Raw genomic sequence first — 56034 nt, 5'->3', positions numbered from 1 at the left:
GACGGGTACGGCAGCGCGATCTTCGTGCCCTGGAGGCGACGCGGGGCACGGATGTGGATGCCGTTCTCCCGCTTGTCCACCACCGCGCCGAACTGGCGCAGGATGTCCAGGTGGTAGTTGATCGGCCGGTCGCCGATCCGGCAGCCGCCCAGGTCCGGGATGAACGCCTCACCGAGACGGTGCAGCAGCGGGCCGCAGAACAGGATGGGGATGCGGCTCGAGCCCGCGTGCGCGTCGATGTCCGCGACGTGCGCCGACTCGACGTTCGACGGGTCCAGGTCGAGGATCCCCGCGTCCGGGTCGGACTTCACGGTCACGCCGTGCAGCTCCAGCAGCCCCGTCACGACGCCGACGTCGCGGATCTGCGGCACGTTGCGCAGCACGCTCGGCGACTCCCCCAGCAACGACGCCACCATCGCCTTCGACACGAAGTTCTTCGCGCCGCGCACGGTGATCGTCCCGTCCAGCGGGGTCCCGCCGTCGACGTACAGCACATCCTTCATGAGCTCTGGTCGCCCTCTCGCCAAGCCGGTGGTCGTGGTGCCCCTGCGGGCAGGGCCCGCGTGCGGGGCCGCGGACGGCCGTTCCGCGCGCGCGGGTCCCGTGCGTGCCAACGTGCGGCACCCGGAGATTATTCACCCCCTGCGGGGGTGCTCGCCGCCGAACCGACGGCGGCGGCCGTCGCCGACACGTTACTCCCCGGTACGTCCGCGCGGGACGAACGCCCAGAACCGCGAGACAGAGCCTCGGCCGCCCGAGGTAGAGCCCCGGTCCCGCGAGGTAGAGGCGTGGTCGTGACCACGCCTCTACCTCGGCGGACCAAGGCTCTACCTCGGCGGGGTGGGGGGCCGGGTCAGACGGCGTTCGCGTCGAACGCCGCGACGTACCGGTCGATCTCGGCGAGGTAGGCCGCGCGCTGCGAGTCGCCGAGCCACGACGCCTCGAACGAGTTCCTCGCGAGCTGCACGACCTCCTGCGTCGTGAGGCCCGCCGCCTCCGCGAGCGCGACGTAGTTCTCCGCGACGTAGCCGCCGAAGTACGCCGGGTCGTCGGAGTTCACGGTGACGCGCACGCCCGAGCGCAGCAGGCCGGCGATCTCCGTCGCCTTCATGTCGTCGGTGACGAACGAGTTCGAGATCGGGCACGTCGTGAGGCCCAGCCCGCGCTCGCGCACGACGTCGACGAGCGCCGGGTCCTCCACGACGTTCGTGCCGTGGTCCACACGGTCCACGCCGATCTCGTCGAGCACGGTCCGGATGTTGTCGATGCTGCCGACCTGGTCGATGTCGCAGTGCATCGTCAGCCGGTACCCGAGCTCGCGGGCGCGCGCGAACACGTCGGCGAACTTCTGCGGCGGGTTGTCGCGCTCGTCGGAGTCGAGCCCGACGCCCAGGATCTTGTCGCGGAACGGGACCGACGCCTCGAGCGTCTCGGCCGCGCTCTGCGCGGAGTGGTCGCGCAGGAAGCACAGGATGAGGTGCGCGTCGATGCCGTGCTTGCTCGGAGCCTCGGCCGCGGCGCGGTGGTACCCCGTCACGACCGCCTCGAACGGCACGCCGCGCGACGTGTGCGCCTGCGGGTCGAAGAACATCTCGGCGTGCTTCACGCCGTCCGCCGCCGCGCGGGCGAGGTAGGCGTCGGCGAGCTCGTAGAAGTCGTCCGCGGTCTGCAGCACCTCCATCGCCGGGTAGTACACGGCGAGGAAGCTCGTCAGGGAGTCGAACGCGTACGTCGCGCGCACCTCCTCGACCGTCGACTGGCCGATGTCGATGCCGTTGCGCTGCGCGAGGCGCAGCTTGAGGTCGGGCTCGAGCGTGCCCTCCAGGTGCAGGTGCAGCTCGGCCTTCGGCAGGCCGGTGACGAACTCGCGGGTGGGCGTCGTGGGCGCGGGCATGGGTCTCCTTCTCGGTCGGTGTCCCCCGAGACCATCTTCCACCGCGCACGACGACGGCGGCGCACCCGGGTGGGGTGGCCGCCGCCTGGTCGCGCCGGGGACGGAGAACCCGTCAGAGCAGCCGACCGCCGGTCACGCCGATGCGGTCGCCGGTGATGTAGCTCGACTCCTGCGAGGCGAAGAACACGTACGCCGGCGCGAGCTCGGCGGGCTGCCCGGCGCGGCCGAGCGGCGTGTCGGCACCGAACTGCTCGACCTTCTCCTCGGGCATCGTGGCCGGGATGAGCGGCGTCCAGATCGGCCCGGGCGCCACGGCGTTGACGCGGATGCCCTCGGGTGCGAGCTGCTGCGCCAGCCCCTTGGTGAAGTTGAGGATCGCCGCCTTGGTGCTGGCGTAGTCGAGCAGCGGAGGGCTCGGGTCGAACGCCTGGACGGAGGTCGTGTTGATGATCGCGCCGCCGCTGGGCAGGTGGTCGAGCGCCGCCTGCGTGATCCAGAACAGCGCGTAGACGTTCGTCTTGAGGACCCGGTCGAGCTGCTCGGTCGTGATCCCTCGCAGTCCCTCGTCCTGCGCCATCTGGTACGCGGCGTTGTTCACCAGCACGTCGAGCCCACCGAGGCCCGCGACGGCGTCCGCGACGAGCTGCCGGCAGAACTCCTCGTCGCGGATGTCGCCCGGCAGCAGCACGGCCGTGCGGCCCGCGTCCTCGATCCACCGGGCCGTCGTGCGGGCGTCCTCCTCCTCTTCCGGGAGGTACGAGATCGCGACGTCCGCGCCCTCGCGCGCGAACGCGATCGCGACCGCCCGGCCGATGCCCGAGTCTCCGCCGGTGATCAGCGCCCGCTTCCCGTCGAGCCGGCCGGACCCCCGGTAGGTGGTCTCCCCGTGGTCGGGCTCCTGCGACATGTCGCCCGTGCGTCCCGGCGGCTGGAGCTGGTCGGCGGGCTGCTCCGGCTGCGGCTCCTGCGTCGTGGGGTCCTGCGGCGTGGTCTGGTCGGACATGAGCAACTCCCCTGTCGTCGTTCGGCGGAACGTCCAGCATGGGGGCGTCCGCGCGCGCTCGCAGCGCGCCCGCCCCGTGCGCCGACGACGAGCGCCCTGGTCCGCCGAGACCGGACCCACGCGGTACGCGAGCCCGACGGCCTGCAGAGCCCGGCCGCGAGCTGCTCGTGCACCTCTCGCTCGCGCCGCGTCAGCGCACGCACGACCTCACCCACGGAGCCCGCTAAGGTACTTCGCATGCGAAACGACAGCCCGGCGACGGTGGGCTCCGACGAGCTGCGGATCCAGATCCCGGCGGGCGGCTGGGTCGTCGGCACGGTGCGCAAGCCCGCCGAGGAGTCCCCCCGCGGTGTCGTGGTGATCCACCCCGCGACGGCGGTCCCCGAGCGCCTGTACACGGGGTTCGCGGAGTTCCTCGCCACCCATGGGTATGTCGCCGTCACCTACGACTACCGCGGCACGGGCCGGTCCGGCAGCCCCCGCGACCACCGCGGCCTGCGCATGCGCGACTGGATGGCCGACGACGTCCCCGCGGTCGCCGCGTGGGCCCGCCCGCGGTTCGGCGACGTGCCCCAGCTCGCCGTCGGGCACAGCATCGGCGGGCACGCGCTCGCGCTCGGCAAGGGCTCACGGGGCCTGGCCGGGTTCGTCACGGTCGCGTCCCACGTCGCCGCGACGTCCGCGATCCCCGACCGCGCCGAGCGAGCGCGCGTCCGACTGATCCTGCGGGCGCTCGGCCCCGCGACGGCCCGGGTGCTCGGCCACGTCCCCGGCCGTCGTCTGAGCCTCGGGGAGGACATGCCCGCCGCCGCGATGCTCGAGTGGAGTCGCTGGTCGACCATGCCGGGCTACTTCTTCGACGACCCGACCATGCGCGCCGCCGCGGACGCGGCACGCGTCACGGGCGACGTCCTCGCCGTCGGGTTCACCGACGACCCGTGGGCCACCCCCGCGCAGATCGACGCGATCACCGACCGCCTCACGGCCGCCCACGTCGAGCGCCGCACCTGGAGCCCCGCCGACGGCGGCGTGGAGGCGATCGGCCACATGGGCTTCTTCCGCCGCGGGCTGCGGGACACGCTCTGGCCCGAGCTCCTCGCCTGGCTGGACGCCCGCGCCGCGGCCGCCCCGTCGCAGCAGGACGGGAACGTCCACTTCCCCGCCAGGAAGCCGCGACGATGACGGGCCGCCCGCCGCGGCTGGTGTTCCTCACCACCGCGGCGGAGCGCCAGATGCGGCGCTGGATCGCGCGCCGCGGCAGCACGCGCACGACCGGGGACGGCGGCCCGGGGCTCGGGTCCGCCGCCGCCGGTGTGCTGCTGCACCTCGCTGCCCACCCCGGCGCGACGATCGGCGAGGTGACGGCCGCGCTGCAGGCCTCTCCCGCCGGCACCAGCGGCCTGCTCGCCCGCATGGAGCGCGCGGACCTCGTGCGCCGTCGCCCCGACCCCGACGACCGGCGCACCGTCCGCCTGGACCTCACGCCCACCGGCACCGCAGCGCTCGACGACGTGCGCGCCGCGCTCGCCGAGCTGAACGACCGCCTCACCGAGGGCTTCACCCCCGACGAGCTGGCCACCGTCGCCCGCTGGCTCGAGCACGTGACGCGGACGCTCGCCTAGCCGCACCGGCGGGTCGCCCGGCGGACCGTCCGCCTCCCCTGCGAGGGGGCGCGGGGGCACGTTCGTTCCCAGGCGGGCGCACGCCCGCCGGACAGCACGAGGCCCGGACCTGGAACAGCAGGTTCGGGCCTCGGCTCGGGTGGTCGCCCGCGCGGGCGACCGCGTCTGACGGGTCAGAAGTTGATCATGTGCCCCGCGAGGCCGTGGATCGACTCCTGGACGGCCTCGGACAGCGTCGGGTGGGTGTGCACGTTGCGCGCCACCTCGTTGACCGTGAGGTCCCACTTCTGCGCGAGCGTGAGCTCGGGCAGCATCTCGGAGACGTCGGGGCCGATGAGGTGGCCGCCGAGGAGCTCGCCGTAGGTCTCGTCGGAGATGAGCTTGACGAAGCCGACCGGGTCGCCGAGGCCGTGCGCCTTGCCGTTCGCCATGAACGGGAAGGTCGCGACCTTGACCTGGTAGCCCTCGTCGCGCGCCTGCTGCTCGGTGAGGCCGAAGCTCGCGACCTGCGGCTGGCAGAACGTCGCGCGCGGCATCATGCGGTAGTCGCCGAGCGTGAGCGTCTCGGCGCCGCCGATGGTCTCCGCCGCGACGACACCCTGCGCCTCCGCGACGTGCGCGAGCATGAGCTTCGCGGTGACGTCGCCGATCGCGTAGATGTGCTCGACGTTGGTGCGCATGACGTCGTCGATCGCGATGGCGCCGCGCTCGGTGAGCTGGACGCCGGTGTTCTCCAGGCCGAAGCCCTCGACGTTGGGCGCGAAGCCGACGGCCATGAGGACCTTGTCGACGACGAGCTCGCCCGGCTTGTCGTCCTTGACGCCCTTGTAGCTGACGGTGACGCCGTCGGCGCCGTTGTCCTTGACCGTCTGGACGGCGGTCGAGGTGAGCAGGTTGACGCCGAGCTTCTTGTACTGCTTGGCGATCTCCTTCGACACGTCGGCGTCCTCGTTGGGCAGCGCGCGGTCGAGGAACTCGATGATCGTCACGTCCACCCCGTAGTTCTTGAGGACGTAGGCGAACTCCATGCCGATCGCGCCCGCGCCGACGATGGCGATCGAGCGGGGCAGGTCGCGCGTGAGGATCTGCTTCTCGTACGTGACGACGTTCTCGGACAGCTCGACGCCCGGGAGCAGGCGTACCTTCGAGCCGGTCGCGATGATGACGTTGTCGAACGTCACCTGGTCGGTCGAGCCGTCGGCGAGCTTCACGTCGAGCGTGTGCGCGTCGCGGAACGTGCCGCGGCCGTCGTACTCGGTGATCTTGTTCTTCTTCATGAGGAAGTGCACGCCCTTGACGCGCCCCTCCGCGACGGTGCGCGAGCGGTCGAACGCCGCGCCGAAGTCGAAGCTGACCTCTCCGGAGATGCCGAAGGTCTTCGCGTCGTGCTGGAAGATGTGCGCGAGCTCGGCGTTGCGCAGGAGCGCCTTGGACGGGATGCAGCCCACGTTGAGGCACACCCCACCCCAGTACTTCTCCTCCACGACCGCGACCGACAGGCCCAGCTGGGCTGCACGGATCGCGGCCACGTAACCACCGGGACCTGCACCGAGGACGACGACGTCGTAGTGGGATGCCATGGCCTCAAGCCTACTGGCGCAGCATCGGCCGTGGCGCGCCCGCGTGCGCGACGTCCGCCACACCGCCGGGGGGTGCGGTCCTGCGACGCGTGGTGGGGGCGGAGTCGCTACGATGCTGCGGCCGCGTCCACTCGACCAGCGGGCCCGTGCGCGGCGACACGGGCCGGCGCACGGAGCACCCACCCATGGCCTTCGGACTCGCTGCCCTCCTGGACGACATCGCCGCGTTCGCCAAGCTCGCGGCCGCCTCGATCGACGACGTCGGCGCGGCCGCCGGGCGTGCGAGCGCGAAGGCGACGGGCGTCGTCATCGACGACACCGCCGTCACGCCCCGCTACGTCGAGGGCCTGGCCGCCAAGCGCGAGCTGCCCGTCGTCAAGCGGATCGCGACCGGGTCGCTGCGCAACAAGCTGCTGTTCATCCTCCCGGCGATCCTGCTCCTGAGCCAGTTCCTTCCCGACCTGCTCACACCGCTGCTCATGCTCGGCGGCACGTACCTCGCGTTCGAGGGCGCCGAGAAGGTGTGGGAGCTCGTCTCGGGGCGGCACCACGCCGAGGTCGAGACGAAGACCGAGAAGAAGGCGGTCGACGAGGACTCGGTGGTGTCGAGCGCGGTCCGCACCGACTTCATCCTCAGCGCGGAGATCATGGTCATCGCGCTCAACGAGGTCGCCTCGGAGAACTTCTGGTCGCGTCTGATCATCCTCGTGATCGTCGCGATCCTCATCACGGTCCTCGTCTACGGGGTCGTGGCGCTCATCGTGAAGATGGACGACATCGGCCTGCACCTCGCGAAGCGCGACACGCCCTGGGTCCAGTCGTTCGGGCGCGGGCTCGTGAGCGCGATGCCGAAGGTCATGTCCGTCATCTCGATCGTCGGGATCGTCGCGATGCTCTGGGTGGGCGGCCACATCCTGCTCCAGGGCACGTACGACCTCGGCTGGCACGGCCCGTACGACGTCGTGCACCACCTCGAGCACGCCGTGACCGGCGTCGCGGGCGTGGGCGGGTTCCTCGGCTGGCTCGTCAACACGGCGTGCTCCGCCGTCGTCGGGATCGTGGTCGGCGGCGTCGTGGTCCTCGTGGCGCACCTGATCCCGCGCCGCAAGCACGGCGAGCCCGCCACGACCGAGCCGACCACGCCGGACGGCCCCGCGACAGCCGGCTGAGCCCACGCCGGGCCGAGCGGCCTGGTTGGATGAGGCATGGACTCCGGCACCTGGACCAACATCGGCCTCGTCCTGCTCTTCATCCTCGTCGGCGGCGTCTTCGCCGGGACCGAGATCGCGCTCGTCTCGCTGCGCGAGAGCCAGGTCGCCCGCATCGAGAAGCAGTCGGCGCGCGGCGCGCGGGTCGCGGCGGTCGCGCGCGACCCCAACCGCTTCCTCGCGGCGGTGCAGATCGGCGTCACCGTGGCGGGCTTCTTCTCGGCCGCGTACGGCGCGTCGACGCTCGCGCCGGACCTCGCGCCCGCGCTCGAGGACCTGGGCCTGTCGAGCGGGCTCGCGGACACCGTCGCGCTCGTGGGGCTCACGCTCGTCATCGCCTACCTCTCCCTGGTGCTCGGCGAGCTCGTGCCCAAGCGCATCGCGCTCCAGCGCTCGGCGGGCGTCGCGCTCGTCGTCGCCCCTCCCCTGGACCGCTTCGCGACCCTCATGCGGCCCGTCATCTGGCTGCTGTCGCGCTCGACCGACGGCGTCGTGCGGCTGCTCGGCGGCGACCCCTCGGCGCGCAGCGAGGAGATGAGCGAGGAGGAGCTGCGCGAGATCGTGCTCGCGCACGAGTCGCTGCCCGAGGACGAGCGCCGCATCCTCGACGACGTGTTCGCGGCGGGTGACCGCTCGCTCGCCGAGGCGATGACGCCGCGCGGCGAGGTCGCGTTCCTCGCGGCCGACACCCCCCTCGCGGACGCCGCCGAGACGGTCGCGGCGGGCCCGTACTCGCGCTACCCGGTGACGGGCGACGACTTCGACGACGTCGTCGGCTTCCTCCACGTGCGCGACCTGCTCGGCCGGGACTGCCCCGACCACCCGCCGACGGACCCGGCGACGGGGCGCGCCCTCACCGTGCGCGACGTCGTGCGGCCCATCCTCGCGCTGCCCGCGACGAACACCGTGCTGCCCGCGATGTCGCAGATGCGGCGCGAGGGCGTGCACATCGCCGTCGTCGTCGACGAGTACGGCGGCACCGACGGGATCGTCACGCTCGAGGACCTCGTCGAGGAGCTCGTGGGCGACATCCGTGACGAGTACGACGCCGACGAGCCGTCGCCCGCTCGCGAGCACGGCGCGACCACGAGCGTGGACGCCGGACAGACGATCGAGGAGTTCGCGCGCCGCACGGGCGTCGAGCTGCCCGACGGCCCGTACGAGACCGTCGCCGGCTTCGTCCTGGCGCAGCTCGGGCGCCTCGCCCTCGTGGGCGACCACGTCGACGCGGACGGCTACCGGCTCACGGTGACCGACGTCGCGGGGCGGCGCATCGTGCGCGTGGACGTCGTCCCGCTCCCCTGACCGCTGAGCGCACGACGCTGAGTGCGGGAAACAGTCGCGTCCCGGCACCTCGGACGCGACTTTTTCCTGCACTCAGCGGTGTGGGTGGGGCCGCGTAGCGTCGGGTGGATGAGCGCAGCGACGACGGGGACACGGTCGGGGATCAAGGTCGGGGTGGTCGGGAGCTTCGGCTCCGCCGCCCAGGTGCTGGAGATGGCGGTCGGGGCGGAGGACGCCGGCTGGGACGGGTTCTTCTCGTGGGACGGGCTGAGCCTGCTGTCCATGCCGGTCGACACGTTCGACCCGTGGGCGGTGCTCGCCGCGGCGGCGGTCCGGACCGAGCGGATCACGCTGGGCGCGATGGTCTTCGCGCTCCCCCGCCGCAAGCCGTGGGAGGTCGTGCGCCAGGCGCTGACCGTCGACCACCTGTCGGGCGGTCGCCTCGTGCTGCCGGTCGGCGTCGGTGTGCTCGACGACGGCGGCTTCTCCGCCGTGCCGGGCCAGCAGCAGTCGCTGCGCGAGCGCGCGGAGCTGCTCGACGACGCGCTCGCCTACCTCGACCGCGCATGGACCGGCGAGCGGTTCACGTTCGAGGGAACCCACGTGCGGACGGGGGAGATGCAGTTCCTGCCGCGCCCGGTCGAGCGCGCCGTCGTCGGCCACCACGTGCCGGTCTGGCCGGTCGGCGTGTGGGACGCCGAGCGCCCGCCGGTGCGCTCGCTCGACCGCACCCTGCGCGCCGACGGGATCGTGCTCCAGCTCCGCGGCGACCGCGGCTTCGACGTGCCCACGCCCGACGACGTCTCCGCCCTCGTCGGCTGGCTCACCACGCGTCGCGCCGAGCTGGGCCTCGACGCGGCCCGGCCGTTCGACGTCGTCGTCCAGGGCGAGCTCCCGGCGGACCGCTCCGCGGCGGCCGACCAGCTCGCCGGCCTCGCCGACGCCGGAGCGACCTGGTGGGTCGAGTCCCGCTGGAACCCCGAGACCGCGACCCCGGAGTCGCTGCTCGCCGCGATCAATGCGGGCCCGCCCCGTCCCTGAGCAGGGACGGGGCGAGGCGACGCACGCACGGGCTCGGCCGCGCGACGTGTCGGCGACACGATCACGGGCGGGCTCTGGGGTGGTGACGACGGGTCGTGGCGGGCCCGGCGGGAGCAGGGCGAGGGACGAGCCCTGCGGATGGTAGACCCGTCGTCACCACCCCAGAGCCCGCCCCCGGCCCCGCGTCGCAGAACCGTTAGCCGACGGGCCGCGCCGCCTCGATCTCGACCTTGGGCAGCGTCTTCGCCGGCAGCGTCTTCGGGCGCCACGACGCGCGCGTCGCCTCGAACGCGGAGATCTCGTCCTCGTGCTGGAGCGTGAGGCCGATGTCGTCGAGGCCCTCCATGAGACGCCAGCGCGTGTAGTCGTCGATCTGGAACGGCACGGTGACGTCGAGCGCCGACGCGGTGCGGGCGACGAGGTCGACCGTCACCTCGGTGCCCGGGTTGGTCTCGAGGATCTTCCAGAGCAGCTCGACGTCCTCCTGCGCGACGATGCCCGCGACGAGGCCCTGCTTGCCGGAGTTGCCGCGGAAGATGTCGGCGAAGCGCGACGCGAGGACGACGCGGAAGCCGTAGTCCTTGAGCGCCCAGACGGCGTGCTCGCGCGACGAGCCGGTACCGAAGTCGGGTCCGGCGACGAGCACGGAGCCCGCACGGTAGGCGTCCTGGTTGAGGACGAACGTGGGGTCGCCGCGCCAGGCGGCGAACAGCGCGTCCTCGAACCCGGTGCGCGTCACGCGCTTGAGGTAGACGGCGGGGATGATCTGGTCGGTGTCGACGTTGCTGCGGCGCAGCGGGACGCCGACGCCGGTGTGGGTCGTGAACTTCTCCATGGCAGGAACCTCTTCGGGTCTTCGGGGCGACGAGTGGGGCAGCGCGGCGCGGGTGGCTCAGACCTGCACGAGGACGCGCGGGTCGAGCGGCGCGAGCGGCGTGCCGTCGAAGGACGTGATGTCGGTGCCCTCGGGCAGGTCGAGGTCGCTCAGCGAGGAGAGCGTGCCCCGCAGCGCGGTGGCGGCGGCGACGAGCGGCGACACGAGGTGCGTGCGCCCGCCCTTGCCCTGGCGGCCCTCGAAGTTGCGGTTCGACGTCGAGGCGGCGCGCTCGCCCGGCTGGAGCTGGTCGGGGTTCATGCCGAGGCACATCGAGCAGCCGGCGTTGCGCCACTCCGCGCCGAAGTCGAGGAAGATCTGGTCGAGACCCTCGGCCTCGGCCTGGAGGCGCACGCGCGCGGACGCCGGGACGACGAGAACCCGGACGCCGTCGGCCTTCTTCTTGCCCTGCACGACCTTCGCGACCGAGCGCAGGTCCTCGATGCGGCCGTTGGTGCACGACCCGATGAACACGGTGTCGACGGGGATCTCGCGCAGCGGCTGGCCGGGCGTGAGGCCCATGTACTCGATCGCACGCTCGGCGGCGACGCGCTCGTTCTCGTCCGCGATCTGCTCGGGGACGGGCACGGTCGCGGAGATGGGCAGGCCCTGGCCGGGGTTGGTGCCCCACGTGACGAAGGGCTCGAGGTCGGACGCGCGGAGCGTGACCTCGGTGTCGAACACGGCGTCGTCGTCGGAGCGCAGCGTGCGCCAGTACTCGACGGCCGCGTCCCAGTCCGCGCCCTCGGGCGCGTGCGGGCGGCCCTTGAGGTACTCGAACGTCGTGTCGTCCGGGGCGATCATGCCGGCGCGTGCGCCCGCCTCGATCGACATGTTGCAGATCGTCATCCGCGCCTCCATGGAGAGCTTGCGGATGGCCTCGCCGCGGTACTCCAGGACGTAGCCCTGGCCGCCGCCCGTCCCGATCTTGGCGATGATCGCGAGGATGATGTCCTTGCTCGTGGCGCCGGGCGGCAGCTCGCCGTCGACGTTGATCGCCATGGTCTTGAACGGGGCGAGCGGGAGCGTCTGCGTGGCGAGCACGTGCTCGACCTCGGACGTGCCGATGCCGAACGCGAGCGCACCGAACGCGCCGTGCGTCGAGGTGTGCGAGTCGCCGCACACGACCGTCAGGCCGGGCATGGTGAGCCCGAGCTGCGGCCCGACCTGGTGCACGATGCCCTGGTCGGCGTCGCCGAGCGAGTGGATGCGGACGCCGAACTCCCGCGCGTTGTTGCGCAGCGTGTCGATCTGCGTGCGGCTCGTGAGGTCCGCGATCGGCAGGTCGATGTCGAGCGTCGGGGTGTTGTGGTCCTCGGTCGCGATGGTGAGGTCGGGGCGGCGGACCGGGCGGCCCGCGAGGCGCAGCCCCTCGAACGCCTGGGGGCTGGTGACCTCGTGCACGAGGTGGAGGTCGATGTAGAGGAGGTCGGGCGACCCGTCGGCGCCTCGTCGCACCAGGTGCGCGTCCCAGACCTTCTCCGCCAGCGTGCCGGCCATGTAGCTCATCTCCTCGTCGTCTGTCACGGTCCTCCTGGGGGGTACGGAGAGCCGCCTGGGTCGATGGTCCGCCGTCCGGCATCCTGCCGGGGAAGACGTCCAGCGGGTGGAACATCCGTGCCGGACTTGCATCTCAGTGCGTGAGACGTCAATATCGACCTATGGACAATACTAGCGGAGTCGGAGTGCTGGACAAGGCGGCCTCCGTCCTGGGCGCCCTGGAGTCCGGACCTGCCACCCTCGCCCAGCTCGTCACGGCCACGGGCCTGGCCCGCCCGACGGCGCACCGCCTCGCCGTCGCCCTCGAGCACCACCGCATGGTCGCGCGCGACATGCAGGGCCGGTTCGTCCTCGGCCCCCGGCTCAACGAGCTCGCGACGGCGGCCGGCGAAGACCGCCTGCTCGCCGCCGCGAACCCCGTGCTGACGGCGCTGCGCGACCACACGGGCGAGAGCGCCCAGCTCTACCGCCGCCAGGGCGACCACCGCATCTGCGTCGCGGCCGCCGAGCGCCCCGTCGGCCTGCGCGACTCGATCCCCGTCGGCGCGACGCTCACCATGAACGCGGGCTCCGCCGCCCAGGTACTGCTCGCCTGGGAGGAGCCGGACCGGCTGCATCGCGGGCTGCGCGAGGCCGTCTTCACCGCCACGATCCTCTCCGGCGTCCGACGCCGCGGGTGGGCCCAGTCCGTCTCCGAGCGCGAGCTCGGCGTCGCGTCGGTCTCCGCGCCCGTGCGCGGCCCGTCGGGCCGGGTCGTGGCCGCCGTCTCCATCTCGGGCCCGGTCGAGCGCCTGAGCCGTCAGCCCGGGCGGCTGCACTCCGGCTCGGTCGTCGCCGCCGCGAACCGCCTCACCGAGGTGCTGCGCCGCGCCGGCGAGTGAGGACGGCGACGCCGGCCCGCACCGGGCCGGCGTCGGCGTGCCGCGGGCCGCAAACGGGACGCGCCCTGTCAAAATGTCCCCGGCTGCTGCCATGCTGTGCGTGCCCGACGCCCGGACAGCGCAGCGGTCGCGGGGGCGACCGCTGACCGTCCGATCCCGAGACACGAGGAGTTCCGATGCACCCGAAGCTGAAGGCCGCCCTGATCTGGGTCCTCGTGATCTTCGCCGTGTACGCGATCGTCACGAGCCCGGACCGCGCGGCCGACATCGTCGAGGGCATCTGGGACGTGATCGTCGGGGCGTTCCGCTCGATCGGCCAGTTCTTCAGCTCGCTCCTGGACTGACCGTGGCCCGCGGCGGACCTCGCAGCAGGATCCTGGACCGCTACGTGCTCAACGGCGAGCGGGTCGTCATCGCGACGCGCCACCACTGGGGGATGCTCGTCGAGCCCGTCGCGACGACGGTCGCGGGCGCGGTCGTGATCGCCTGGCTCGTCGCGCAGGCCGGCCCCGCGGTCGGCGACGGCGTGCTCGCGCTGTGGTGGCTGTGGCTGATCCTCGCCGCCCGCCTGGGGTGGAAGGTCTTCGAGTGGCGCAACGAGTGGTTCGTCGCCACGGACAAGCGCCTGCTCCTGCTCTACGGCCTCATCACGCACAAGGTGGCGATGATGCCGCTGACCAAGGTGACGGACATGAACTACGGGCGCTCGCTCGTCGGGCGCGTGCTGGGCTACGGCCAGTTCCTGCTCGAGTCCGCCGGGCAGGACCAGGCGCTGCGCCAGATCGACTGGGTCGCGCACCCGGACCGGACCTACCGCCTGCTGTGCGACACGCTGTTCATCCCGGGCGTCCGCGCGGGCGGAGCGCCGGTCGGCCCGGGCGGGGCCGCCGCGACTCCGGGTGGTGCGCTGCCGGCGACCGTGCCGCCGCCCGCGCCGCGCCCGCCGCAGCCCGCCGAGCCGCCTCCCGTCGAGCCCGCGCCCGCGTGGGACGGGCGCAGCCCGGCCGCCACGACCCCGCCTCCCCCGGCACCGCTCCCGACGGACCCGCGGGTCGTCGTCGTGCCCGGCCGGTCCGCCGGTGCGTCGAGCGGGCCCACGCAGCCCATCCCCGTGACCGGCGACGCTCACGCGGCGCGGGACACGGTGCGTCCCGACGGCGGGCAGGCGGGGGCCGGCGAGGACGAGCAGGGCTGGACGGTCTCCGGCGAGCACCGCGCGACGTACGTGCCGGTCACGCCCCCACGGCTGTCGTCGACGCCCATCCCGAAGCCGTACGAACCGGGCCCCGGGCGCGACGGCGCTCCCTGACCCGGCCGCGCCACCCACCCGACGGCACGCCCCGAGACGAACCCCCGCGGGGTCTCGCCCGCTACGCGACGTGCGTCACACCGGGCATCGGCCACGCCCAGTCGTCGATCGACGCGCGGGCATCGGGCATCAAGACGAAACGACGAAGGCCCGGTCACCGTGATGGTGACCGGGCCTTCTTCTGTACCCCCAACGGGATTTGAACCCGTGTTACCGCCGTGAGAGGGCGACGTCCTAGGCCGCTAGACGATGGGGGCCTGTGGAGCTTCGTACCGTTTCCGGTCCGTTTCTCCGGTGAGAACTCTACCTCATGTTTCTCGCGGTCTTGACCGCGAGCTCCAGAGCCGGAGCTCTTCGCTGGGGTACCAGGACTCGAACCTAGACTAAGTGAACCAGAATCACTCGTGCTGCCAATTACACCATACCCCAAGGGGGTAACCGATCCGCGTCGGGAAGCCGGGACGACGAGTCATAGACCCGTCCCCTGGCTCCCTCCCGTGGAGGTCCCACCGGCCGAGAACATTACCGGACATGCCGACGCGGACCAAATGCGCTCCGCGCGCCCGAGCGGCCCGGCGACGCGCGCGTCCTGCGGTCGACGGGCACGGCCGCCGTCTGGCACCGTCGGGGCATGAGCCCTGGAGACTCCCTCGACCCCGGTTCGCGCGCCGACCGGGCCGCGTCGTTCGAGCACGGTGCCGCGCAGTACGCCTCCACCCGGCCGTCCTACCCGGACGCGGCCGTCGACTGGCTCGTGCCCGACGGCGCGCACCGCGTCCTGGACCTCGCCGCCGGCACCGGGAAGCTCACGGAGCGGCTCGTCGCGCGCGGCCTCGAGGTCGTCGCCGTGGAGCCGTCGGACGCGATGCGGGGCCGTCTCGCGGAGACCGTCCCCGAGGCCGAGGCGCTCCCCGGATCGGCGGAGGCCGTCCCGCTGCCGGACGCGAGCGTCGACGCCGTGCTGGTCGCCCAGGCGTGGCACTGGTTCTCCCCCGCGGCCCAGCCGGAGATCGCGCGCGTGCTGCGGCCCGGCGGCCGGCTCGGCATCGTGTGGAACGTCCGGGACAGCTCGGTGGACTGGGTGGGCCGGTTCACCGAGATCATCCACCGGGGTGACACGCTCGAGCACAGCTACCGGGAGCCCGCGCTCTCCGAGCGCCTCTTCACGACGCCCGAGCACCGCACGGTGCCGTGGGCCGACCGGGTCACCACGTCCTCGCTGCGCCCGCTCGCCGCGTCGCGCAGCTACCTCCTGACCCTCCCGCCGGCGCGGCGCGAGGAGCTGCTGGACGAGATCGACCGGCTCGTCGCGACCCACCCCGACCTCGCCGGCCGCACCGAGGTGGATCTCCCCTACCTCGCCCAGTGCTGGCGCGCGGACGTGCGCCCCGACGCACCGGGCGCAGCATGAGCGGCACGGGCGCACGCGGCACGATCACGGGCGACGACGTCCGGGTGGCCGTCCGATGGCTCGCCGACCGCCTCGTGGACCAGCCCGTGTCGGCGTTCGACGCGCAGGCCGGTCCGGTCCGCTGGTCGTGCTGGACGACGACGGAGCACGTCGTGGACGACCTCCTCGCCTACGCGCTCCAGCTCGCGGCGCTCCCCGCGCTCGCGTACGTGCCGCTCGTCGGGCCCAAGGGCGAGGGCGAGATCGCGCACGTCGACCGCGCGGCCGGGACGGCGGGGCTCGTCGAGGCGCTCGTCGGCGGCGGGGAGCTGCTCGCGACGCTCGCCGAGACGCGGCCCGCGGGCGCGCGCGCCTTCCACCCGTACGGGGTCTCGGACGCCGACGGCTTCGCGGCGATGGGGGTCGTCGAGGTCCTCGTGCACGGCCACGACGTCCTGCTCGGGCTCACGGACGCACCCACCCCGTTCCCCCCGGGTCTGGCGGCCCGGGCGCTGACGCGCCTGTTTCCCGACGTCGAGACGGGTCCGGACGAGGGCCCCGACGCTGTGCTCCTCTGGGCGACCGGCCGGGACGAGCTCCCGGGTCGGCCCCGGCGCACGCGCTGGCGCTGGGACGCGAGCGTGCGCGCGGACACGCCGGGCTGAGCCGGCCCGTCAGCCCGACGCCGCGGCCGCAGCCGCCGCGATGCGGCGCGCGGCCGAGGAGAGCGCCGTGCCGTCCTTCCAGACCATCCGCAGCCGGCGGTCCAGCTCGAGCCCCGGCACCGCGACCCGCACGAGAGCGCCCCGCGCGACGTCGTCGGCGACGGCGAGGCTCGACAGCACGGCGACCCCCCCGCCGTGCTGCACGGCCGTCTTCAGCGCCGCGGTGGAGCCGAGGTAGGGCAGGTGGTCCGGCAGGCGCTCGCCGAGCGCCGCGAGGCCGCGCTCGAGCGTCTCGCGCGTGCCCGAGCCGCGCTCGCGCACGACGAGCCCCCCGGACAGCAGCTCGTCGACGCGCACGGCGCTGCGGCGCGCCCAGGGATGTGCGGGGCCGACGACCACGACGAGCCGGTCGTGCGCGACGGTGCGGCTGCGCAGCCCGCGCCGCAGCGTCGCGCTCTCGACGAACCCGAGCTCCACGCCGCCGTCGAGCACGAGGTCGGTCACCTCGCGGGAGTTGCGGACGACGAGCTCGACGTCGGGAGCCCCGCCGCCCGGCGCCCCCTCGAGCGCGAGCCGCGCGAGCCAGCGCGGCGCCAGGTACTCCGCGACCGTGAGGCTGGCCGCGACGCGCACCCGGGCCGCCGGGGCGTCGCGCAGCGCCGCGACGGAGGTCTCGAAGCGGTCGGAGGCCTCGATCACCTCGCGCGCCCACGCCGCCGTCGCGCGGCCGGTCTCGGTGAGCCGGGACCCGCGCGTCGTGCGCTCGAGGAGGTCGAGGCCGAGGCGGCGCTCCAGCGCGCGCAGGCCTGCCGACGCCGTGGGCTGGGCGACGCCGAGCGCGCGGGCCGCCGCGCTGATCGACCCGTGCGAGTCGGTCGCGACGAGCAGCTCGAGCGCGGAGAGGGACGTCCTGTCGCGGGCGGTCGGGGCCATAGGTCCACTCTATGCCTCGCGAGGGAAGTCGCTCTTCTGCCGCCGCACCGGCCGCAGCACGCTGGAAGCATGAACCACCCTGCACCCCCCTCGACGCGCGCGGGGGCCCTCGCGACCCGAGGCGTCCCGGCGGTCACGGCCGCTCCCCCGGCGCCCGCCTCTGACCGGCGCCCCGACGCACCGCGCGGGCCGCGCGCGCTCGTCCCCGGGCTCGTCCTCGTCGGCGCGGCGACGCTCCTCGTGCTCGCGGGCGCGCGCCTGGTCCCGACGGTGTCCCCGCTCGTCGTCGCGCTCGTCCTGGGCGCGCTCGTCGCCCCGGCGCTCGGCCGGCTCGCGACGACCCGGCGGGGCGGGGCGACGGTCGCCGCGACGCGTCCCGGCGTCGCGTGGACGTCGCGCGTCGTGCTTCGGGTGGGCGTCGTGCTGCTCGGCTTCCAGCTCTCCCTCCCGGAGGTGCTGGGGCTGGGCTGGCGCGGGCTCGTCGTCGTCACGACGACGCTCGCCGTCACCTTCGCGGGGACGCTCGCGCTCGGCCGCGTGCTGCGCGTGCCGCGCGTGACGACGCTGCTCGTCGCGACCGGCTTCTCCGTGTGCGGGGCCGCCGCGATCTCCGCGATGCAGGGCGTCGTGGACCGGCCGGGTCGCACGCCCGACGAGGTGCGCGAGGACGACGACGGCGTCGCCACCGCGCTCGCGCTCGTCACCGTCTACGGCACCCTCGCGATCGTCGTGCTGCCCTGGCTCGCAGGACTGCTCGGGCTCACCGACGACCGGGCCGGGCTCTGGATCGGCGCGAGCGTCCAGGAGGTCGCGCAGGTCGTCACCGCGGCCGGGACGATCTCCGCGCCGGCGCTCGCCACGGCGACGGTCGCGAAGCTCGCGCGCGTGGCCCTCCTCGCGCCGCTCGTCGCCGTCGCCGGGGTCGTCGTGGCCCGCGGAGCCCGACGCGCGGCGCCGGCGCTCGCGACCACGAGCGCGCTCGGGGCGCCGGGCGCCGCGCCGTCGACCGGTGCGGAGGTCGGCGAGTCCCGCGGCGTGGGCACGGGTGCGGGGGCCGCTGCGGGGGCCGGGAAGCGACGCGTCGCCCCGGTGCCGTGGTTCGTCGTGGGGTTCGTGGCGGCGGTCGCGCTCCGCAGCCTCGGGGTGGTGCCCGCGCCGGTGCTCGCCGTCCTCGTCACGGCCTCGACGCTCGCGTTCGTCGCGGCGATGTTCGCCCTCGGGCTCGGCGTGGACGTGCCAACGCTCGTGCGCACCGGGCGGCGGTCGCTCGTGCTGGGCGCCCTCTCCGCGGTGCTCGTCACCGCGACGGCCCTCGTGGGCGTCCTGCTCCTCGCCTGACCGCCCCACGAGAAAGCGGCCCGGTCCCGCGAGGTAGAGGCATGGTGGGCCGAGGTAGAGGTCTGGTCATGACCAGACCTCTACCTCGCGGAACCAGGGCTCTACCTCGCGGGACCAGGGCTCTACCTCGCGGGACCAGGGCTCTACCTCGCGGGACCAGGGCTCTACCTCGCGGGACCGGGGCTCTACCTCGCGGAGCGGGGGCTGTGCCTCGCAGGGCCGGGGGTTACCTCGGCGCGGGGGTCTGCGCGGCCGCGACGCCGAGCGTCGCGGGGAGGTCGTCGAGGCCGTGGACGACGTGCACGCCCGACGCGCGGGCCGACGTCGGGTCCTCCGGGTGCGGGCCGCCGCGACGGGTGCCGGGGCGGTCGAGCCACACCCCGACGAGGCCCGCGGCGAGCGCGCCGCGCGCGTCGACGTCGAGCTCGTCGCCGACGTACGCGGTGCGGGCCGGGTCGGTGCCGAGACGACGGCACGCCTCCGCGAACACGCGCGGGTCGGGCTTGCCGAAGCCGAGCGTGTCCACCCCGACGAGCAGCGGCACGTCGGCCAGGCCCGCGGCCGCGAGCTTGCGGGTCTGGAGCTCGACGCGCGCGTTCGTCAGCGAGCCGACGCGCACCCCGGCCCCCGCGAGCGCGTCGACCACTCCGCGGGAGTCGGCGAACGCCGTCCACGACGCCTCGAACGTGCCCCAGAAGAGGTCCTTCCAGTCGACGTACGCCGCGTCGTCGAGCAGCTCGCCGCCGAACGCCGCCTGGAGCTCGTTGGCGCGCGCCATGCGCTGGGCGTCGAAGTCGACCTCGCCGCGCGTGTACGCGCGGTAGTGCCCGTTGGGGTCGGCGCGCCACAGCGCGAGGACGTCGTCGTAGCGCTCCTCGGGCAGGTGCGGCAACCACACGCGCGACGCGGCGGCGATGGCCTGCGCGAACGCGGCACGCGTGTGGACGAGCGTGTCGTCGACGTCGAACAAGACGCCCTCGAGCGGCGCGCCCGCCGAGGCCGCGGCGTCGGTCACAGCGCGTCCCGCAGGCGCACGAGGCGCTCCAGCGTCGAGCCCTTGCCGAGCAGCTCCATCGACTCGAACAGCGGCGGGGAGACGCGGCGGCCCGTGAGCGCGACGCGCAGCGGCGTGAACGCGAACCGCGGCTTGACGCCCATGCCCTCGACGATCGCGTCGCGCAGGCGCTCCTCGATGGCGGCGGTGACGAACTCGTCGTCCTGCAGCATGTCGAGCGCGGCGATCGCCGCGGCGAGGATGTCCTTCGCGTCGTCGCGCAGGGCGCCGCGCGCGTCGTCCTCGACCGTGAGCGCGTCGTCGGCCGTGAAGAGGAAGCCCAGCATCCCGACCGACTCGCCCAGCAGCACCATGCGCTCCTGGACGAGCGGCGCGGCCGCCGTGAGGATCTCCTGGTTGCGGGGCGACAGGTCGGCGAACGAGTCCGCCGGCACGAGCCCGCCCGCGTGCAGGTACGGGACGAGGCGGTCGCGGAAGTCCTCCGGCGCGAGCATCCGCACGTGCGTCGCGTTGATCGCCTCGGCCTTCTTGAGGTCGAAGCGCGCCGGGTTCGGCAGCACGTCGTGCACGTCGAACGCCTCGACCATCTCGGTGACCGTGAAGATGTCGTGGTCCGGCGAGATCGACCAGCCGAGCAGCGCGAGGTAGTTGAGCAGGCCCTCGGGCGTGAACCCGCGCTCGCGGTGCAGGAACAGGTTCGACTCGGGGTCGCGCTTGGACAGCTTCTTGTTGCCCTCCCCCATGACGTACGGGAGGTGGCCGAACTCCGGCATCACGTGCGCGACGCCGATCTCCAGCAGCGCCCGGTACAGCGCGATCTGGCGCGGCGTCGAGGACAGCAGGTCCTCGCCGCGCAGCACGTGCGTGATGCCCATGAGCGCGTCGTCCACCGGGTTCACGAGCGTGTAGAGCGGCTGCCCGTTCGCGCGCACGAGCGCGTAGTCCGGGACCGAGCCCGCCTTGAACGTGATCTCCCCGCGCACGACGTCGGTGAACGTGATGTCCTCGTCCGGCATCCGCAGGCGCAGCACCGGCTCGCGGCCCTCGGCGCGGAAGGCGGCCTTCTGCTCGTCCGTGAGGGTGCGGTCGAAGTTGTCGTAGCCCTTCGTCTTGAGCCCCGCGGCGGCGTTGCGCGCGTCGGACTCCTCCGGGGTCGAGAACGACTCGTACACGTACCCGCCCTCGACGAGCCGCGCGATGACGTCCTGGTAGATGTCCGCGCGCTGCGACTGCCGGTACGGCTCGTGCGGGCCGCCCACCTCGACGCCCTCGTCCCAGTCGAGCCCGAGCCAGCGCAGCGCGTCGAGGAGCTGCTGGTAGCTCTCCTCGCTGTCGCGCGCGGCGTCGGTGTCCTCGATGCGGAACACGAACGTGCCGCCCGTGTGCCGCGCGTAGGCCCAGTTGAACAGCGCGGTGCGGATGAGCCCGACGTGCGGCGTCCCGGTCGGGGACGGGCAGAAGCGGACGCGGACAGGCGAGGAACCAGGTGCGGGGATCACGGCTCCCAGCCTAGTTGCCCGACGCCGTCCGCCGCCCGGGCGTCCGGAGTCGGGCCCGTCCTCGTCTCAGTCCGGGACGGTCCCCGCCGCGCCTCCCGCGCGTCCGGCCCGCCACGACCGCGTCGCCGCGACCGCCGCGCCGAGGGCGGCGCCCGCGAGCGCGCACCCCGGGACCAGGATGATCGCCAGGACGACGGCGTACGCCAGCACCTCGCCCGGGGGCACGTTGCTCGAGGCGATCGCGAGGACCGCGAGCACGAGGACGACCACGCACGGGACGACGGCACCCCAGCCCGCCCACCGCGCGACGGCGCGGTCCGGACCGCGTCCCACGATCAGCCGCGCCGGACGACCGGGTTGCTCAGGACGCCCAGCCCCTCGACCTCGCACTCGACGCGGTCGCCGACGTCGATCAGCCCGACGCCCGCGGGGGTGCCGGTGAGGATGACGTCGCCGGGCAGCAGGGTCATCGCCTCGGAGACGTACGACACGAGGAACGGGATGTCGAAGATCATGTCGCTCGTGCGGCCGTCCTGCTTGACCTCACCGTTGACGCGGCTGCGGACGCCGACGTCCTCCGGGTTCAGGTCGGTGTCGATCCACGGCCCGAGGGGGCACGCGGAGTCGAAGCCCTTGGCGCGCGCCCACTGGCCGTCGGTGCGCTGCGCGTCGCGTGCGGTGACGTCGTTCGCGACCGTGTACCCGAGCACGTACGCCGGCGCGGCCTCGGGCGACACGTCCTTCGCGAGGCGACCGATGACGACCGCGAGCTCGGCCTCGTACGAGACCTCCTGCGAGAAGTCGGGCAGGACGATCGGGTCGTCCGGGCCCACGACCGACGTGTTCGGCTTGAGGAAGAGCAGCGGGCTCGTCGGGACGTCGTTGCCCATCTCCTTCGCGTGGTCCGCGTAGTTGCGGCCCACGGCGACCACCTTGGAGCGCGGGATCACCGGCGCGAGGAGCCGGACGCCGTCGCCCAGCTCGACGCGCTCGCCCGTCGGCGTGACGGGCATGTAGAGCGGGTCGCCCGTGAGGACCGCGAGGTAGGTGCGGTCCCCCTCCTGCTGGACGAGGGCGTAGCGGGGGTCGTCTCCGGTGGTGAATCTCGCGATGCGCACGGGCCCAGGCTATCCGGCCGTGCCCGGTCGATCACGCGCGGGCGAGGACCTCGCCGTTGAGGACGGCGAACCAGCCCGCGGGCTCCTCGGCCCAGCGCAGCCAGTCCTGCGCGAGCTGCTCGAGCGCGACGTCGTCCGCGAGTGCCGACTCCTTCGCCTGGACGGCGAAGTTCGACGCGACGCACCGCTCGGCCCACAGGCCGCCCCACCACGTGCGGTCGGCGGGGGTGGCGTAGCACCAGGTGCTCGCGCTGGGCTCGATCCCGTCGAGCGGGAACCCGGCGTCCTGCACCCAGGAGAAGAGGCGACGGCCGGCGTCGGCCTCGTACCCGTAGGCGTGGGTGACCTCGTGGTAGAGCGTGTTCCACTCGGTGAGCCCCGGTGACTCGGGGTACCAGGTCATGGCGGCGTAGTCGGCGTCGCGCACGGCGACGAGGCCGCCCGGCTTCGTGACGCGCCGCATCTCGCGCAGCGCGCCGATCGGGTCGGACAGGTGCTGCAGGAGCTGGTGCGCGTAGACGACGTCGAACGTGCCGTCGGCGAACGGCAGCTCGTAGGCGTTCGCGTGCTGGAACGAGATGTTCGCGGTGCCGCGCTGGGCGGCGAGCTCGCGCGCGCTGTCGAGGACGGCCTCGGACGCGTCGACGCCGACGACCCGCCCGTCGCCGACGCGGTCGGCGAGGTCGACGGTGACCGTGGCCGGGCCGCAGCCGACGTCGAGGAGGCTCATGCCGGGGCGCAGGTGCGGCAGGAGGAAGCCGGCCGAGTTCTCGGCCGTGCGCCAGCGGTGCGAGCGCAGCACGGACTCGTGGTGGCCGTGGGTGTACGACTCGGACTCCTGCGCGGGGTCGCTGCCTGCCCCGGTGGGGGCGTCGGCGTGGTGCTCGGCGGCCTCGTCGGCGCCGTGGGGGGTGTGCGTCATACCCGCACCGTAGGCCGCGGGTGCGGCGTTCTCGACCCCGTTCTCACACTCTGGGCGCCGGTCGCCGCGCGGCTCCTCCCCGGCGTGGCGGCGGGGTGGGAGCGCGCCCGCGCACGGACAATCCCCCCATGACGGCCGCGACCGGCACGACCTCCGCCCCCGGCGACCCCGCTCGCCCCTCAGCCGGCTTCGCGCGGCGCCACGCCGCGCTCCTGCTCGGCGGGCCGGGCCGCGTCACGGGGCTCGACGTCGCGCGCGGGGTCGCGGTCCTCGGGATGTTCGCGGCGCACGTGGGCTTCACGACGGACGACTTCGGCGAGGTCTCCGGCTGGCTCTCGCTGTCGCACGGCCGCTCGTCGGTCCTCTTCGCGCTCGTGGCCGGGGTGTCGCTCGCCCTCGTCTCGGGCGGACGCACCCCGCTCGACGGGCTGCCCGCGCTCCAGAACCGCACCCGGGTCCTCGTGCGCGCGGTGCTCCTGCTCGCCCTGGCCGGGCTGCTGGACCTGCTCGGCACGCGCGTGCTGCTCATCCTCGGCTTCTACGCCGCCTACTTCGTGCTCGCGCTGCCGTTCCTGCGCTGGCGGCGCCGGGACCTCCTGGTCCTCGCGGGCGTAGTAGCCGTCGTCGGCCCGGTGCTCGCCCTGTGGCTCCCGGAGGTGCTCGCGCGCGGCGGGCTCCACCTGCCCGACGACGGGTCGGGCGCGCTCACGGACTTCCTCGTCTCGGGGCACTACCCGGCGGTGGTGTGGATGGCGTACGTGCTCGTCGGGATCGCGATCGGGCGGTCCGACCTCGGCGCGAGGACGACGCGCGTCGCGCTGGTCGCTGGCGGGCTGCTGGCGGCCGGGCTCGGGTACGGCGTCTCGGCGGCGCTCACGGGTCCGCTCGGCGGGGCGCAGGCCGTGGAGGACGCGGCCGCGGTGTGGTCGAGCGCGTACCGGCCGGAGCCGCTCGGGTGGGAGGACCCGTGGCCGACGAGCGCGTACCTCTGGCTCGCGGGCCCGCACACGGACACGCTCCTCGAGGTCGTGGGGTCGGGCGGGTTCGCCGTCGCGGTGCTGGGGCTGTGCCTGTTCGCGGGCCGGGTCGGTCGCTGGGCGCTCGCCCCCGTCGCCGCGGTCGGCGCCATGGCGCTCACGGTCTACTCGGCCCAGATCGTCGTCCTGTGGGCGTGGGGCGACGCGGCGTACGAGCAGACGACGAACGGGCCGCTCCTCGCGCTCGTGCTCGCGACGCTCGTGGTCGCGACCCTGTGGCGCTGGGCGATCGGCCGCGGCCCGCTGGAACGGCTCGTCGCGTCCGTCGCGGCGCGCGCCTCCGCCGTCACGTCGTCGCGCGGGCCGACGTAGGGTCGGCCGCATGACCACCACGAGCGACGACACCGCACCCCGCCCCGCCCTGCGCCGCCTGGGCCGGTCCGGCCTGGCGGTGTCCGCCGTCGGGCTGGGGTGCAACAACTTCGGGCGCCCCGCGACGGCGACGGAGACCCTGGAGGGCACGCGCGCCGTCGTCGACGCCGCGCTCGACGCGGGCGTGACGTTCTTCGACACGGCCGACACGTACGGCGGCCGCCCGGGCCTGAGCGAGGAGCTGCTCGGCCAGGCGCTCGGGTCGCGGCGCGACGACGTCGTGGTGGCGACGAAGTTCGGCATGTCGATGCGCGGGGCCGCGGGGGCGGACTTCGACGCGCGCGGCTCGCGCCGCTACGTTGTGCGGGCGGTCGAGGACTCGCTGCGCCGCCTCGGCACCGACCGCATCGACCTCTACCAGTTCCACACCCCCGACCCGCGGACGCCGATCGACGAGACGCTCGCGGCGCTCGACGACCTCGTGCGCTCGGGCAAGGTCCTCTACGTGGGGCACTCGAACCGGGCGGGGTGGCAGATCGCGGAGGCCGAGTTCGTCGCGCGCGCGGCGGGCACCGTGCGGTTCGTGTCCGCGCAGAACCAGTACAACCTCGTCGACCGCGCGGCCGAGCTCGAGGTGCTGCCCGCCGCGGCGGCGTACGGGCTCGGCGTCCTGCCGTACTTCCCGCTCGCGAACGGCCTGCTCACCGGCAAGTACGCGCACGGCGCGCGGCCCGACGACGGCCGGCTCGTGCGCACCAAGCCGCACCTGCTCGAGTCCGCGCCCTGGGAGGCGCTCGCGCGGCTCGGCGCGTTCTGCCAGGTGCGCGGCATCACCGAGGTGCAGGTCGCGTTCGGGTGGTTGCTCTCCCGGCCCCAGGTGTCGAGCGTGATCGCGGGTGCGACGAAGCCCGAGCAGGTGCGGCAGAACGCCGCCGCCGGCGCGTGGCGGCCCACGGACGAGGACCTCGCCGAGCTCGACGAGATCTTCCCTCCGCTCGGGAAGGTCGCGCCCTTCTGACCCGCCGCGTCGGGCCGGGCGGCGGCCGTGTGGCCCGCCCACGACCGGGTGCCTACCGTGGAGGCATGGCCTCGTGGGAGGACGTCGGACGGGTCGTGGCGGTGCTGCCGGGTACGGGCCTCAAGGACGCGCGCCGGTGGACGGTGCACGGCAAGCTCTTCGTGTGGGAGCGCCCCCTGCGCCCGCGCGACCTCGACGAGCTGGGCGACGCGGCCCCGGCGGAGCCGCCCGTCGCGCTGCGCGTCGCGGACGAGGGCGAGAAGGCCGCGCTGATCCAGGACGACCCCGGCACGTTCTTCACGACGAGCCACTTCGACGGGTACCCGATCGTGCTCGCGCGGCTCGACCGGGTCCCTGTGCCGGAGCTCGAGGAGCTCGTGCAGGACGCGTGGCTCGCCCGCGCCCCGCACCGCCTCGCGCAGGAGTACCTGCGGCGCACGGAGTGACGCCTGCGCACGTCGGGAGAGGCGTCACCAGGAGAAGACGGCCACCGCGTAGTTCGCCCACGTCGGCTCCAGCGCCACCGTGACGTCCTCCGGGTCGTGGACGGCGTACACGAGATCCCACTCGCCGCTCGACCCCCGCGCCACGAGGTCGGGACGCTCGAGCAGGACGTCCGGCGCGTAGTCGTACACCCGGCGGGCCACGAGGCCGCCCGACACCGGCTGCACGTCGATGCTCCCGGGGTCGACGGCGCGGCCCGTGCCGTTCGTCAGGCGCACCCGGACGCGCACGGAGTCCGGCGGGTCGCCGTCCCGCACCGCCGCGTGCTCGCTCGGCGTGTACGCCTGCGGGGCCGAGACCGAGACGACGAGGCCGTCGGCGTACCGGACCGAGTCGCCGAACCAGACGCGGTCGGACACGGCCGTGATCTCCGGGCCGTCGTCGGACCCGCCGCCGAGCGGGTACCCGCGCAGCGAGCTCCCCACGCCGTAGCCGGGACCGGCCGCGGGCACGACGTCGACCGCGACCCAGGTCGTGACGACGACCGTCCCCGCGAGCAGCGCGACGAGCGCGCGCGTCGCCCCCGGCACGCCACGCGTGCCCCGACGCCAGGCGACGGCGCCGACCGTGAGCACGACGGCTCCGGCGACCGGGTAGAGCCAGCCCACGTGCGCCCAGCCCATGCGGACCGTCGTGGCCTCGGTGAGGAGGACGGCCCCGACGAGCAGGACGCCGAGGCACGCCGTGACGAGGACGCCCGTCCCCGGCCGCCGGACCCGGGCGGGCTGCGCGGCCGGCTCAGGGTCGCCGGGGGCCGGGCGTTCGCCGCCGTCCGCGGGCGGCGAGGTCTCCGCAGGGTCCGGCGTCGACGGCGCGGGCTCGCGCTCCCCCGCCGCGCCGGGTGCCGTGCCCCACGCGGGTGCGGGCGCCGCGTCGTCGGGCGGGGTCCTGTCGTTCGTGCTCACCGGTCCGTCCCTCGGTGCTCAGCGCCGGTCAGTACGCGCTCACGCGCGTGACCTCGAAGGTCGCCGTCCTCATCGCCTCGAGGTTCTCGGAGTCGATGAAGTCGAAGGTCTCGACCGTCGTCGACTCGCCCGGGGCGAGCTCGTCGGTGTAGGCGAAGTCGGACTCGACGACCGTGCCGTCGGCCGCGACGGCGTCGATGTCGAGGTCGAACGTCAGCGCCTCGTCGGAGGTGTTGGTCAGCGTGACCGGCAGCGCGGACTCCACCCAGCCGAACTCGTCGGCGGTGCCCTCGAACGTGCCGATCTCGACCTCGAGGTCGTTCGCGAGGATCTCGTCCGTCGACTCGCCGAGCGCGCGGTCGGAGTCCTCCTGGATCTCCGCCAGCGACTGCTCGTACTGCGACGAGGCCTCGTTCGCCGCGACGACGAAGAGGACCCACACGAGGATGGTCACGAGCACCGAGACCACACCGAGCACGATCGCCGCGATGGAGAAGCCCTTGCCCGACCGGCCCTGCTTCGCCTGCGACAGCCCGACGAAGCCGAGCACCACGCCGGCGATGCCCATGACCGCAGCGAAGATGTTGACGAACGGGATCCAGCTGCCGAGGAAGCCGAGGATCGCCAGCACGAAGCCGACGATCGCCATCGTGCCCGTCGACGGCGCCGGCGCCGTGTACGCGGCGTAGCCGTTCCCGTACGGGCTCCCGTAGGGCTGCTGCGCGGCGCCGTAGGGCTGCTGGGCAGGGTCGCCGTAGGGCTGGCCGTACGGCTGCTGCGCGCCGGCGTCGGGGTAGGGCTGCGCGTACCCCTGCGCCGGGGACCCGGCAGGCTGGCCGTAGCCCTGCTGCCCGTACGCGGCCTGAGGATCGGCACCGTAGGGCGGGTTGCCGGGGTCTCCGTAGGGCGCCTGCTCCCCGGGCGCGCCGTACGCGGCGTCGGGCGAGCCGTACGGCTGGGGCTGCGGCTCTCCCTGCGGCGCCCACGCGTCCTGCCCCTGTCCGTGCCCCTCCTGCGCCGGGTCGGAGCCCTGCGGCCGGTAGGGGTCGAACTGGTAGGGGTCCTGCGGTGCCGTGGGCGGCTGCGACATGGTGCTCCTCCGCGGCCTCGCCGCGAGATCGGTCGTTCGGGTCGGGGTGGCCGGCCGACGCGCGGTCGGCCGGCCGGACGCGCCGGGTCTTCACAGCACGTTCACGGCCATTCTTCCCGGTCGCGCCCACATCGGGAAAACCGCGCGGCGGGTGAAAGTCCGCCGCGCCGACGCCCCATAGCCAGGCCGCCGAGATCTCCTCCAGCTCCGACCGCGACGACGGTATGTCCCCCGCGAGCTCACGCAGCTCGCCCCCGACCCAGCCGCGGCCTCCGCGCCCAGACATACCGCCCCCGACCCGGAGCCGGCTCCCGGCCGCGAGCGCCGCGGGGGTGGCTCGACAGCCCCCGCACCCTCGAAGCGAGGGCCCCGACCGGGGCCCCACGACCCGAGAGGACGACCATGCCCGAGCACCACAGCCCCCGACGACGCGCCCGCCACCAAGGACGCCCCTGGTGGCACCGAGAAGCCGCGACCACCGCCCTACGCCTCGCCCTGATCGCCCTCGCCCACCACTGGCCCTGGTAGCCCACGCCCGTGACCCCACGCCCGACGTCGACGAGCACCCCCTCGACGACCAGCCCACCGAGATCCCCACACCCCCGAGCTCACGCAGCTCACGCAGCTCACGCCCGACGGTATGTCCCACCAGCTCCCCGTCGACGAGCAGCTCGAGCCCGACCAGCAGCTCGACGACCGCGGCCACCCCCCCTCCCCCCAGACATACCGCCCGGGCCCCGGCCCGACGAGCCCCCACCCCGACGGCCGCCCGCGAGCGCCCCACCAGCCGCGAGCGCCGACGTCGACGAGCGACCGCCGCGGCCGCGAGCGCCCCACCAGCCCGCGCACGACGACCGCGACGAGACCCGGAGCACGACGACGTCGCCCCCACCGAAGCCCCGCGTCGACGCGGGCCCCCAGCAGCAGCCCGACAACCCGGGCGCGCGCTCGAGCTCGAGGAGAGCTCGAGCCAGACCAGCGCGACGGTATGTCTCCCCCTAGCTCGACGAGCTCGCCGCCCAGCTCGACGACCACGAGCCCCCGGACATACCACCGCCGGCTCAGCTCGAGGAGATCCCACGGCGGTATGTCTGCCTGGGGGCTAGCTCGACGAGCAGCTCACCCGGGGACCGCGCGGGCCAGGGCCAGAGCCAGGACATACCGTCCCCCAGACCCCAGCCGGCGAAGCTCCGACGCCCGACCCCGCGGGACGGCCGGGTCACCCCAACGCAGCGACCGTCGCCACGAGCCCGCCGACCGTCACGACGACCCCCACGACGTCGACGACGAGCTGGAGCACCGCGAGCGCCCGGCTGTCTCCCCCGTCTTGGACCTGCGACCCGCCGCGGACGGTCTGCGAGCGAGGGCCGCCGCCGCGGTCGACCTCGACCGCGAGCACGGCGCCTTCCTCGACGACCTGCTCGAACTCGTCCCCCGCGGCCGTGCGCGTCCAGGTCCACGAGCGCCGCGGGCCCCGCGCGCTCACCCGCACGCGCTCCGCGTCAGGAGGCCCCCAACCGGGCCACCAAGGATCAGTGCCCCCAGGCTCCTCCCACGAGGGCTCCCACGGCTCCCACGTCTCCCACGGGCCCTCTGAGGCCCCTCCCGGGCCGCGAGCGCCACCCAGGCCGTGATCCTCCGGAACGCGGCCACGCGCGCGCTCCCCTACCTGCTGAACCTGATCTGCGATCACCATGGCGCGCATGGTGGAGCACGTCGGACCGTAGCGTCGCGCCCTGCTCCAGATTCACCCGTACTGCGGGCCCTTTCGGGGCTACCTTCGGGACATGCCGGATGGAGCCGAGGTCGTCGCTGCTACTGCTGCCTGCGTCGCAGCAGCAATCGTCGCTTGGCAGTCGTGGGAGACGCGGAAGAGTGCGAATGCCTCGCGCGAGGCGGCCCAGGCAGCAGCAGCAGGTCTAGAAACCGCGAATGACGCGCTCGAGATCGCGCGGCAGGAGGAAGGCCATAGCAGGGCACTCGTCGTAGAGGCTCATCGAGCTCGCATCGACGCGACACTTCCAGCTATCTCGGTCATCCCTCAGCAGACGATCTTCTGGCCACCGACGCTCTCGCCGAATCCCTACCAGGCCAACTCCTGGGAACGCTGCCCACTGGACGCGTCTTTCACGCTCCCCGCCGACGCACGCAAGGCGCTCGGTGTCCAGGGCCACATTGGGATCTACAACGGCAGCCAGAGAGTCGTCCAACTGCGAGTCGACTACCTGCCGATGGACGGTGGAGAGAGGGTCTACGACCGGGTCGTCACGCTGGCCCCAGGTGCAGATCACTCGATTGAGTTTCTCGCCTGGACCTGGATCGAACACTGGGTGACCCAAGAGGATGCCGCAACGCGGTCATTGGAGGGGCAGCCACCTGGAGTCTCCTACTCTGATCAGCTCGACAGTGGGGGGAGCATCAGCTGGTCGTTTGCGATCAGCCATGCCCCGATCTACCAAACGCACGATTCAGAGCCCGGGCGCTACCGCCTCATTTCGGCCGAACCTTCGCCCGGCCGAAGCAGTCCCGGCTCACCGAGCCTCATCGTTCAACGGGAGTACCGAACGTACTGGCTCTCACGACCGGATGGCATAGAACTTCCATCCCCTGAAGTGGCCGAGTAAAAATCTACGGTTCCGGACTCTCCTCTGGCGCATCGTTGGGAGAGGTACGTGGCAGGTCTTCGGGGCGAATGTGGTCGCCGAGCCCATGTACCATCCATTGCCCGAACTCAGGCCTCCAGACAAGCGTCACCACCGCTGCTGCGAGGACCACCTGCTCCTCTGTTACCTCGTACGATTGTTCGATGTTGGAGAGAATCTTGACGTACGCAACGTCCGAAGCATCGTGAGCCCTGTTTGCCCTGCTTCCAAAGCCCGGGTTCTGAATAGCCTCGAGGCCTTTCGCGGCCTCTGAAAAATCTCCCCAGGCGTCGAGCGACTCCGGAGTGACAAGATTGTGGAGCGCATTCGAGTACTGCACCGGGTCTCGCAGCGCTTTGAGGAACAAGATGCCCACGGCGACTGGGTCGTCGAGACTCGGTTCAGGCAATGCCGCGGCGGCTTCTTCGTCGCTAGCGAACCGTCGACCCTCGTAGTCAGGGTCACGCGGGTCCTCCGGTTGGTTGCTCATGCTTGACCATAGCCAGCCCCCGCCCGAGGGCTCAACGCCGGACGACGCCAGCGCGCAGGAAATCACCCGAGCCTCTGCCTGAGGGCCACTTGCGAAGCGCTGGGACGGGGCCAGCACCGTTCTGGTGCGTCCATGGGCGCCGATGCCCGATCATGGGGCGCATGGTGCAGCAGAAGCGCGTGATCGTGACCGACGACTTGGACGGCACGGAGGGTGCGAAGCCCTACCGGTTCGCGTGGCAGAACACCGTCTACGAGATCGACCTCAACGACGAGCACCGCGACGAGCTCCTGCGCGCGCTCCAGCCCTTCATCGACGCCGGACGACGCGCTGGACGGCGCACCGTGCCCGCCGCCAGTGGCGACGACCGGGCAGCGATCCGTCAGTGGGCGCGCGAGAACGGGCACGAGGTGTCTGACCGCGGCCGCATCTCGGCCGCCGTCGTCGAGGCGTACAACAACCGCTGACCCGGGGCCGCGAGCGCCGAGCGGCGAGGCCCTACCCGACGAGGCGCAGCCGCGTGCGGCGCGTCGACGCTGCCGGGCGCGCTTGGCCGTCGACGGCGTCGACGAGCGGGCTTCCCGGCATGGGCAGGGTGAGTGTCCAGCGGTCCGTCATGCCGCGTGCCGTGCGAGCGACGTCGAGTTCGCAACGACGCAGGTAGCCGGCCCCACGGTCCGGCCCCGCCCAGCGGCGCTCGACGACGTCGAGACGCACCGCGGCCTGATCCCACGGTGAGACACTCACCAGCCCCGAGCCGCGTTCTCGCGCGCGGGCGAGCAAGCGGCGTCGCTCGGATGGGCTGAGGTGGGCGTCGGGGCCTACTACGACGTAGGTCATACCGTCCAGGAGGGCCGCGACGACCCAGGAGGGCCGCGACGACGCCCGCAGGGTCCTCCCCTACCTTGGGGACCAGGGCGACGCGGTCGAGCGCCACGCCCGCGTCGTTGGCCGCGAGCATCCCGACGTCGGGCGCGCCGACGACGGCGAGCCAGTCCGAGGTGCCCTGGGAGGTCGCGAGTAGCGCGAGCAGGAGCGACGTCGAGCCCGTCACGACGCTCGCTGTGCCACGCGGCAGGCGCCCGTCGTCGAGAATCGCGCCGAGCGGCCGCGGGCCGTCGTCGAGGTCGACGACGCCCGGCGTCGACGCGCGCACGCCCGTGCGTAGCTCGGCGCGACGCAAGGTCGCGCGAGCCACCTCGAGCGGGTCGAGCGCGGTCGTCGTCACCCGTCCAGGCTACGCCGCTGTTCGAACACGTATTCCCCTGAGCGAGACGCGAGAGATCGTTGGGAATGCTGGCTTTCTGCATCGTGGACGGTGTCTGTCACGCGGCAGGCAGTGCGAGGGCGCGGGCCCGTGTCTGCGGGCCCGCGCCGGACACTATCGGGGTAGCGGCGTTACCTCGATCCCGATCCACTTGTAGCCGTCTTGGTCGGGGGTCGGCTCGTAGGTGAGGTGCACTCGCTTACCGACGTAGAGCTGGTCGGTGCGCAATCCGCCGCGGAGCATCGGGAAGAAGATCCAGACCTCATGGCGATCGGTGTCGGTCGTGGCGACCCCATGGGACTCCTCGGGGAGCCAGGTCGTGATGGTGGCGAGGTCCGCGGCAGGGGGCTTGTCGCTGGCGCTCATGCGGTCAGCCTGACGGTCTTGCAGACGTAGAGCGAGGCAGGCAGGGTCTTGCCTCCCGAGCGGATGGTGAACGTGAACTGGTCATCGAACTTGAATGTCGCAGGCACGCTGTTCATCGAGAACCCGCCGTGGAACCAGTAGGTCTTGCCCACGTTGGCGTGGCGGGCGTTCATGCCGAGGGAGATCCCGTTACGCCAGCCCTTGGCACCACGCTCAGTGACGGTTGAGTTGATGATGCTCTTCAAGCCGTCGCTCAGACGCAGCCCCCAGTGGACCTTCTTGACGGGGCAGTTGTTCTGGATGCTGAGCCGATTGTTGGCGTCGACGAACTCGCGGTCAGCCTTGCACTTGATCGAGACTGTCGCCGCGGTCTTCATCGCGGTGACGACACCCCCGCCGCCCTGGGGTGCGCCCGCCTCGCGCAGCGCCGCCCCGACTGTTGTGTCGAGCGCGAGCTGGCTCTCAGCCTCACCGGCGGGCAGCACCTGTGCGGTGGCGTCAGCGTCGAGCATGATCTCAAGGTCGCTCGCCACCTCGTGCTGCTCACGTTCGGTCAGGTCGTTGACGTCGACGACAAGGGTGCTCAGGTCTCCGGGCCCCTCACCGACGTCGATCACTAGGACCTCGGCCTGAGGATTGAGGCCATCAAGCACGGCCACGTCCGTGGTCGGGTCTTGTGTGGCGGTGCTCGATTCCTGCGCGGCAGCCGTGGGAATGGATGCGGCGCAGAGCGCCATCACGGTGACGAGTGCTGTGGTCGAGCGCCTCATCTGCTGCTTCATGCCTGGCGGTCTCCTTCGACTGAAGCGTCTGGCCCCCTGCGGGCCGACGCGCCCCACCGTGGCAGTCACCTCGGCCAGGTGCTCGCCCAGACACAAGATCGAGGACCTTTGTCACCCGTTCGGGGCTGAATGGCCTTCGGGCCGTCTTCCGGCCTCGTACCCCCGCTACGCGCCGCTGGCCGCGGGCTCCTCTCCTCCTCGTCAGGCCCGCGTCGACAACAACACCCTGGAGAACATCCGGGTGCGACGAGATGTGCGGGCTCAGCAGTTGCGTCGCCTACGTCGACGACGCCTTGGCGAGAACCCAATAGAACTGGTGTTCGAATACGATTGTGTCGTGGGTACTCGTCGACGTCCGCCTCCGGGCGGCTGACCGTCCGGCATCGAGACGGTCCCGATGCGCGACCACGCCGATGAAGCGCCCGAGCTCGCGCGGCGCGGCGAGCGGATCGTGCGACCGGCCGAGGGCATCCCGGTGCGCGCGTGGGTCACGCAGCGCCAGAGCGGCGAGGCCCGCGTCGACGGCGAGGCCGTCGCATGGGCGGGCCGCCAGGTCCACGTGCGCTACCTGTTAACCGGCTATCGGATCTGTTTGTGCAGGTCAGGTAGTTGAGTGGAGCCTCGAGTTGCCCGTAGCGACTGCTGCAGAGCCGGGCGGGCCGAGGTATCCCGAGACAAGGAACACGTTCGGGCGTACCGTCCCAGGCACCAGCAGGGGGCTGCAGGAGTTCGCGCACGCTCCCGACGAGAGAGGAGCGTGGAAATGAACGAATCGATCGCTTTGCGTACACGCAAGGGGTTGATCCCCCTTGCCGTGCTGGCAACGATCCTGGTTGCCCTACTTGTCGGCGCTCGCCCGGCAGCCGCAGCAGCGGCGTGCGCAGCTGCTGAGAACGCCCAGGCCGAGGTTGCCCAGCTTCACGTCGCCAGCGAGCTCCAGGGCATCGATGAGCGGGGCGCTGTCGACACTGATGACGGCGGGGTCATCGTCACGCCGCAGGTCATCACCTGGACGCCCTACGACGGTTTCCACATCACGTCGTCTGCGAACTGTCAGTCTCGTATGGCGTACCTGAAGAAGGTGGCACCGGACTTCAAGTCATGGAAGTGCCAGCGGTTCTACGTGCCGGGCTGCCCGACCGGGTACTACTACTGGATGGTCATGGTGGGGACGAACTACTGAGCGCCATCACCGTGATCGAAGGGCTGCAGCCGGGGTCACGAGTGGTGGCCGCCGGACTCCCCATTGTGGTCGAGGGCGAGACAGGCCTCGCCCTCGACCCGGAACATGCGCAGACTGCCCCTTACGACTCGCCATGGACGGTAAGGACCACGTGGCCCGATCCACCCGAGCCCACCCTTCGACCTGACGAGCTGCTGAAGGTGCACGGGATCTGGGACGGCTCCGGCATCGCCGTCTCCCGCGTGACCGTCACGCGCGAGGAACCCAAGCCCCTCCAGCAGAGAGCCTCTGCCGGCAGACCGATCGAGCCATCGCGCTACGCCATCCTGAGAAAGGCGCTCGACGCGCTCACGGCCGCAGACCTGCTCGCCGCAGCGCACACCACGCCAGGGAGCGACCTCGTCGGCGACTTGTGCGTGTTCGACGCCCCCACCGCCCAACGCGTGCTGCGCGCGGAGGGCATACCAATCACCCAGTTCCGGATCGTCCGGTGCCAATGGACCCGAACCGAGCTGGGGACGGCCCGAGGCCTGTACGCGCACGTCCCCGACGAACTGCTCAGCGCCTTCGGCGAAGCGGTAACAGAGCAGGTGCAGCCGCAGGTCCTCCTCGAGGTGAAACTCGTGACACCAGACCTTGCGCGAGCGGTCTCTGATCTTCCAACGGGCCTTGTCAAGGTGACGCCGTACATCCGACCTGATGCCTGAGGGCACGGGCGTGGCACCGACGCATGAGCCCGACGAGGACCGAATAGCCGGGGAATACGTCTCGCGCGAGGGAAGCGAGGGCTGGGCGTGGCTCTGGGCAGACGCCGTCGAGCGCCGCTGAGCCCAGACGCGACGAGCCCCGACCAGCTCAGGGGGTAGCCGGTAGGGGCGTCGCCGTGCGGGAGCGTATCGGCCCCCACCGACAGCGAGCGCCGAGGGCGTAGCGTGTGCGCGTGCGAACCCAGTTCAGCCACCACTACGAGCGGCCCGACGACGACGAGGTCAACACCGCCCTGCGTGAGGCGACGGTCGTGCTCGACACCAACGTGCTGCTCGGCCTCTACCGCGTCTCCCCTGACCCTGCGCGCCACGCGACTCAAGGTACTGAAGGCGATCGGCCCCCGGCTCTTCCTCCCCCACCAGGTGGGCATCGAGTTCCACCGCAACCGTCGCGAGGTCGCGGCCGGGATCGGCACCGCCTACGAGACGGTCCGCGCGGCGGCGGACGCGCTCCAGAAGTCCGTGAAGACCTTCGGCGGCGGCGAAGGCCGCTACGACGAGACGACCACCCGCGTGAAGGAGCTCATCAACCCGCTGGTCAAGGCGATCGTCGACGGACTCGATGAGCTCGAGAAGGACGACCCGCACCGCATCGACCAGAGCGACGACCCTGTCCTCGCCGAGCTCGAAACACTGCTCGACGACGACCAGGTCGGCCGAGCCCCTCGGGCGAAGAAGGTCGCGAAGCGTGCCCGCGACTTCGAGACGGTCCGCGTCCCCTTGCGCCTACCCCCGGGGTTCGACGACGCGCACAAGATCACTGGCCGCGGCGTGTCCGCGGCGGCGGGTGACTACCTGCTGTGGTGCGAGGTGCTCGCCCACGCCAGGAAGAACGGGACCGACGTCGTCCTCATCACCGACGACGCCAAGACGGATTGGTGGCAGAAGGTCCCGGGCGGGCGCGACGTGCCGCACCCGCTCCTGGTGTCGGAGTTCCAGCGCGAGACGGGACAGAGGTACTACCAGCTCTCCACGCGCGAGCTCTTGAGGAAGGCTGACGACGCCCTCGCCATCTCCGTCACGTCCCAGAACCTGGAGGAGGAGGACGAGCTCGCGGCGGCGGTCGAGGCCGAGCGGGCCCTGGAACGGATCACCGACTTCCGGGGCCGTCTCACCGTATCCGCGGCAGCGTCCGCCGTCGAGAACGATCTTCTCCGGACCTATGGCCCCAGTTGGAACCTCTCTGACAGCGACCGGGAGCGTCTGATCGCGGCAGCGAGCCGTGGGTTGAGCTCGCAGATCCACGAGGTGGGTCACCTCTTCGGCAGCCACTACAAGGTGCCGTTGACGCCCGAGATGGCGGAGGCACTCCGGGCGCTGCGCCAACAGCTCACGCACGCAGACTTCATCCGACACGAACGCTCAGAGCAAGAACCACCGCCCGAAGAACCGGATGACGAGGGCACAAGCTGAGCGAGATTCAGCAGCCCTCCAGTACACGCTCGATGGCGTCGGCCTCGGCCGCGGTGACCCACAGGCCGTACGCGCTCTTCACCGCGACCTGCGCAGCGACGTACTCACATCGGTAGCCCTTGGCCGGGGGGAGCCACGTGGCGGCGTCGCCCGCTCCCTTCTGCTGGTTCGTCGGTCCGTCGACCGCACGCAGGTTCAACGGGTCGTTGGCGAACTGCTCGCGGGTCTCAGCACTCCACTTCTGGGCGCCCTTCTGCCATGCGTCGGCGAGGGCGACAACGTGGTCGATCTGGACGGCCGAGGACGTGTCCTGCCCGCGCTCGAAGTTGATCGACTGCCCGGTGTAGGGGTCCTGGAGCGTCCCGCTCAGGACGACGCAGCCGTTCGTGCCCTGCTTGAAGGTGACGGCAGTGAGGTCGCGGCGCAGCACGTCGTTGCGGGTGTCGCATCCGTTGCGGTCGGTGTCGGCCCAGGCAGGCCCGAAGAGGTCTCGGTCGTAGCCGGCCTTGGGCGCGCGGCCCTTGACCTCGAGCTCATCGAGTAGCGCCCGAACCTCCTCGACGTCGACGGAGGGGTCGGGTGATGCGGTGGCGTCCGGCAGTTGCGCGGAGCTGCCCGCCGTCTCGCGGAGTTCGTCGAGCAGGGCTGGGAAGTCGTCGCGCGCCGTGGCGATGCCTGCGCACGCGAGCGCGGCGACGACGAGGGTCGAGATGGTGACGGTTCGTTTCCGTGGCACGCGTCCTCCTAGGGCTTCCCCGTGGGCTCTCGTACCCTGGGTGCGTGCCTGCGACCGCCACCGCGACCCACCGGACGACGCCCGTCGTCCGCCCCGTCGTGCTGCCTGTCGCGGAGTGGGCGGAGCTCGACCGCGCCCACGCCGAGCGCGCGGACGCGCTCACGGCCGGGTGGCGGCACCGCAAGCCGCTCGGGCAGAAGCACGCGATCGAGGACTTCCTCTTCACCTACTACCCCACGCGTCCGGCCCAGCTCCGGCGCTGGCACCCGGGGCCGGGCGTCGTGCTGGCTCCCCCGACCGCCGCGAGCGGTGCGGTACCGGGCACCGACGCGGCGCCCGACCCTTACGCCGACCGCGCCGGATGGCGCTGGTACCGGCGCACGCCCGACGGCCTCGCGCTCGACACCGACGCGTTCCTCGCCGACCGCGGCGACACCGTGCGGTACCTGCGCGCCCTGCTCGACGCCACCGCGTCGCGCCCGGGCCGGTTCGGCTGCTTCGGGCTCCACGAGTGGGCCATGGTCTACCGCGACAAGGCGGCCGGGCGCGACCACCGGCACCCGCTCCCCCTGCGGCTCGGGCACGAGGGGACGGACCGGGTCGTCGAGGACCACCCCGTGCAGTGCTCCCACTTCGACGCGTTCCGCTTCTTCACGCCCGAGGCCGGTCCGCTCAACCGCCTGCGGCCGACGCGCGAGACGCAGCCGGCCCTGGAGCAGCCGGGGTGCCTGCACGCGACGATGGACCTCTACAAGTGGGCGCTCAAGCTCACGCCGGCCGTCCCCGGGGACGTCGTGCTCGACGCCTTCGAGCTCGCGCGCGACGTCCGCGTCGTCGACATGCAGGCGTCGCCCTACGACGTGTCGTCGTACGGGCTGGAGCCGGTGGCGATCGAGACGCCCGAGGGCAAGGCCGAGTACGTGCGGCACCAGCGCGCGTTCGCCGCCCGCGGGGCGGCGCTGCGCGAGCGGCTCGTCGCCGCGTGCGACGCGCTGCTCCCGCCGGACGGCGTGGCCGCCCGCTCTCCCCGCTGACGCGCCGACGCGCAGACGAGACCGGCGTCGCGCCGGCGACGGCTGTGACCGGCGACCGGCCCGCGTGCGAGGATCGCCCGCGTGAGCCGCGCCGAGACCATCGCCGAGATCCCCACGGGCCCCGTGGCCGTCCCCGCCGTCGTCCGCGCGCTCGCGGGGGACGACGCCGTCACCCCGGTCTGGCGCAACACCGTCGGCGGGCTGACGTTCCGTCTCGACCCGCGCGGCGGCGAGGCCGCGCGACCGGTCCGGTACGCGAAGTGGGTCCCGGCGGGCGTCCCGGAGATCGACCTGGCGGGAGAGGCCGAGCGGCTCGCGTGGGTCGGCGACCGGACCCCCGTGCCGCGCGTCCTCGACCAGGGCGCGGACGACGACGGCTCGTGGCTCGTGACGCAGGCCGTCGCGGGGCGGTCGGCGGTCGAGGCGCGCTGGACAGGCGACCCGGCGGTCGCGGCGGTCGCGATCGGCCGCGGGCTGCGCGCGCTGCACGAGGCGCTCCCGGTCGCGTCGTGCCCCTTCACCTGGTCCGTCGCGCAGCGTGTCGCGAACGCCGACGACCGGCTCGCACGGGGGCACGGGCCCGACGAGTGGTTCCCCGAGCACCGCGGTCTGGCCGTCGCCGAGGCGCGCGCCCGGCTCGACGACGCTCCCCCGGTCGACCGCCTCGTCGTGTGCCACGGGGACGCGTGCGTGCCGAACACGCTCCTGCACGACGACGGCACGTTCGCCGCGCACGTCGACCTCGGGTCGCTCGGGGTCGCGGACCGCTGGGCGGACCTCGCCGTCGCGGCGTGGAGCACGGAGTGGAACTACGGCCCCGGGTACGACGGCCACGTCTACGCGGGCTACGGCATCGACCCCGACCCGGAGCGCATCGCGTACTACCGGCTGCTCTGGGACCTGTCCTGACGGCGGGGTGCGGCGCGCCGTGCGCCGTCAGCGACGCGGCTGGTGGGCGGCGACGCCCTGCTCGGCGAGCTCGGCGGTCTCCGCGATCCGGCGCGCCCGGGTGTCGGGCCGCTTCGCCTCGACGATCCAGCCGAGGATCGAGCGCCGCACGCCGGGCGTGAAGGCGTCGAAGCGGGCCCGCGCGTCGGGCCGCTCGCCGAGCGCCGCGGCGAGGTCGTCGGGGACGACGAGCGCCTCCGCGTCGTCGTGCCGGGTCCAGGACCCGTCCGCCCGGGCCGCTTCCACGACGGCGCGCCCCGCGTCCGTGAGGCGCCCGTCCGCCTCGACGCGCGCGACCCGCTCCTTGCTGAGGCGCGTCCACCGGGAGCCGGGGCGGCGGCGCGTGAACCACAGCGCATGCCGGTCCTGGTCGACGGTCGCGGCCTGCCCGTCGATCCAGCCGTAGGACAGCGCCTCCTCGATCCACGGCTCGTACCCGAACGTCGGCCGGCCGCTCTCGCGCCGCCACGTGAGGAGCCAGACCCCGGGCTCGGGGTCGTCGTGGTGCGCGGCGAGCCACGCCCGCCACTCCGCGGGGGTCTGCGCGTGGAACGCGGGCCGGCCCTGGTACTCCTCGGTCACGGTGGCGCCTCCGTCGTCGGTCGGGGCTCCAGCGTGCCCGGTCCGCCGCGGAGGCGCCAGGGTGCCGACCCGGAAGGCGCCCCGTCGGCGCCTCCCGGGTCGGTGGTGCGTCCTGCGGTCAGGAGCAGGACGGGACGGTGACGACCTGCTCGACCGTCTGGGTGCCGTCCGCCCCCGTCGCCGTGACGGTGACGTCCAGGTCGCCCGTCGCGGACCGCGCGGCGAACGACTGGTACGCGCTCGCCCCCGGCGCGACGCCGACGAACGACCTCGTGCCCAGTGACGACGCCAGCTCGACGTCGACGGCCGCGTCGGAGACGTTCACCGCGCGGACCGCGACGTAGGGCTTGCCGGCGAGGCAGCGCGGGCTGACCTCGACCTCGACGAGCACGACGTCGGCCGGCTCCTCCAGGGCGTCGACGGCGCCCTGGAGCGCGAGCCGCGCGTCGTGCAGCGCCTCGTCGGACGCCGCCGCGTCGTCGAGCGTCCCGGTCGCCGCGGCGAGAGCCGTGCGGAAGGCCTGCCAGGACTCGGGGCTGTACCCCTCGTCGGTCAGGGCCTCGGCGCTCGCCACGAGGTTCTCGAGCCGACGGCGCTCGGCGGGCACGAGCTGGTCGGTCGCCAGGCCGAGGCGCCGCGCCCGCTCGTCGGCCTGCGCCTGGGTGGCGCCGGCGTCGGCGAGCACGGACCGTGCCGCCGCGAGCTCGCGTGTGAAGACGCGCGCGTCGATCCGGCCGTACCGCGCGATCTCCGCCTCGGGCGTCCCGGCCGCGTCGACCACCGCCGCGAGCGCCGCGGTGTCGGTCGGCGGGACCTCGACGTCGTACGCGTCGGTGAAGAAGCGCATGCTGTCGAGGTTGGCGACGTACGGGTGGTCGGCGTACGCCTCGGTGGACAGGCGCACCCACACCTGGTGCTTGCCGCGCACCGTGCTCGGCAGGTCGACGACGGCGGTCCCGTCCGTGGTCCAGCTCGACCCGGTGTTCGCCAGCGGGACGGTGACGAACGGCTCGCCCGGGTTGGCCGGGTCGAACGCGTCGAGGTACACCGACAGGGCCGAGTTCTTCCCGGACCGGTTCGCGTTGTGCACGTAGCGCACGGAGAGCTGGTCGAGCGCGGCGGAGCCGAGGTCGATCTCGCCGTAGGCGAGCCAGTCGCCGTCCGCGGTGCCGCCGACGTTCGTCACCGGACCGCTCGTCCACGTCGAGCTCTCGTTCTTCAGCCCGCGGCCGGAGTTCGACGTCCAGGCCTCGGACTCGACGACGACCGACGTCGGGCCGCCCGGCGCGAACGTCAGGCTGTCGAGGTTCGCGACGTACGGGTGGTCGGCGTACGGCTCGGTCGACAGGCGCACGAACACCTCGTGCGTCCCCTGCACCGTCTCGGGCAGGACGACGGTCGCGGTCCCGTCCGCGGTCCAGCTCGACCCGGTCGTCGGCAGCGGCACGGTGACGAACGGCTCGCCCGGGTTCGCCGGGTCGAACGCGTCGAGGTACACCGACAGCGCGGAGTTGTTCCCGGACCGGTTGGCGTTGTGCACGTAGTGGACCGACAGCTCGCCGAGCGGGAGCTCACCCAGGTCGACCTCGCCGTAGGCGATCCAGTCGCCGTCCGCGGTGCCGCCGACGTTCGTCACCGGACCGCTCGTCCACGTCGAGGACTCCTTCTTGAGCCCGCGACCGGAGCTCGCGGTCCAGTCCTCGGCCTCGATCGTCACCGTCGGGGACTCGCCCGGCTGACCTGGGGCAGCCGGGTCCTCGGCGCTGAACCGGAACCAGTCGAAGTTGCCGACCCAGCTCCGCCCGGACGGCGCGAGCAGCTCGAACGTGACGACCTGCGCGTCGACGAGCGCCTGCACGTCGCCGAGCTCCGCCGTGACCTCGGTGTACTTGCCCCAGCCGCTCGTGCCCTTCAGGTCGACGGTCGCGACCACAGGGCCGCTCACGTCGCCCGCGTGCACGCGCACGGTGCTCGGCGTGTCCGTCGGGGCGAAGCTCGTGTCGTACCGGACCGTGAGGAAGCGCGGCGGGGTGTCCGCGGCGGCGGTCTCGAAGGTCATGTCGCGGTACTGCACCCACGACCCGGAGCGCACGCCGCCGAGGTTGCCGGACGAGCTGTTCGCCTCGTTCTTCAGCTCCCCGCCCGACCACGCCTCGGACTGCTCGGCCTCGAGCGTGCGGTACCCGCCGCCCGTGAGGTCGAGCGCGTCGGCCGCCGCACCGAGCCGGTCGGCCGCGAACCGCAGCGCGATGCTCGTCGCGGCCTCGTCACCGAGGGCCTCCTGCGCCTTCGTCAGCGCGGTGGAGAACCGGTCGAACGTCACCGAGGAGTAGTTCCCGTGCCGCACGAGCACGGCGTCGTCGACGAGCGCGGCGAGCGCGTCGCGCTCGGCGGACGCCACGGACAGCCGCAGGGGCGAGCGCACCGAGACGCCCTGTCCCTGGAGCGACGCCGCGGCGACGCCGTCGGCGAGCGCGGCGTCGCGCAGGTGCACGAAGAAGCGCGCGTCGGCGGACGCCGTCCCCGTCAGGGAGACGGTCAGCGCGGTCGGCGACGCGACCGTCACGGCCGCCGTGACGCCGTCGGGCAGCCCGACGACGCTCGCCGTCCCGCTCGTGACAAGGTCCGTGCCGGCGGGCGCGGCGAGGCGGGCGCCGTCGAGCGTGAGCGTCACGGTCGCGTCGAGCGCGCCGCCGTCGCCGGTCTGCACGGTGGTCGGTTCGGCGCTGACGCGCGGTCCCTCGGCCGGCTCGTCGGTCGCGGTGCTCATCGAGAACGCGGGCGCGGTGTCCGTGCCCCAGTCGCTCGGCTGCTCGCCCATGCGGAACGCGAGGTCGGCTCCCCCGACCACGGTGGCGTAGTCGACCCACGTGTTGCCGAACGTCGCGCCGTCGAGCGTCGCGGACTGGACGTAGAACGCGTCCTCGGAGACGCCGTCGGCCGTGACCGTGAAGGCGCTGCCGTCGTCGTAGGTGATGGTCGTCGAGTCGAAGAACGGCGACCCGACCTGGAACTGGGACGAGCCCGCGGTCACCGGGAACAGCCCGACGGCCGCGGCGACGAACATCGTCGACATCGTCCCCGCGTCGTTGTCCATCGTGGGGAGCATCCCGCGCGGGTCGAGCCGGTAGACCTTCGTCCTCACGGGCGGCGTGAACTCGCCGCCGCCGCTCGGGACGGCGCTCGAGGAGCCGGTCGCGATGTACCGGTTCCAGGTCTCCTTCGTGTAGATCGCGCGCGCCCACTTCTGCGTGAGGCTCGGCTCGCCCGTGTAGTTGAACAGGTACGGCGCCTGCAGGTCGATCTCGTTGGCGTTCGAGTGGAGCATGGCCTTGCCGTCGTCCGGTGCGTGCTCCCCGAACATGTGGCGCATCGCGAGGCGGGCCGCCTCGGGGCCGCCCATCGCCTCGACGAGCGCGTCCATGTCGTACGCGTCGTACCAGTGGTACTGCCAGAGCGTGCCCTGGTAGAGGCTCGCGGCCTCGAAGCGCTCGTGGTCCGCGCTCTGCCACGAGCCGTCGGCGGCACGCGGGGTGAGGAGGCCGACCGGCGTGCCGTCGGCCGCGGTCCACGCGCCCGGCTTGGTGAGCTTCTCGATCGGCCACGACGCCTGCTCGCGCAGCGTCTGGGCCTCGTCGGTCAGCCCGAGCTCGTCCGCGATCACGGACAGGCCGTACTGGTCGTAGCCGCGCTGCACGGACGCGCCGGGGTTGCCCGCCACGTAGCCACGCCGGAGCTCGTCCGCGCTGTACTGCCCCACGAGGCGCTGCAGCGCCGGGTACGCCTCGTCGAGGCGGTCGAACCCGTCGAAGCCCTTGGCGATCGCGTCCGCGACCACGACCGACGACCGCTCCCAGCGCACCGTCGGGACGGAGTGCACGAACCCGCCGAGCCCGCCGCCGGTCCCCGTCGCCTCGGCGTCCGCGAACAGGTAGACCAGCGACTGCACCATGTCCCGGTACAGCGCCGGGTCGATGTACGCGATGACGGAGAACTTGCGGAAGTCGTCCCACGTGGCCCACGAGTCGTAGTACGTGAAGCCCTGCGCGGCGTGCACCGCGCCGTCGACGCCGCGGTACGTGCCCGAGGTGCTCGTCGCGTTCATCGGCATGGCGAACATGCGGTAGAGGTGCGTGTAGAAGAGCTGCTGGAGCTCGCCCGTCGGGTCCGTCGCCGTCGACGCGTCGATCGCGACCCGCCCGAGCGTCGCGTTCCACTCCGCGCGCGTGCGGTCGCGGATCGCGTCGAACGACAGGTCGCCGAGCTCGACCTGCTGGTCGATCCGCGCCTGCTCGACGCTCACCGGCGACAGGGTGACCTGGAGCCCGATCTCCCCGGCGTCCGCCGGGTCGAACGTGAGGATCGCGCCGGTGTCGACGCCGTCCTGGGCCGTCGCGTCGACGAGCCGGTCGTCGTCGCCCCAGGTCTGCACCGTCGCGGGCTGGAGCGTGCGCGCGGTGTAGTACAGCGTGTAGGCCGCGTTGTAGAAGTAGCCCGTGACCTGTCCGGACAGCTCCACGGTGCCGTCCGCGCGCGTCTCGACCTGCACCGAGGACGACCGGCGGCTCGTGTTGTTCGTCTCGAGGTCCACGACGAGGCTCGGCGTCGAGCCCGCGGGGAACGCGTAGCGGTGCACGCCCGAGCGGGTGGTGGCCGCGACCTCGGCCTCGATCGTGCCCGGCGCGCCAGTGATGGCGCCGTCCGTGCCCGCGACGTTGCCGAGTTCGACGGAGTAGAAGCCCGGTCCGGCGTCCTCGTCGTCGTGCGAGAACGGGTGCGCGTACGTGCCCGTGCCGGGGCGCGCCGTGTACGACCCGGACGTAGGCACCACGAGGAGGTCACCACCGCCGCCGGAGCCCCCGACCCCGTCGAGGTTGGTGTGCGTGAAGCCCGAGATCTTCGACTGCGCGTAGTCGTACCCGGTGTTGTTGCGGCCCGGGGTCGTGCGTGGGTTGACCTTCGCGAGGCCGTTCGGCGCCTGCGCGGCCGGCATGTCGTTGCCGTAGTCACCCTCGGTGCCGACGAAGACGTCGACCAGGGACGCGTAGTCGGCCGACGGCGGCTCGGGGGCGGCGCTCGCGGCGGTCGCGGGCGCGAGGCCGACGACGGCGAGCGCCACGGCGAGCGCGCCCGCGACCAGCCGCGGGGCGGGCCGGCGCGGGCGGTCCGGGGTCGCGGGGGTCACGGGTCTGGGGTGCAGGGATCGGGGGGTCGGCAGGCTGGGGGCCATGGTGTCCTCGGGCAGGGGCCGCCGGCGGGGGCGCCGGGGCGGCAGGGTCGGTCAGGGGGTGGGATGGCGCGGGGGGCCGGGGCGGGCCCGCGCCACCCTGTCAGGGGCAGGTGACGAGCGGGTGATCTGCGGGTGACCGCACGGGGTGCTCCCTCCGTCCCACGGCGGCGTGGGCTCGGTGGTCGTCGGTGACACGGGGCCGGACGCGCGTCCCGTGCACGTCCGGGGCTACCCTCGCACACGTTGACAGCGCTATCAACCCCCTTCTCGGACCCCCGGGTCGCCCGCAGCGCCCGTCCGGCGACCCGCCTCCGCGACACCTGACAGACTCGTGCCGTGACCACCACGACCGGCCGCACCCCGGCTCTCCTCGCGCACGTGCCCGCCCCGACGGGCAAGGCCCCCGACCCGGACGCGCTCTACGAGGGGTTCACCACCTGGGCGACGGAGCAGGGTCTCGAGCTCTACCCCCACCAGAGCGAGGCGCTCATCGAGCTGGTCACCGGCTCGCACGTCATCCTCTCGACGCCCACCGGGTCGGGGAAGTCGCTCGTCGCGATGGGCGCCCAGTTCGCGGCGCTCGCCGCGCACCGCTCGGGCCGCGGCGGTCGCACGTACTACACCGCGCCGCTCAAGGCGCTCGTCAGCGAGAAGTTCTTCGCGCTCGTCGCGGCGTTCGGCTCCAAGAACGTGGGCATGACGACGGGCGACTCCGCCGTGAACCCCGACGCGCCGATCATCTGCTGCACGGCCGAGATCCTCGCGAACATCGCGCTGCGCCGCGGCGGCGAGAACGCCGGTGCGGACGACGAGGACGCGATCTCGCAGGTCGTCATGGACGAGTTCCACTTCTACGCCGACCCGCAGCGCGGCTGGGCGTGGCAGGTGCCGCTGCTCGAGCTGCCGAACACCCAGTTCCTGCTCATGTCCGCGACGCTCGGCGACACGACCCGGTTCGTCGAGGAGCTCGAGGAGCGCACCGGCCGGCCCGTCGCCGCGGTGACCACCGCGCAGCGGCCGGTCCCCCTGCACTTCAGCTACGTCGTCGAGCCGCTGACCGAGGTCATCGAGGAGCTCGTCAGCACGCGCCGCGCGCCCGTGTACGTCGTGCACTTCACGCAGAAGGATGCGGTCGAGCGCGCGCAGTCCCTGCTGTCGATGAACGTCGCGACGAAGTCCGAGAAGGAGGCCATCGCCGCCGAGCTCGGCGACTTCCGCTTCGGCACCGGGTTCGGCAAGACGCTCAGCAAGTTCCTGCGCCACGGCGTCGGCGTGCACCACGCGGGCATGCTGCCCAAGTACCGGCGCGTCGTCGAGCGCCTCACGCAGGCGGGCCTGCTCAAGGTCGTGTGCGGCACGGACACGCTCGGCGTCGGCATCAACGTGCCGATCCGCACCGTGCTGCTCACGAGCCTCGTGAAGTTCGACGGCGAGCGCATGCGCCACCTCACGGCGCGCGAGTTCCACCAGATCGCGGGGCGCGCGGGCCGCGCCGGGTACGACACCGTGGGCGAGGTGCTCGTCATGGCGCCCGAGCACGTCATCGAGAACCGCAAGATGCTCGCCAAGGCGGGCGACGACCCGAAGAAGCTCAAGAAGATCGTCCGCAAGAAGGCGCCGCAGGGTTCGGTCAACTGGACCGACGCGACGTTCGAGCGTCTGCGCGACGCCGAGCCCGAGCCGCTGACGAGCCACTTCACCGTCACGCACGCCATGGTGCTCAACGTCCTCGCGCGCACCGCGCAGCACGGTCGCGGCGGCCAGGCCGACGCGAGCGACCCGCGCCGCGACCCGGTCGAGGCCATGCGCCACCTGCTCCTCGCGAACCACGACACCGAGTCGCAGCGCCGCGAGCACGTGCGCCAGACGTTCCGCATCTACCGCTCGCTGCGCGTGGCGGGGATCGTCGAGCGCGTGCGCGTCCCCGACCCGTCGCGCCCCGCGGGCTACCGCCCGAGCGTGCGCCTCGTCGGCGACCTGCCGCGCGAGTTCGCGCTCAACCAGCCGCTGTCGCCGTTCGCGCTCGCGGCCCTGGACCTGCTCGACGTCGAGGGCGCGACCCACGCGCTCGACGTCGTCTCCGTCATCGAGGCGACGCTCGACGACCCGCGCCAGGTCCTCTATGCCCAGCAGAACGCCGCCAAGGGCGAGGCCGTCGCCGCGATGAAGGCCGAGGGGTACGAGTACGAGGAGCGCATGGCGCTGCTCGAGGAGATCACGTGGCCCAAGCCGCTCGAGGAGCTGCTCGCGCCCGCGTTCGCGATGTACAAGCGGTCCAACCCGTGGGTCGCGGACGCCGAGCTCTCCCCCAAGTCCGTGGTCCGTGACATGGTCGAGCGCGCCATGACGTTCGCGGAGTTCGTGTCCGTCTACGGGCTCGAGCGCACGGAGGGCGTGGTGCTGCGCTACCTCGCGGACGCCTATCGCGCGCTGCGCCAGGTCGTCCCCGAGGAGCACCGCACCGAGGAGGTGCAGGAGATCGTCGAGTGGCTCGGCGAGCTGGTGCGCGGCGTCGACTCGTCGCTCCTCGACGAGTGGGAGCGCCTGGCGCACCCGGTCGACGACGACGCGGACACCGAGGTGGGCGACGGCCCGCTCTCCGGGGCGGGGGCCGAGGCGCCGACCCGTCCCGTCACGGGCAACCCGCGCGCGTTCCGCCGCCTCGTGCGCAACGCGCTGTTCAAGCGCGTGGAGCTCGCCGCGCGCGAGGACTACCGCGCGCTCGGCGCGCTCGACGGCGGCGCGGGCTGGGACGCGGACGCGTGGGGCGACGCGCTCGACCCGCTCTTCGAGGACCAGGGCGACGACGCGATCGGCATCGGGCCCGGGGCCCGCTCCGCGGCGCTGTTCCGCGTCGTCGAGGCGGGCGCCGAGCTGCCCGCGGGCCACGAGGGCCCGACGGCGGAGCACGCCCCCGGCGGCGTGGTGCCCGCGGGCACGTGGCTCGTGCGGCAGGTGCTCGACGACCCGGCGGGCGACCACGACTGGGCGATCACGGCGAGCGTCGACCTCGCGGCGAGCGACGAGGCGGGCGAGCCCGTGGTGACGGTGCTCGCCGTCGGGCCGCTGTAGGCCGGGCGAGACCGGAGGGCGCGCCGGCCCCCGCCCTCACTCGACCGGCAGGAGCCCGCGCCGCCCGAAGACCTCCTTCGCGACCGCGGTCGCGTTGAGCGCGCGCGGGAAGCCGCAGTACACCGCCGACTGGAGGAGCGCCTCGACGATCTCCCGGGGCGTCAGCCCGACGTCGAGCGCGGTCCCCACGTGGATGTCGAGCTGCGCCTCGCACCCGCCGAGCGCGGCGAGCATCCCGAGCGTGACGAGCTGGCGGTCCCGCGGTTCCAGGTGCGGGCGCGCGTACATCTCGCCGTACGCCCACGCCGAGATCTGGTGCTCGAGCTCGGGCGAGACGTCGGCGAGCGCCTCGGCGATGGCGCCGGGCGCCGCCTCGTTGACCGCGCCGAACACCGCCCGCCCGTGCTCGTAGCGCTCCGCGCGCGTCGTCGGCCGGTCGTCCGTGGAGTTCCCCTGCGTCACGCGGAGCAGGGTAGAGGACGCGCGGCGGTCGCGGTCGACGGTCTCGCGCCACCGGTCGCGCTTCGGCGGCGGCACCCTACGGTGAGACCATGAGCGACACGCCCCGTACCGGTCGGCACCCCGGCGAGCCCCACCACCCGGAGAGCACGGGCTCGCGGCTCAACCGGCTCCGGGCGGGGGTGCTCGGCGCGAACGACGGCATCGTCTCGACGGCGGGCGTCGTCGTGGGCGTCGCGGCGACGAGCACGTCGATCCCCGTCATCGCGACGGCGGGCGGCGCGGCGCTGCTCGCGGGCGCACTGTCCATGGCGGCGGGCGAGTACGTCTCGGTGAGCACGCAGCGCGACACCGAGAAGGCTCTGCTGGCGACCGAGCGCCGCGAGCTCGCGGAGATGCCGGACGCGGAGCTCGACGAGCTCGCCGGCATCTACGAGGCGAAGGGCCTGACGCCCGACCTCGCACGCCAGGTCGCCGTCCAGCTCACCGAGCGCGACCCGCTCGCCGCGCACGCCGACGCCGAGCTGCACATCGACCCCGACGAGCTCACGAGCCCGTGGGAGGCCGCGGTCGCCTCGATCGTGTCGTTCACCGTCGGCGGGCTGCTGCCGCTCGCGGCGATCCTCCTCGCCCCGGCGACCATCCGCATCCCGCTCACCTTCGTCGCCGTCGTGCTCGCGCTCGTCCTCACCGGCTGGGGGTCGGCGCGCCTGGGCAACGCGCCGACGCGCCGCGCGACGGTGAGAACCGTCGTCGGCGGCGCGGTCGCGATGGGCGTGACGTACGCGATCGGCTCGCTGCTCGACGTGAACGTCTAGCTCGCCGCTGCGGCAGAATCGGGCCGTGGCCAAGAAGTCGAAGTCCTCCGCGCACGCCGGCACGCCCGCGGTCGCCCTCCTCGAGCGCGAGGGGGTCGCGCACACGCTCCACCCGTACGAGCACGACCCGTCGAGCGAGCTGTCCTTCGGGCTCGAGGCGGCCGCGGCCATCGGGGTGCCCGCGGAGCAGGTGTTCAAGACGCTGCTCGCCGTGGTCGACGGCGGCCCGCTCGTGGTGGGGATCGTGCCGGTCGACCGACAGCTCGACCTGAAGGCGCTCGCCAAGGCCGCAGGCGGCAAGAAGGCGAGCATGGCCGAGCCTGCCGCCGCCGAGCGCGCGACGGGCTACGTCGTCGGCGGGATCTCGCCGCTGGGCCAGAAGCAGCCCCACCGCACGTTCCTCGACGACAGCGCGCTCGCGTTCGACGCCGTCTACGTCTCGGGCGGGCGCCGCGGGCTCGACCTGGGCCTGGCGCCCGCGGACCTGCTGCGCCTCACCGCGGGCACGGCCGCCCCGATCGCGAGGTAGTACAGCACTCCTGCGGCTCACCGCGCGTGTCGGGGGCGATGGCTACTCTCCCGACCAACACATGTGCCGATGGTCGGCCGTTCAGGAGCAGCAGGGGTGCACCGTGGAGTCTTCATCCAACGTGTCAGCGGGCTCGCGCGCGGTCGGGTATCAACGAGTCAGTCAGAGGCGTCAGGCAGCTCGCTTCGGCCTCGTTCGCCAGGAGAACGCAGTCCGTGCCTACGCGGACGACAGTTCCTGGCGCTACCTTCGATCCTTCGTCGACCTCGGTGTCTCACGACTCTCCGCGCCCTCCCGACGGCCTGGGTTCTCGGCGCTCGTGACCGCTGCCGAGCGACACGACTTCGAGGTCGTGGTGATCGACAGCATCGACCGGCTCGGTTCAGGACGAGACATCTGGGACACCGTGGACGCGTTGGCCGCCGCTGGGGTCGCGCTCGCCGTGTCGTCGCTGAGGGTCGACGATCTGTGCCGGTTGGGGCGCGCGGTGGTGGAGGTCCTCGCTGCACGCGCTGCTGCCGAGGTGGATGACATCCGCCGTCGGACGCAAGGTGGACTTCAGGCAAAGGCGCAATCGACCGGCGCCCCTCACATCGGCGGAAGACCGCCTTTCGGGTACCGCGTCGCCAGAGACCAGCTCTCGTCACCGCACCTCGAGATCGACCAGTCGGAGGCTCGGACGATCACCGAGACGGTCGACCTCGTTCTCCGCGACGGCGTGTCGTTCGCCGCGGCGGCAGCCAGGCTCAACATCGAGGGTCGACCAACCCGTTCGGGACGCCCCTGGACCGAGGGCAACCTGCGGAGCAGGGTCCTCTCCACCGCGACCATCGACGCCGTCATCCACTTCCGGGGGCGGCATGCTCTCCGTGGACGGGACGGCGAGCCGCTCTGGGGCGAGAGCGTCAGGATCTCTCTACCGAGAATCGTCAGCGAGAGCGACGCGGACGCGCTCGTAGCACGCTTTCGTCGAACAACCCCGTCGCGAAGGCGCTCGGCGTACCCACTCTCCGGGAGGATGACCTCTCCGTGCGGCAGGACGTACACGGGCGCCGACTCGAGCACACTCTCCTGGGGCTACCGTGGATATCGCTGCAGGGGCGCTACCAGGCCGACGTTCCTCCGTGCGCATGCGCGTCACTCGATGCCGACCTCGTGGAAGACCACGTCTGGCTCTCAGTCTGCGACATGGTGGAAGCTCGTGGTGCCGACGACCTTGTTGAGCACGTGTCGAGTCTTGCAGCTGACGACGGGACGCTCGGGTCCTTGCGCGCGGTCAAGCGGCCCGAGCTCCGCCACGTCGCGTTGAACGTACTGGACGCCACCGTGGCGGTCCTCGAGGACCGCGAAGCCCGTCGCGGAGGAGCCCCGTGTGCCGCCGAGGTGTGGCACAGAGAGCACGGAATCGGCGTATTGCCCCGGGATCTGTCGGATGAGGAGTGGGGGGCCATCGCTCCTCTGTTCTCCCGAGGGCGAGGAGACCGCGCCCGCAGGAGCGTTGACGCGATCTTTGCCAAGGTCCGCACGGGCGCCTCCTGGCCGACGCTGCGCGCCGCCTACGGCTCGACGAGCACCGCGTCCCACCACTTCGCCGACTGGACGCGGGACGGGACATGGGAGAACGTCTGCCATGCACTCGGCGGAGCGCTGTGTGCGGACGTAGCGGCCTCTCGACAGCTACCCATACTCACCATCTCTCTCGGCGCGTGGAGGGAGGAGGGCTCGATCCAGTCGCTTGGCGATGCACGAGGAGTGACTACCTAGACTGGCCGCATGCCCCTCCCCGAGCCGTCGTCCGTGCTGCCCGCGCAGATCGCGCAGAACCTCGCCCGGGTGCGGACCCGGGTGGACGACGCCGCGCGCGCGGCCGGGCGTGCGGCGTCGGACGTGCGGCTGCTCGTGGCGACGAAGACCCAGCCCGCCGACGCCGTGCGCGCGGTCGTGGAGGCCGGTGCGGACCTGATCGGCGAGAACCGCGTGCAGGAGCTCGTCGCGAAGGCGACTGACCTCGCCGACCTCGTGGCGGCGGGGCGGGTCGAGGTCCACATGATCGGCCACCTCCAGCGCAACAAGGTCAACCAGGTCCTCGGCACCGCGACCGGGGTCGAGAGCGTGGACTCGCTCGCGCTCGCCGAGGCGCTCGCGGCGCGCTGCGCGCGCGACGGCCGCGCGCTCGACGTCCTGGTGCAGGTCAACGTCTCGGGCGAGGAGTCGAAGTCGGGCGTGCGGCCCGACGACGCGCCCGCCCTCGCGACGGCGGTCGCCGCGCTCGACGGGCTGCGGCTCGCAGGCTTCATGACGATCGGTGCGAACTCGCCCGACGAGGCCGTGGTGCGCGCGGGCTTCGCGCGCCTGCGCGCGGTGCGCGACGCCGTCGTGGGGTCGGGCGCGCCCGGGACCGCGGACGCCCGCGCGCTGTCCATGGGCATGAGCGGCGACCTGGAGCTCGCGGTCGCCGAGGGCGCGACGATCGTCCGCGTCGGCACCGCCGTCTTCGGCCCCCGCCCCACCCCGCCGAGGGAGAGCCCCGGCACGCCGAGGTAGAGGCCAGGTAGACCGAGGTAGAGGCCTGGTCGCGACCACGGCTCTACCTCGCGGTACCCGGCCTCTCCCTCGGCAGGGTGGTCATCGCGCGGGGAGTGCGCCCAGCCGGGCGAGCGCGCCGCGGACGCCGGCCACGCCGTCGCCGGCCAGCGACTCGCGCGCGGCGTCGGCCTCGACGCCCGCGAGGAGCATCACGAGCGCGACGTGCACCTCGCCGTCGGCCGCGCGCAGCACGTCCTCGCACTCCGCCGAGCCCAGCCCGGTCGCCTGCACGAGCATCCGGACGATGCGTGCGCGCAGCTTCTGGTTGGTCGGGCGCACGTCGATCATGAGGTTCGAGTACGTCTTGCCGAGGCGGATCATCGTCGCGGTCGAGAACGTGTTGAGCACGAGCTTCTGGGCCGTCGCCGCCTTCATGCGCGTGGAGCCCGTGACGACCTCGGGGCCCGTGTCGACGAGGATCGCGACGTCCACCCCGGCCGCGAGCGGCGCGTCGGGGTTGGCCGAGACGAGCACCGTGCGCGCCCCGCGCTCGCGCGCGACGTCGAGCGCCCCGCGCACGTACGGGGTGCGGCCGCTCGCCGCGAGCCCGACGACGACGTCGCGCGGCCCGACCGCGTCGACGTCGGCGCGCCCGAGCGCCACGTCGTCCTCCGCCCCCTCGACGGCCAGCATCATCGCGCCCACGCCGCCCGCGAGGTGCGCGACGAACCACTCCTCGCCCACGCCGTACGTCGGCAGGAGCTCGACGGCGTCGAGCACGCCGAGGCGCCCCGACGTGCCCGACCCCACGTAGTGCACGCGGCCGCCAGAGCGCAGCGCCTCCACGGCGAGGTCGACGGCCTGCGCGATGCGACCGCGCTGGGCCCGCACCGCGTCCGCGATGACGGCGTCCTCCTCGGTGATGAGCCGGACGACGTCCGCCGTGGGGAGCAGGTCGACGTCGGTCGTGCGCGGGTTGCGCTCCTCGGTCGGCGAGGCGAGGCGCACCAGCTCCTGCCACTCGTCGGGGCTCGAGGTGGTGCTCGCAGCCCCGCTCGGAGTGCCGCTCGTGGCGACGGTCGGGTCGGTCATCGGGAGGTTCCCTTCGTCGGGTCCGGCAGCGGACCCTGGGTGCGCGGGCCCGGGTGCAGGCCGTGCGGGGTGTTGGCGAGCGCCAGACGGCGCACCGGGCCGCTCGCGGCGGGCCACGGCAGCGGCGTGGGCGGGGTGAGCGAGCCGAGGACGACCGCGCGGCGGGCGCCCGTCGCCCGACGGCGGTGCTCGCCGGCGGCGGTGCCCGGCAGTCCGTGGGCCGACAGGAAGCCGAGGAGCGCGAAGAGGTACGCCTCCTTCGCGTCGACCGGCAGGCCGAGCGCCTCGGACGTCACGACCTCGCACGCGTGCGGCACGCGCTCGGCGAGCGCCGCGCGCAGCCGGTCGAGGAGCACGGGGTTGCGTGCTCCCCCGCCGGACGCGACGACGCGGCGCACGTCGCGGCCCGCGAGCGCGTCGGCGACACTGACCGCGGTGAGCTCGGTGAGCGTCGCGACGAGGTCGGGGCCGGTGAGCCCCGGGCGCACGGACGCGAGCCGGCGGGCCGTGTACGTCGTGTCGAAGAGCTCGCGGCCCGTCGACTTCGGCGTGGGGGCGGCGAAGTACGGGTCGTCGAGCAGGGCGGCGAGCGCCACCGGGTCGACCGTGCCCTGCGCGGCGAGCTCGCCGTCCTTGTCGTACGCGAGACGGCCGTCGGTGAGCGCCGCGACCGCGACGTCGAGCAGGCAGTTGCCCGGGCCCGTGTCCCAGCCGGTGACCGGGTCGTCGACGCGCCCCACGAGGGACACGTTCGCGATCCCGCCGATGTTGAGCGCCGCGGTGAGCCCGGCGTCCGTGTCGTCGGCGCCCGCGTCCTCGCGCCCGAGCCAGAGCGCGTCGAGCACGCTGACGAGCGGCGCGCCGTGGCCGCCGGCCGCGACGTCGGCCACGCGGAAGTCGCTGATGACCGGGCGCTTGACGTGCTCGGCGACCCACGCGGCGTTGCCGAGCTGGAGCGTGCCGCGGGCCCGCGCCCCGACGACCCAGTGGTAGATCGTCTGGCCGTGGGACGCGACGAGGTCGACGTCACCGCCGGCGACGTCGTCGATCGCGCGCCGACCGGCGCGGCCGAGCTCCTGCCCGATGAGGGTGTCGAGCTGGGCCACCTCGGCCACGTCGACGGCGGCGGGCGGCAACGCCTTGAGGATGCGCTCGCGCAGGGCGCGCGGCCACGCGTACTCCGTGTGGCCGAGGGGCCGCATGCGCAGCACGCCGTCGTCGCCGAGCGTGAGGTCGGCCGCGGCCGCGTCGATCGCGTCGACCGACGTGCCGGAGGACAGTCCGAGGACGATCATCGCTCTCCCTCCCCCGCCGCGCCGACGGTCAGGTCGGCGCCACGCGTCTCCGGGTCCGGGCTCGTGCGCGGGCCCGCGGCCCCCTGCAGGAGCGCGACGGCGGCGCGCGCGTTGGCGCGCCCCGTCCCGCACGCGACCACGACCGTGCGGTCCGCGCCGAACCACGCGCCGACGGCACCGGGGAACCCGGTGTGCACGACGGCGGCGTCGGGCCGCGCGGCGAGCAGCTCCGTGAGCCGTGCGTGCTCGCCCGAGCCGGGCACCGGCTCGCGCGTGAGGACGACGAGCGGGCGGTCGGCCGCGCGCACGGCGTCGAGCGTGCGCGCCCACGCCTCGGCGTCGGCCGGGCGCAGGTGCCGCACGTCGGGGCCGAACGCGTCGTCGAGCGCGCGCTGGACGTGCTGCGCGGTGCGACCCGCGGCGTGGTCGAACCGCAGGCGCAGGTCGACGACGTCGGGCGCCGCAGTCACGGGCGCGTGCTGCGGTGCGGGGCCGGCGAACCGGACGGCGCGCGCCGCGACGCGGGCGCCCACCTGGTCGAGGACGTCGAGCGCCGCGCGCGCGGACTCCGGCGAGGGGACGACCCCGCTCGCGGCCTGGCGCGCGCGCACCGCGGCGAGGGTGCGCGCCGTGCGCGCGGCGGACACGTGCAGGCGCTCGACCGTGACCCGGCCGGACGCGACGGCGTCCACGAGCGCGCGCTGCGCCTGGCGGAACAGGACCTCGTCGTCGCGACCGACGGTCGTGCCCAGGCACAGCAGGTCGGCGCCGGCCTCCACCGCGCGGACCGCGACCTCGCCGATGCCGTGCGGCGCGGCGTCGTCGGCACGGGACGAGGAGCCCGCGTCGTCCGCCGCGAAC

General features: G+C 73.3%; 53 protein-coding genes, 2 tRNA genes and 1 pseudogene (2 of these 56 running past the window's edge). 28 read left to right on the top strand and 28 right to left on the bottom strand.

What is annotated here, in order from left to right:
* The 3 genes from murA to ACI769_RS07925 all read right to left on the bottom strand — a co-directional run.
* Positions 1-503 carry the 5' end (the start) of a UDP-N-acetylglucosamine 1-carboxyvinyltransferase gene (murA, locus tag ACI769_RS07935; protein WP_021481138.1) on the bottom strand. It extends 814 nt beyond the left edge of the window, so only the first 503 of its 1317 coding nucleotides appear in the window; it begins with the start codon at positions 501-503; its stop codon lies off the left edge, out of view.
* Positions 504-853: 350 nt separating this feature from the next.
* Positions 854-1894, bottom strand: a complete 1041-nt coding sequence (locus ACI769_RS07930) for an adenosine deaminase (protein ID WP_085387642.1) — start codon at positions 1892-1894, stop codon at positions 854-856.
* A gap of 112 nt (positions 1895-2006) precedes the next feature.
* Positions 2007-2897 carry an SDR family oxidoreductase gene (locus ACI769_RS07925; protein ID WP_085387641.1) on the bottom strand — a complete coding sequence of 297 codons (891 nt, stop codon included), beginning with the start codon at positions 2895-2897 and terminating at the stop codon, positions 2007-2009.
* A gap of 237 nt (positions 2898-3134) precedes the next feature.
* Here ACI769_RS07925 and ACI769_RS07920 point away from each other — a divergent pair, with 237 nt between their 5' ends.
* Together ACI769_RS07920 and ACI769_RS07915 are read left to right on the top strand one after the other, a co-directional pair.
* Positions 3135-4079 carry an alpha/beta fold hydrolase gene (locus tag ACI769_RS07920; protein ID WP_251176124.1) on the top strand — a complete coding sequence of 315 codons (945 nt, stop codon included), beginning with the start codon at positions 3135-3137 and terminating at the stop codon, positions 4077-4079.
* A complete protein-coding gene (locus ACI769_RS07915; RefSeq protein ID WP_085387640.1) occupies positions 4076-4519 on the top strand; it encodes a MarR family winged helix-turn-helix transcriptional regulator in 444 nt (147 codons plus the stop codon). The genes ACI769_RS07920 and ACI769_RS07915 overlap by 4 nt, the downstream gene beginning before the upstream one ends.
* Before the next feature lie 173 nt (positions 4520-4692).
* Here ACI769_RS07915 and lpdA read toward each other — a convergent pair whose 3' ends face one another.
* On the bottom strand, positions 4693-6099 hold the full coding sequence (gene lpdA, locus ACI769_RS07910) for a dihydrolipoyl dehydrogenase (protein ID WP_034654525.1): 1407 nt from the start codon (positions 6097-6099) through the stop codon (positions 4693-4695).
* Between the two features lie 185 nt (positions 6100-6284).
* Here lpdA and ACI769_RS07905 point away from each other — a divergent pair, with 185 nt between their 5' ends.
* The 3 genes from ACI769_RS07905 to ACI769_RS07895 all read left to right on the top strand — a co-directional run bounded on the left by ACI769_RS07905 (position 6285) and on the right by ACI769_RS07895 (position 9632).
* A complete protein-coding gene (locus ACI769_RS07905; RefSeq protein ID WP_061266850.1) occupies positions 6285-7268 on the top strand; it encodes a DUF808 domain-containing protein in 984 nt (327 codons plus the stop codon).
* A 36-nt stretch (positions 7269-7304) separates the two neighbouring features.
* Positions 7305-8612: a hemolysin family protein gene (locus ACI769_RS07900; protein WP_061266828.1), complete on the top strand. Its 1308-nt coding sequence runs from the start codon at positions 7305-7307 to the stop codon at positions 8610-8612.
* A 108-nt stretch (positions 8613-8720) separates the two neighbouring features.
* Positions 8721-9632 (top strand): LLM class flavin-dependent oxidoreductase, encoded by a 912-nt coding sequence (locus tag ACI769_RS07895; protein WP_232322532.1) that lies wholly within the window; start codon positions 8721-8723, stop codon positions 9630-9632.
* A 196-nt stretch (positions 9633-9828) separates the two neighbouring features.
* On the opposite strand, the gene leuD is transcribed toward ACI769_RS07895, so the two are convergent.
* Together leuD and leuC are read right to left on the bottom strand one after the other, a co-directional pair.
* Entirely contained in the window at positions 9829-10467 is a 639-nt protein-coding gene (leuD, locus tag ACI769_RS07890) for a 3-isopropylmalate dehydratase small subunit (protein ID WP_034654518.1), read from the bottom strand.
* Between the two features lie 57 nt (positions 10468-10524).
* Complete coding sequence (gene leuC, locus ACI769_RS07885; protein ID WP_061266852.1) at positions 10525-12006, bottom strand: 3-isopropylmalate dehydratase large subunit; 1482 nt, start codon at positions 12004-12006, stop codon at positions 10525-10527.
* A gap of 161 nt (positions 12007-12167) precedes the next feature.
* Here leuC and ACI769_RS07880 point away from each other — a divergent pair, with 161 nt between their 5' ends.
* The 3 genes from ACI769_RS07880 (at position 12168) to ACI769_RS07870 (ending at position 14196) form a co-directional block, all read left to right on the top strand.
* Positions 12168-12887, top strand: coding sequence for an IclR family transcriptional regulator (locus ACI769_RS07880; protein ID WP_034654517.1), 720 nt, complete (start codon positions 12168-12170; stop codon positions 12885-12887).
* Between the two features lie 176 nt (positions 12888-13063).
* Complete coding sequence (locus tag ACI769_RS07875; RefSeq protein ID WP_163187158.1) at positions 13064-13231, top strand: hypothetical protein; 168 nt, start codon at positions 13064-13066, stop codon at positions 13229-13231.
* Positions 13232-13233: 2 nt separating this feature from the next.
* The gene (locus tag ACI769_RS07870; RefSeq protein WP_198163048.1) at positions 13234-14196 is read left to right on the top strand and encodes a PH domain-containing protein; all 963 of its coding nucleotides are present in this window, start codon (positions 13234-13236) and stop codon (positions 14194-14196) included.
* Between the two features lie 184 nt (positions 14197-14380).
* Here ACI769_RS07870 and ACI769_RS07865 read toward each other — a convergent pair.
* Positions 14381-14453, bottom strand: a tRNA-Glu gene (locus ACI769_RS07865).
* Between the two features lie 100 nt (positions 14454-14553).
* A tRNA-Gln gene (locus tag ACI769_RS07860) sits at positions 14554-14625 on the bottom strand.
* Between the two features lie 202 nt (positions 14626-14827).
* Here ACI769_RS07860 and ACI769_RS07855 point away from each other — a divergent pair.
* On the top strand, positions 14828-15607 hold the full coding sequence (locus ACI769_RS07855; protein WP_043656645.1) for a class I SAM-dependent methyltransferase: 780 nt from the start codon (positions 14828-14830) through the stop codon (positions 15605-15607).
* The gene (locus ACI769_RS07850) at positions 15604-16251 is read left to right on the top strand and encodes a hypothetical protein (protein WP_043656671.1); all 648 of its coding nucleotides are present in this window, start codon (positions 15604-15606) and stop codon (positions 16249-16251) included. Before ACI769_RS07855 ends, ACI769_RS07850 begins: the two co-directional genes overlap by 4 nt.
* Positions 16252-16260: 9 nt before the next feature.
* On the opposite strand, the gene ACI769_RS07845 is transcribed toward ACI769_RS07850, so the two are convergent.
* Positions 16261-17184: a LysR family transcriptional regulator gene (locus ACI769_RS07845; protein ID WP_085387639.1), complete on the bottom strand. Its 924-nt coding sequence runs from the start codon at positions 17182-17184 to the stop codon at positions 16261-16263.
* Positions 17185-17253: 69 nt separating this feature from the next.
* Between ACI769_RS07845 and ACI769_RS07840 the strand changes: the two genes are divergently transcribed.
* Complete coding sequence (locus ACI769_RS07840) at positions 17254-18522, top strand: YeiH family protein (RefSeq protein ID WP_085387638.1); 1269 nt, start codon at positions 17254-17256, stop codon at positions 18520-18522.
* A gap of 226 nt (positions 18523-18748) precedes the next feature.
* Here ACI769_RS07840 and ACI769_RS07835 read toward each other — a convergent pair whose 3' ends face one another.
* From ACI769_RS07835 to ACI769_RS07815, 5 genes are all read right to left on the bottom strand, one after another.
* Positions 18749-19537, bottom strand: coding sequence for an HAD family hydrolase (locus ACI769_RS07835; RefSeq protein ID WP_085387637.1), 789 nt, complete (start codon positions 19535-19537; stop codon positions 18749-18751).
* Complete coding sequence (gltX, locus tag ACI769_RS07830; protein WP_170982164.1) at positions 19534-21036, bottom strand: glutamate--tRNA ligase; 1503 nt, start codon at positions 21034-21036, stop codon at positions 19534-19536. The genes ACI769_RS07835 and gltX overlap by 4 nt, the downstream gene beginning before the upstream one ends.
* A gap of 66 nt (positions 21037-21102) precedes the next feature.
* Positions 21103-21369 (bottom strand): hypothetical protein, encoded by a 267-nt coding sequence (locus ACI769_RS07825; RefSeq protein ID WP_186325277.1) that lies wholly within the window; start codon positions 21367-21369, stop codon positions 21103-21105.
* Between the two features lie 2 nt (positions 21370-21371).
* Complete coding sequence (locus ACI769_RS07820) at positions 21372-22154, bottom strand: fumarylacetoacetate hydrolase family protein (RefSeq protein WP_034654511.1); 783 nt, start codon at positions 22152-22154, stop codon at positions 21372-21374.
* 31 nt (positions 22155-22185) lie between these two features.
* Entirely contained in the window at positions 22186-23076 is an 891-nt protein-coding gene (locus tag ACI769_RS07815; protein WP_043656661.1) for a methyltransferase domain-containing protein, read from the bottom strand.
* Between the two features lie 128 nt (positions 23077-23204).
* Between ACI769_RS07815 and ACI769_RS07810 the strand changes: the two genes are divergently transcribed.
* From ACI769_RS07810 to ACI769_RS07800, 3 genes are all read left to right on the top strand, one after another.
* Positions 23205-24425 carry a heparan-alpha-glucosaminide N-acetyltransferase domain-containing protein gene (locus ACI769_RS07810; RefSeq protein ID WP_051028303.1) on the top strand — a complete coding sequence of 407 codons (1221 nt, stop codon included), beginning with the start codon at positions 23205-23207 and terminating at the stop codon, positions 24423-24425.
* A 10-nt stretch (positions 24426-24435) separates the two neighbouring features.
* On the top strand, positions 24436-25443 hold the full coding sequence (locus ACI769_RS07805) for an aldo/keto reductase (RefSeq protein ID WP_051028304.1): 1008 nt from the start codon (positions 24436-24438) through the stop codon (positions 25441-25443).
* A gap of 65 nt (positions 25444-25508) precedes the next feature.
* A complete protein-coding gene (locus ACI769_RS07800) occupies positions 25509-25889 on the top strand; it encodes an MmcQ/YjbR family DNA-binding protein (RefSeq protein ID WP_043656664.1) in 381 nt (126 codons plus the stop codon).
* 24 nt (positions 25890-25913) lie between these two features.
* Here the strand turns inward: ACI769_RS07800 and ACI769_RS07795 are convergent, their stop codons facing one another.
* The 3 genes from ACI769_RS07795 to ACI769_RS07785 all read right to left on the bottom strand — a co-directional run bounded on the left by ACI769_RS07795 (position 25914) and on the right by ACI769_RS07785 (position 29428).
* Positions 25914-26852, bottom strand: coding sequence for a hypothetical protein (locus tag ACI769_RS07795; protein ID WP_409141447.1), 939 nt, complete (start codon positions 26850-26852; stop codon positions 25914-25916).
* 28 nt (positions 26853-26880) lie between these two features.
* Entirely contained in the window at positions 26881-27942 is a 1062-nt protein-coding gene (locus ACI769_RS07790; protein WP_409141446.1) for a DUF4190 domain-containing protein, read from the bottom strand.
* Positions 27943-29161: 1219 nt separating this feature from the next.
* Entirely contained in the window at positions 29162-29428 is a 267-nt protein-coding gene (locus ACI769_RS07785) for a hypothetical protein (protein ID WP_085387632.1), read from the bottom strand.
* A gap of 301 nt (positions 29429-29729) precedes the next feature.
* Between ACI769_RS07785 and ACI769_RS07780 the strand changes: the two genes are divergently transcribed.
* A complete protein-coding gene (locus tag ACI769_RS07780; RefSeq protein WP_409141445.1) occupies positions 29730-30566 on the top strand; it encodes a hypothetical protein in 837 nt (278 codons plus the stop codon).
* Between the two features lie 4 nt (positions 30567-30570).
* Here ACI769_RS07780 and ACI769_RS07775 read toward each other — a convergent pair whose 3' ends face one another.
* Entirely contained in the window at positions 30571-31074 is a 504-nt protein-coding gene (locus ACI769_RS07775) for a hypothetical protein (RefSeq protein ID WP_128082837.1), read from the bottom strand.
* A 161-nt stretch (positions 31075-31235) separates the two neighbouring features.
* Here ACI769_RS07775 and ACI769_RS07770 point away from each other — a divergent pair, with 161 nt between their 5' ends.
* Entirely contained in the window at positions 31236-31541 is a 306-nt protein-coding gene (locus ACI769_RS07770; protein ID WP_034654496.1) for an Lsr2 family protein, read from the top strand.
* A gap of 31 nt (positions 31542-31572) precedes the next feature.
* Here ACI769_RS07770 and ACI769_RS07765 read toward each other — a convergent pair whose 3' ends face one another.
* The 3 genes from ACI769_RS07765 to ACI769_RS07755 form a co-directional block, all read right to left on the bottom strand.
* Positions 31573-31914, bottom strand: a complete 342-nt coding sequence (locus tag ACI769_RS07765; RefSeq protein WP_137281009.1) for a hypothetical protein — start codon at positions 31912-31914, stop codon at positions 31573-31575.
* A 541-nt stretch (positions 31915-32455) separates the two neighbouring features.
* Entirely contained in the window at positions 32456-32707 is a 252-nt protein-coding gene (locus tag ACI769_RS07760) for a hypothetical protein (RefSeq protein WP_034654493.1), read from the bottom strand.
* On the bottom strand, positions 32704-33489 hold the full coding sequence (locus tag ACI769_RS07755) for a hypothetical protein (protein WP_409141444.1): 786 nt from the start codon (positions 33487-33489) through the stop codon (positions 32704-32706). Before ACI769_RS07755 ends, ACI769_RS07760 begins: the two co-directional genes overlap by 4 nt.
* 397 nt (positions 33490-33886) lie before the next feature.
* On the opposite strand from ACI769_RS07755, the gene ACI769_RS07750 reads away from it, so the two are divergent.
* From ACI769_RS07750 to ACI769_RS07735, 4 genes are all read left to right on the top strand, one after another.
* A complete protein-coding gene (locus tag ACI769_RS07750; RefSeq protein ID WP_043655110.1) occupies positions 33887-34102 on the top strand; it encodes a hypothetical protein in 216 nt (71 codons plus the stop codon).
* Between the two features lie 150 nt (positions 34103-34252).
* Entirely contained in the window at positions 34253-34672 is a 420-nt protein-coding gene (locus ACI769_RS07745; RefSeq protein WP_034654486.1) for a hypothetical protein, read from the top strand.
* Positions 34673-34683: 11 nt separating this feature from the next.
* Positions 34684-35379 (top strand): hypothetical protein, encoded by a 696-nt coding sequence (locus ACI769_RS07740; RefSeq protein WP_085387631.1) that lies wholly within the window; start codon positions 34684-34686, stop codon positions 35377-35379.
* 225 nt (positions 35380-35604) lie between these two features.
* Positions 35605-36852, top strand: coding sequence for a PIN-like domain-containing protein (locus ACI769_RS07735; protein WP_409141443.1), 1248 nt, complete (start codon positions 35605-35607; stop codon positions 36850-36852).
* Between the two features lie 7 nt (positions 36853-36859).
* Here the strand turns inward: ACI769_RS07735 and ACI769_RS07730 are convergent, their stop codons facing one another.
* Positions 36860-37588 carry an HNH endonuclease family protein gene (locus ACI769_RS07730; RefSeq protein ID WP_081895958.1) on the bottom strand — a complete coding sequence of 243 codons (729 nt, stop codon included), beginning with the start codon at positions 37586-37588 and terminating at the stop codon, positions 36860-36862.
* Positions 37589-37632: 44 nt separating this feature from the next.
* On the opposite strand from ACI769_RS07730, the gene ACI769_RS07725 reads away from it, so the two are divergent.
* Positions 37633-38622 carry a 3-methyladenine DNA glycosylase gene (locus tag ACI769_RS07725; protein ID WP_369824886.1) on the top strand — a complete coding sequence of 330 codons (990 nt, stop codon included), beginning with the start codon at positions 37633-37635 and terminating at the stop codon, positions 38620-38622.
* Positions 38623-38703: 81 nt separating this feature from the next.
* On the top strand, positions 38704-39531 hold the full coding sequence (locus tag ACI769_RS07720) for an aminoglycoside 3'-phosphotransferase (RefSeq protein ID WP_085387629.1): 828 nt from the start codon (positions 38704-38706) through the stop codon (positions 39529-39531).
* Positions 39532-39558: 27 nt separating this feature from the next.
* On the opposite strand, the gene ACI769_RS07715 is transcribed toward ACI769_RS07720, so the two are convergent.
* Complete coding sequence (locus tag ACI769_RS07715) at positions 39559-40152, bottom strand: YdeI family protein (protein ID WP_043655099.1); 594 nt, start codon at positions 40150-40152, stop codon at positions 39559-39561.
* 118 nt (positions 40153-40270) lie between these two features.
* Positions 40271-45337 carry a glycoside hydrolase domain-containing protein gene (locus ACI769_RS07710; protein ID WP_409141442.1) on the bottom strand — a complete coding sequence of 1689 codons (5067 nt, stop codon included), beginning with the start codon at positions 45335-45337 and terminating at the stop codon, positions 40271-40273.
* 381 nt (positions 45338-45718) lie between these two features.
* Here ACI769_RS07710 and ACI769_RS07705 point away from each other — a divergent pair, with 381 nt between their 5' ends.
* Positions 45719-48454, top strand: a complete 2736-nt coding sequence (locus tag ACI769_RS07705) for an RNA helicase (protein ID WP_137281007.1) — start codon at positions 45719-45721, stop codon at positions 48452-48454.
* 36 nt (positions 48455-48490) lie between these two features.
* Here ACI769_RS07705 and ACI769_RS07700 read toward each other — a convergent pair whose 3' ends face one another.
* Complete coding sequence (locus tag ACI769_RS07700) at positions 48491-48916, bottom strand: carboxymuconolactone decarboxylase family protein (RefSeq protein WP_137281006.1); 426 nt, start codon at positions 48914-48916, stop codon at positions 48491-48493.
* Between the two features lie 89 nt (positions 48917-49005).
* Here ACI769_RS07700 and ACI769_RS07695 point away from each other — a divergent pair, with 89 nt between their 5' ends.
* From ACI769_RS07695 to ACI769_RS07675, 5 genes and pseudogenes are all read left to right on the top strand, one after another.
* The gene (locus ACI769_RS07695) at positions 49006-49731 is read left to right on the top strand and encodes a VIT family protein (protein ID WP_031316729.1); all 726 of its coding nucleotides are present in this window, start codon (positions 49006-49008) and stop codon (positions 49729-49731) included.
* 25 nt (positions 49732-49756) lie between these two features.
* A complete protein-coding gene (gene ybaK, locus ACI769_RS07690) occupies positions 49757-50260 on the top strand; it encodes a Cys-tRNA(Pro) deacylase (protein WP_034650359.1) in 504 nt (167 codons plus the stop codon).
* A 61-nt stretch (positions 50261-50321) separates the two neighbouring features.
* A pseudogene (locus tag ACI769_RS07685) lies at positions 50322-51206 on the top strand (recombinase family protein); the annotation flags it as partial.
* Positions 51207-51415: 209 nt separating this feature from the next.
* Positions 51416-52024: a transposase gene (locus ACI769_RS07680; protein WP_409141441.1), complete on the top strand. Its 609-nt coding sequence runs from the start codon at positions 51416-51418 to the stop codon at positions 52022-52024.
* A gap of 9 nt (positions 52025-52033) precedes the next feature.
* Complete coding sequence (locus ACI769_RS07675) at positions 52034-52804, top strand: YggS family pyridoxal phosphate-dependent enzyme (RefSeq protein WP_409141440.1); 771 nt, start codon at positions 52034-52036, stop codon at positions 52802-52804.
* An 81-nt stretch (positions 52805-52885) separates the two neighbouring features.
* Here ACI769_RS07675 and ACI769_RS07670 read toward each other — a convergent pair whose 3' ends face one another.
* The 3 genes in view from ACI769_RS07670 to ACI769_RS07660 are tightly spaced (each overlapping or abutting the next) and all read right to left on the bottom strand, a layout consistent with a single transcriptional unit that may run on beyond the window.
* On the bottom strand, positions 52886-53878 hold the full coding sequence (locus ACI769_RS07670) for an N-acetylmuramic acid 6-phosphate etherase (protein WP_409141439.1): 993 nt from the start codon (positions 53876-53878) through the stop codon (positions 52886-52888).
* The gene (locus ACI769_RS07665) at positions 53875-55173 is read right to left on the bottom strand and encodes an anhydro-N-acetylmuramic acid kinase (RefSeq protein WP_409141438.1); all 1299 of its coding nucleotides are present in this window, start codon (positions 55171-55173) and stop codon (positions 53875-53877) included. The genes ACI769_RS07670 and ACI769_RS07665 overlap by 4 nt, the downstream gene beginning before the upstream one ends.
* Positions 55170-56034: the 3' portion of a glycoside hydrolase family 3 N-terminal domain-containing protein gene (locus ACI769_RS07660; RefSeq protein WP_409141437.1), read on the bottom strand. Its footprint extends 848 nt past the window's final position; only the last 865 of its 1713 coding nucleotides appear in the window; its start codon lies off the right edge, out of view — the gene reads right to left on this strand; its stop codon occupies positions 55170-55172. The genes ACI769_RS07665 and ACI769_RS07660 overlap by 4 nt, the downstream gene beginning before the upstream one ends.

The organism is Cellulosimicrobium sp. RS (assembly GCF_046159675.1).
GTDB classification, from domain to species: domain Bacteria; phylum Actinomycetota; class Actinomycetes; order Actinomycetales; family Cellulomonadaceae; genus Cellulosimicrobium; species Cellulosimicrobium funkei.
The sequence above is the reverse complement of the archived record's forward strand: the minus strand, read 5'-3'. Positions and strand labels throughout refer to the sequence as shown.

Bases quoted from the DNA above. Each gene is read 5' to 3' on its own strand.
- ACI769_RS07805 (WP_051028304.1), top strand. From the start codon at position 24,436: ATGACCACCACGAGCGACGACACCGCACCCCGCCCCGCCCTGCGCCGC.
- lpdA (WP_034654525.1), bottom strand. From the start codon at position 6,099: ATGGCATCCCACTACGACGTCGTCGTCCTCGGTGCAGGTCCCGGTGGT.
- ACI769_RS07800 (WP_043656664.1), top strand. From the start codon at position 25,509: ATGGCCTCGTGGGAGGACGTCGGACGGGTCGTGGCGGTGCTGCCGGGT.
- ACI769_RS07810 (WP_051028303.1), top strand. From the start codon at position 23,205: ATGACGGCCGCGACCGGCACGACCTCCGCCCCCGGCGACCCCGCTCGC.
- leuD (WP_034654518.1), bottom strand. From the start codon at position 10,467: ATGGAGAAGTTCACGACCCACACCGGCGTCGGCGTCCCGCTGCGCCGC.
- ACI769_RS07895 (WP_232322532.1), top strand. From the start codon at position 8,721: ATGAGCGCAGCGACGACGGGGACACGGTCGGGGATCAAGGTCGGGGTG.
- ACI769_RS07915 (WP_085387640.1), top strand. From the start codon at position 4,076: ATGACGGGCCGCCCGCCGCGGCTGGTGTTCCTCACCACCGCGGCGGAG.
- ACI769_RS07745 (WP_034654486.1), top strand. From the start codon at position 34,253: ATGAACGAATCGATCGCTTTGCGTACACGCAAGGGGTTGATCCCCCTT.
- ACI769_RS07905 (WP_061266850.1), top strand. From the start codon at position 6,285: ATGGCCTTCGGACTCGCTGCCCTCCTGGACGACATCGCCGCGTTCGCC.
- ACI769_RS07930 (WP_085387642.1), bottom strand. From the start codon at position 1,894: ATGCCCGCGCCCACGACGCCCACCCGCGAGTTCGTCACCGGCCTGCCG.
- ACI769_RS07760 (WP_034654493.1), bottom strand. From the start codon at position 32,707: ATGAGCGCCAGCGACAAGCCCCCTGCCGCGGACCTCGCCACCATCACG.
- ACI769_RS07755 (WP_409141444.1), bottom strand. From the start codon at position 33,489: ATGAAGCAGCAGATGAGGCGCTCGACCACAGCACTCGTCACCGTGATG.
- ACI769_RS07920 (WP_251176124.1), top strand. From the start codon at position 3,135: ATGCGAAACGACAGCCCGGCGACGGTGGGCTCCGACGAGCTGCGGATC.
- ACI769_RS07875 (WP_163187158.1), top strand. From the start codon at position 13,064: ATGCACCCGAAGCTGAAGGCCGCCCTGATCTGGGTCCTCGTGATCTTC.
- ACI769_RS07675 (WP_409141440.1), top strand. From the start codon at position 52,034: ATGCCCCTCCCCGAGCCGTCGTCCGTGCTGCCCGCGCAGATCGCGCAG.
- ACI769_RS07750 (WP_043655110.1), top strand. From the start codon at position 33,887: ATGCGCGACCACGCCGATGAAGCGCCCGAGCTCGCGCGGCGCGGCGAG.
- ACI769_RS07840 (WP_085387638.1), top strand. From the start codon at position 17,254: ATGAACCACCCTGCACCCCCCTCGACGCGCGCGGGGGCCCTCGCGACC.
- ACI769_RS07925 (WP_085387641.1), bottom strand. From the start codon at position 2,897: ATGTCCGACCAGACCACGCCGCAGGACCCCACGACGCAGGAGCCGCAG.
- ACI769_RS07765 (WP_137281009.1), bottom strand. From the start codon at position 31,914: ATGACCTACGTCGTAGTAGGCCCCGACGCCCACCTCAGCCCATCCGAG.
- ACI769_RS07770 (WP_034654496.1), top strand. From the start codon at position 31,236: ATGGTGCAGCAGAAGCGCGTGATCGTGACCGACGACTTGGACGGCACG.
- ACI769_RS07775 (WP_128082837.1), bottom strand. From the start codon at position 31,074: ATGAGCAACCAACCGGAGGACCCGCGTGACCCTGACTACGAGGGTCGA.
- ACI769_RS07665 (WP_409141438.1), bottom strand. From the start codon at position 55,173: ATGATCGTCCTCGGACTGTCCTCCGGCACGTCGGTCGACGCGATCGAC.
- ACI769_RS07855 (WP_043656645.1), top strand. From the start codon at position 14,828: ATGAGCCCTGGAGACTCCCTCGACCCCGGTTCGCGCGCCGACCGGGCC.
- ACI769_RS07670 (WP_409141439.1), bottom strand. From the start codon at position 53,878: ATGACCGACCCGACCGTCGCCACGAGCGGCACTCCGAGCGGGGCTGCG.
- ACI769_RS07790 (WP_409141446.1), bottom strand. From the start codon at position 27,942: ATGTCGCAGCCGCCCACGGCACCGCAGGACCCCTACCAGTTCGACCCC.
- ACI769_RS07845 (WP_085387639.1), bottom strand. From the start codon at position 17,184: ATGGCCCCGACCGCCCGCGACAGGACGTCCCTCTCCGCGCTCGAGCTG.
- ACI769_RS07695 (WP_031316729.1), top strand. From the start codon at position 49,006: ATGAGCGACACGCCCCGTACCGGTCGGCACCCCGGCGAGCCCCACCAC.
- leuC (WP_061266852.1), bottom strand. From the start codon at position 12,006: ATGGCCGGCACGCTGGCGGAGAAGGTCTGGGACGCGCACCTGGTGCGA.
- ACI769_RS07900 (WP_061266828.1), top strand. From the start codon at position 7,305: ATGGACTCCGGCACCTGGACCAACATCGGCCTCGTCCTGCTCTTCATC.
- ACI769_RS07850 (WP_043656671.1), top strand. From the start codon at position 15,604: ATGAGCGGCACGGGCGCACGCGGCACGATCACGGGCGACGACGTCCGG.
- ACI769_RS07880 (WP_034654517.1), top strand. From the start codon at position 12,168: ATGGACAATACTAGCGGAGTCGGAGTGCTGGACAAGGCGGCCTCCGTC.
- ACI769_RS07815 (WP_043656661.1), bottom strand. From the start codon at position 23,076: ATGACGCACACCCCCCACGGCGCCGACGAGGCCGCCGAGCACCACGCC.
- ACI769_RS07780 (WP_409141445.1), top strand. From the start codon at position 29,730: ATGCCGGATGGAGCCGAGGTCGTCGCTGCTACTGCTGCCTGCGTCGCA.